Origin of the sequence: uncultured Ellagibacter sp. (assembly GCF_934617235.1) — a bacterium.
Taxonomy (GTDB): domain Bacteria; phylum Actinomycetota; class Coriobacteriia; order Coriobacteriales; family Eggerthellaceae; genus Ellagibacter.
Genome location: NZ_CAKTTZ010000002.1, coordinates 1 through 57,671, shown reverse-complemented (window position 1 = coordinate 57,671; position 57,671 = coordinate 1). Strand labels below are relative to the sequence as shown.

Genomic DNA, 57,671 nt, shown 5'->3' with positions numbered 1-57,671 from the left:
TGCGCGTGTTCAAAGCCCGTCTGTTCGGCATCGGCGCTGCGCTTGCGGCGATCGGTGTTGTGCCCTGCATGTTTGCTGACAACACGATCATCTACGCGATCGGCGTGTTCATCTTAGGATTCGGCGGTTCGATGTTCTTCACGGCGGCACAGAACGCGACGGGAAATATCGCTCCGAAAAGCCGCGTGCCGTTCGTCTCCGGCATCATGACTTCCATGATGAACTTAGGGCCCTTCATTGCGCCGTACCTGTTTGCGGCAACGGTGGCGGCAAACCCTGCGGCTGGCAGCGATGCCGTGTTTCCCGTGCTGATTGCGATTTGCGTGGCGTGCGCGGTCGTCGGTCTTGCGCATCCCATGCGTGCGCTCGTGGCGAAACCTGCAGATGGTGCACTGGATGAGCACGCGCCCTCTGACGCGGCTGGCGCGGACGAGAATCGATAGCCTGATGCCGCGCTGCTTTGCGTGCATACATTGCGGGAAGTGCGGGCCGCCTTCGTCCGACGCAAAGGTGAAGCCTGCCGGGTGGTGCATCTTTTGCCGCACGCAAAATGAGGTTGACGCGAAAGTGTGCGCGAACTGCGGCAAGCCGCTGCCGAAAATCCCGGGATCGTTCCAGCGGAATACGGGCGGCGGGGAGCGCTAAATGATGTGATGCGGCTTAGGCTCCACGATGGGTCGGGGCGGACGCGATGAGCGCGGATGGAGCGGCGTGTTCAAAAGGTCGAACAGCTCGCGCGGAACCGAATTGGCAACCCATTCGCACATCTCGTCGAGGGATACGTCGTAGAAACCGTAATGCCATTTCGGAAGCAGGTGGACCTCGAGTTCGACGGTGGCGTCGATCTGGAACTTCAAGTGCTCCGTCAAGGGAATTTTGCGCATCTGCGTGAGCGTTTCGGTGATCGTCTTGCGACGCAGGCGCGGGGCGAAATTGTCGATGGCATTGTAGTCGTTCGATTTCGCGACGCCTGCATAGAAGAGGTTGCGGCTTGCAATGTTCGCCTCCGTGATGTAGTACCCCTCTTTCCACGAAAGCGTGCGGCCGATTTCGTTTGCCCCTTGCGCCCAGGCGAGCTCCACGTGCCATTGGGCGATGGCGAACTTGTCTTTGAAGCATCGGTAGAACGTCGCGCGGGATACCCCTGCTTCCTCGCAAATCTGTGTGACCGAGAGCTTGTCGAACGGCGTTTCCTCGACAAGCTTGTCGGCCGCGTCCAGGATGAGCAGCTTCGTCTGATAATTGCTGATAAGCGAGTTGTTCAAAAGCTCGCATCTCCCCTCTGAAAATGCAACGAGGCGAGCCCCGCTCGCTTGTCATCACATTAGTGCGGCGCCCCGGGGCTGGCTTTTCTCCCCCCGGGGCGCCGCTGCGTTTACGCGAAAGCTCTACGCGTAGATTTCCTTTTCCACGACGAGCTCGTTTTTGATCTTGCCGACGAGCTTCTGCAGCGCATCGACGCAGTTCGGGCGGATGTCGGCGCCGATGAGCACGTACATGATAGAATCGCCCACGCCAAGCTCGCCCTCGTTCATCCAGGTGCGCACGTAGTACACGCCAGGCCAGGTGAGTGCCTCTTTCTCGGCCTCGGCAACGCCCTCGGCGTCATAGGAGAATTGCACCTTCGCGACTTCTCCGAGGCCTTGAACGCCTTCGCGCACCTGCTTTTTGGGGGTGATGCGCACGATGCCGTTGTGGGTGAGGAACATGCCGCACTGCGCGGCTTTCGGGTCGGCCTTGGCTTCCTTGAGCCACTGGTCGATCGACGGTTCAGGTTTGGACATAAGTTGCCTCCAAAACGTTGAGTGTTCGAACGCCCTTTTCCAGGCGCTCGTCTGGAGACCCATTGTACTCGAAGTGCGCCTTCCCGCGTGAGGGGCACACTCCACTTCCCGCGAATCCGCAGGTTTGCTATTCGCCGCTAATGAGCCAACTGACTAGGTTGATTTCGCCGTCAAGGTAGGCAAGCGCGGGGACGTCGGTGTGGCTTGCTCCCTCGAAGGTCGTGATGCGTGCCGCAGAGCCCGAATCCGCAAGTTTGCTAACCAAATCGATGGACGACTGGGGCTTTACCACCTTGTCTTCCGTGCCGACGAATGCCCAGGTCTCTACGTTGGCAAGCGCCGAAATCATAGTCTTTTTGCCTCGCACGCCTCCACTGCACGGTGCAATGCGTGCGAACTCGTCGGGGTTGGAAGCGGCGATGCTCCATGTTCCGGTGCCGCCCATGCTGAATCCGGTGAGGCTCACGTTGGTCGGATCGATGTTGTACGCTGCCTTCACCTCTTCGGTTGCGGAGATGACGTTGCTGCTAAGGGCGATCCAGTCCCTTGCGCTTGAGGGCGCTTGGGGCATGAGCACGTAGGCGGGAATGCTCCCGAGCGTGCCATCGGAGATCCATCGGGCGAAGTCGTCTGACGAGAGCATTGCGTCGGGATCGTCCCCCTTGCCCGTGATGCCATGGAGGTACACGATGAGCGGCATGTTCTCCGTTGCGTTTTCGGGGGTGTACAGCCAGCAGTTGAGGTTGCCCGCGGTCACGAGGGAAAGCGTGGCGGCCTGCTGCTCAGCGCCTTCGCCTTCGTTCCCCGAGCCCTCGCCCGCGCCCGAGCCCGCACCCGCGCCTTCGCCAGGAAGCGCTTCTGCCCCTTGCGCGACGCAGGTTGCGGTCACCGCGTATTCTGCAGAAACGTTGTCTGCTATCTCAACGTAAGAGATAGGTTGCACGATGTAGCTGTGCGTACTGCCCTCCTCAAGCCCGTCGAAAGTGGTGGAGGTGCCGTCCGTCGTACCCATCATCTGGATAAGGCCCGTGTCGGGGAAGTACTCGAAGAGCTGATAGCTGTTGGCTCCCTCGACGGGCTGCCAAGAAAGCGCGATGCTGTTCGAATCGGGCGTTGCGCTCACCTCGGGCGCGGGCAGGGTCGCCAGTTCGACCTTCTGATCGGGCTCTTGCCCGCCCTTCACCTGGATGACGCGGAACCCAACATCGGCGAATCCCTCGGAGGCGAAGCGCCCCTCCTTGCGGTTCTCAGTACGGCAGTCGGTGCGCTCGCTGTTCCATGCGCCGCCCTTCACCCCGAGCAGGACGTCGTCTCCCTCGCTCTCGCGAACGGTCGAGGTCCACTCCCATACGTTGCCCCAGAAGTCGATGGCTCCATGGGCGCCGCGCGTGACGCCGTCGTACTCATAAACAGAGACGCGTCCGTCTGCGACGCCGCAGTTGAAGTCGGCGTCCTTGGGCATATGACCCGCCGCAAGCTCCCATTCGCTCTCATTGGGAAGGCGGTAGGTGTTTTCGCCGTCCTGCTCGGTGAGCCAATCGCAGTAAGCCTGTGCATCTTCGTAGGAAACATAGTTCACCGGGTAGTCTGCATCGCCCTCATGCGATCCGTCTCCCCAGTTCTCAGGTGCTTGCGCGCCCGTCGCTTCGAGATAGGCGGCGTATTGGGCGTTAGTCACCGGCGTGCGGCTTACATAGATGCTCTCGCCCGCACCCATGACGGGGATGAACTCGTATTGGGAGGCATTCGACGTCTTCCACTTCAAAAGGCGCGCGTCGGTGAAGCGCAGCATGCTGGAGTTGATGCGGTTCCAGTAGGTTGCGTACATGTCCTGCACGATGTCTTCCATCTCTGCGACGGTTTCCTCGCCACCTGGCTTGCCCGCAGTCTCGACCTTCAGCGAGGCGAGCTTTTGCTCCTTGCGGTCGAGTACGGCGTTGTAGTTGTCGATCACGATGGATCGCAGGGCCAGGTAGTTCTCTTCTGTAGGGGATTTCTGATAGGCGGAGATCAGGTCTTTAGTTTCCTGAGTGAGCTCGGGCTGTTCCGTCTCGATGAAATCGCTATGGGTGAACGAATTCTCGGCAATTGCTTGCGTTGCGGCAACGGGGACCAGCGAGGCCGCCAAAAGCGGTGTGAGGAGAATGCCTGCAAGTGCTCGCGGATGCTTCATGGGGGCTCCTGTTCGTCGGTGGTGGAAAGCGATGTCCCGCTCGTTTCTTCGAGCGGCGCAAGCTTGAGCGTAGCGGCATCGGTTTCGCCGTTTCGAGGGTCAAAGTGCGGCAAAGTCGCGGCAAGGTGGTTCCCGTGTGAGGCGAACATGGGTATGATCTGCGGTGAAGAGAAACGAGGAAACGGTGTCCGAACGTATTTACCTTGCCGACGACGACGAGAATATTCGCGAGCTGATTGCGGCGTTCCTTTCCCAGGAGGGCTTCGAGGTGCAGTCCTTCGACAACGGGGCGAGCCTGATGGAGGCTTGCGGGAAAAGCATACCCGACCTGGTTATACTTGACGTCATGATGCCTGGGGTCGATGGGCTTACGGCGTGCTCGACGCTTCGTCGCGACCATACTGACTTGCCCATCATCATCGTGTCGGCCAAGGACAGCCCCTACGATCGCGTGACGGGACTGACGCTTGGCAGTGACGATTACCTGGTGAAACCGTTCCTTCCGATCGAGCTCGTCGCTCGTGTCAAGGCGATTTTACGGCGCGCGCACAAGCACGGATTCCCATCCGCTGCCGAGCTTGCGCCGCGGAAGCTCTCCTTCGGCACGCTCGAGCTTTTCCCTGGGCGACGCGATGCGCTTCTGAGAGGCAGCCCGATTTCGCTCACACCGACGGAGTTCGATTTCCTGACATACTTGGTTGAACGCCAAGACAGGGCGGTAAGCAGGGAAGAATTGCTGAAAGCGCTCTGGGGCATCAACTGGCAGGCCGACACTCGTGCGGCTGATGACCTGGTGAAGCGTCTGCGCCGTAAGCTCCGGGACGCCGGAGGCGGCGTGAGTGTGGAGACCGTTTGGGGCTTCGGGTTCCGCATCGCTGCGGAGGAGTGCGAATGAGCCGCCCTGCCGAGCATTGCGGAAGACAGCGCGTTCTCGCGCGGCTTCTCATCCCTGCCGTGGCCCTTTTGCTTTTGCCGCCCCTGTCGTGCTTCGTCTTCCACGTAAGCGCAACGCGCTATGCGTATTCGGAAGCCGAGCGGGAGCTTTCCACCTTGCAACAGCAGATAGAGCCCCTGCTCGAAAGCGGGTTTTCGGAGGAAGGCGCCGATGCTTCGAACTCTAACGGCGACGGTGCGGCGGAGGCGTTAGGCGATAGCACGCAAGCCTTCTTGAAGGGAGCGGGGGTTACCGCCTCGCAGTTGGGCGGCAATGCGCGTCTTTTGATATTGTCGAATACGATGAAGGTGGTGTACCCGCGCAACGAGCAGCTTCGCGAGGACGTCGCGCCCCTCGCCGCCGATTTTGCGCGGTATTTCCAGGAGAACGGGGCGATTGAGGGCGACTCTATCGAGCTTTCGGCAAGCGACGGCGAAACGTATCTCGCTGCTAGCTATGACCCTCCTTCCGGCGCACACAACCTGGCTCACGTGGTCGTCTATTGCCCGACCTCGCATATCGGCGAGTGGGTGGATGCCTCCTCGCTTCTCGTTCTGGGCGTATCGTCGGTCTTTGCCCTGGTCGTGCTTGTGGCGCTTGTGGCGACGGCGCGCAGCATCACGCGTCCGCTTGCGCGTCTTTGCCGTAGCGCTGAGCGTATCGGCGCGGGCGATTTCGTCGAGATTGCGCCGACGTTCGGGCTTGGCGAGCTTGAAGAGCTGCGATGCTCCATGAACGACATGTCGAGGCGGCTTGAGCAGTCGGAGCAAAGCCAGAAACGCTTTTTGGAAAACGTCTCCCATGAGCTGCGAAGTCCCTTGATGTCGATCGGCGGTTACGCCCAGGGAATCGAGCGGGGCGTGTTTGATCCGCCACAACATGCTGCACGCGTCATCATGGATGAAAGCGCGCGCCTTGCCGAGGTGGTCGACGGTTTGCTGTGCCTGTCGCGCCTGGAAGGTAATGTGGATTGCGCAGCGTTGTGCCCGACTGACGTGGTTGGATCGCTCAATCGTTGCGTTGATCGTGCGCGGGGCCTCGCGTCCTCGCGCGGCATCTCGATCGAGGTGAGGGAGCCTGGCTGCAAAGCTGTGGCGCTTGCGACCGACAATCTTTTCGACAAGGTCATGGATAATCTGCTCTCGAACGCGATTCGCTATGCGCAAAGCAAGGCTATCGTGTCTATCTGCGAGCGGGGCGATCGGGTGGAAGTGACGGTCGCCGACGACGGGCCAGGGATAGGGAAGGCCGACCTGCCCCATGTGTTCGAGCGCTGCTACAAAGGTGAAGGCGGGCATTTCGGCCTGGGCCTTTCCATCGCTCAGTCGGCGGCCCGGCGAATGGGGGCGTCTCTTTCCGCTGAAAACGGCAGCTCGCAAGGCGCGACATTCACGTTGTCGCTTCGCCGGGCGTAGGGTGGGAAAACCCCGCCTACCTTCAGCCCCTTCCCTATAAAACGCGTGCATTTTACGAATGGGAAATACTTGCTCATCGCCCAAATGATAGACTGGGAAAATTCCACAGCATCAGAAAGGACAGCTATGTCTCTCCCAGCATCCGATACCAGCAAGCAGCCCGACAACCTTACCACCATGGAGTTGGGCGAGGTTCTTCCCCGCACGGCCGAGGTCCGCGATAACCACCTGTTCATCGGCGGTGTCGACATGGTGAAGCTCGCGCACGAGGAGGGTACGGCGCTCTACGTGTTCGACGAGGCCGACCTTCGTTGGCGCATGGAGACCTACCGCGAGGCGTTCCGTTCGCGCTACGAGAACTCCGACGTCATCTACGCTTCCAAGGCCTTTTTGAATAAGGAAGTCGTGCGCATCGTGGGCGAAGAGGGCCTTTGCCTCGACGTGTCGGGCGGCGGCGAGCTTGCCTGCGCCCAGATGGCGGGCTTCCCGATGGAGCGCGTCTTCGTGCACGGCAACAACAAGACGCCGGCCGAGCTGCGCGAAGCCATCTCCGCAGGTGTGGGGCGCATCGTGGTCGACAGCCGCATCGAGCTGGCGCGCGTGTCCGAAATCGCCGGCGAACTGGGCGTTGAGCAGGCCATCTACATGCGCATCACGCCCGGTGTCGAGGCTGACACGCACGAGTACATCCGCACCGGCTGCGAGGACTCCAAGTTCGGCTTCACCATGCTTGACGACTTCGCCTTCAAGTGCGTGAAGGACGCCATCGAGGCGCCCAACGTGAAGCTCGTCGGCTTCCACTGCCATATCGGCTCGCAGATCTTCGCGCTCCACTCGTTCCGCGAGGCGGCGCAGGTCATGATCGAGTTCATCGCGCGCGTGCAGAAGGAATACGGCATCGAGATTCCCGAGCTCGACTTAGGCGGCGGCCTGGGCGTGGCTTACCTCGCGACCGATAAGCCCTCTTCGATCGACGATTTTGCGGAATGCACGACCCGTGCCGTGAAGGACTTCTGCGCCGAATACGGCGTTGCCGAGCCGCGCATCCTCGTTGAGCCTGGTCGTAGCCTTGTCGCCAATGCGGGCGTCACACTCTACACCGTGGGCATCTTGAAAACTCTGCCCAGCATCCGCAAGTACGTCGCCATCGACGGCGGCATGTCCGACAACATCCGCACGGCGCTCTACCACGCCGACTATGAGCCCGTGATCGCCAACAAGGCGGGCGAGCCGCGCACGGAAATCGTCACGCTGTGCGGCAAGCACTGCGAAAGCGGCGACGCGGTCGTCATCGACATGCCTATTCAGCATCCGGAAATCGGTGATATCGCGTGCGTGTTCACAACGGGCGCGTACTGCTCTACCATGTCAAGTAATTACAATGGCCAGCCCAAGCCGGCCGTAGTGTTCGTGAAAGATGGTGTCGCCCGCGTCGTCACGCGCCGCGAGACCTACGCCGATCTCTACGCCCGCGACATCTAGGAGGACCTTATGACCATCAAGCTCGGACTCGTCGGCACCGGCACGGTTGGTGGCGGTTGCATTGACATCCTTCAGAAGCACAAGGAGGACTTCAAGCGCCATTACGGCATCGATGTGGAGCTTGCGCGCGTCTGCTCGCGCGACCCTGAACAGGCCGAAGCTCACGGCGTGAGCGATCTGTTCACGTTGGATTACCACGACATCATCAACGACCCCGACATCGACATCGTCATCGAGCTCATCGGCGGCACCACGGTGGCGCGCGATGTGGTCGTGTCGGCCCTCGAAGCGGGCAAGAACGTCGTCACGGCCAACAAGGCGCTCATGGCGACCCACGGCGAGGAAGTCATGCACCTGGCGGAGAAGATGAACCGCGAGCTCGCCTTCGAGGCGTCCGTCGGCGGCGGCATTCCCATCATCGACCCGCTGAAGCATTCGCTCATCTCGAACGAGGTGACGTCTGTCATGGGCATCGTGAACGGCACGACGAACTACATGCTCACGCGCATGGTCGACGACAACCTTTCCTACGATGAGGCGCTCAAGGAAGCTCAGGAGCGCGGGTTCGCCGAGGCCGACCCCACGGCTGACGTCGACGGATTCGACGCTGCGGCGAAGATCGCTATCCTGGCGTCGATTGCCTTCAACTCGCGCGTCACGCTCGACGATGTGCACACCGAGGGCATCCGCAACATCACGACGCTCGATTTGGAAACCGCCGACGACATGGGCTACGTTATCAAGCTTTTGGCGATTGCCCATCGCACTCCCAACGGCATCGACGTGCGCGTGCACCCCACGATGCTTCCGAAGGCGCATCAGCTCGCGACGGTGAACGGCGTGTTCAACGCGATTTACGTGACGGGCGATGCTGTGGGCGAGACGATGTTCTTCGGCGAGGGCGCGGGTGCTGGCCCGGCGGCGAGTGCCGTCATGGGCGATGTACTCGAGGTCGCGCGTCACCTCACGTTGGGAATTTCTCCCATCGTGGGCTGCACCTGCACCGATGACCTGCCCATTCTTCCGGTGGAAGAGCTGCAGACGAAGTACTACATCCGCTTCGCCGTTGCCGACCGCTCGGGCGTGCTCGCCGCGATGGCGGGCGTGTTCGCCAAGCACGGCGTCTCCGTGCGCTCCGTGGTGCAGCGCGGCAACTCCGAGCATGAGACGGTGAACCTTTCCTACGTCACGCACACCGCCAAGGAAGCGAGCGTGCGTGCGGTGCTCGCGGAAATCGCGGGACTCGAAGACGTCCTGCGCGCCGAGCCCTCGGTGATTCGAGTGGAAGGCTAACGCACCGCGTTTGGCTCGCGGTTGGTTTGCGCCGCGTTTGGAGCTACTTGCTGTTTTTGCTTGGGAAAACGAAGACCCGTCCAGGTCATGGGCGGGTCTGTTTGCGTCTGGCGCCCTTTGGCCTGAACCCGGTTGTCAACCTGCCCGTGCTCCCGCCCGTCAGTCTGAGCACGCGGTGCATTTCGCGCCCGTGTAACGCGTGTGCTTCTGTTCGATTTCGCCTTGATTTCCAGATGTTTGAAGCTTTGCTAACGCCCCTCGCGTTCATTCGATTGCGTTCTTTGCGTCCTACCATGCAAGATGTGCAAATGGTTTGAAATGCGCATACGCGTTTGACGAGGAAGAAAGGGCGAATGATGGGCACTTCGGAAGATTGCGGCATCCTTGAGTCGAACAGTTTCAATATGGGCAACCTCGATACGCTCGGCGGCGAGCTGCACGATTTGGTTGAGCGCCGCCGCGTGCTGGGGCCGTGTTACCGCTTGTTCTACCAGAAGCCGCTTCACCTGGTGCGCGGACAAGGAACGCGCCTGTTCGACGCCGATGGCGAGGAATACCTCGACATGTACAACAACATCCCGTCGATGGGACACAGCAATCCTGTGGTCACCGAGGCGGTTACCAAGCAGTTGCAGCTGCTCAATACGCACACACGTTACGTGCACGAGAATATCCTGAACTATGCGGAGGACCTGCTGTCCACCATGCCGGACGAAATCAACCGCATCATGTTCATGTGCTCAGGGTCCGAAGCAAATGACCTGGCCGTCCGTTGCGCGCAGCTCTTTACCGGCGGTGAGGGCGTCATTGTGACGGGGGAGGCCTACCACGGGAACACGGCGCTGATCTCCGGGCTGTCGCCGTCGATCGGCAAGAGCGTCGCCATGAGCCGCACCATGCGCATGATTCCCTCGCCCGACTCGTTCCGTTTGGGGACCGAAGACCTTGGCCCGTGGATGTGCGAGCAGATTTCCCTGCAAATTGCCGACATGCGCCGCCACGGCATCAAATTCGCTGGCGTGCTCTTCGACGACATCTTCTCCTCCGATGGCGTTATCCCGGGCGCTCGTGGCTTCCTGAAATCAGTCGTTGACCTGGTACATCGCGAGGGCGGCCTCTATATTGCCGACGAGGTGCAGCCCGGATTCTGCCGCACGGGCGATGCGTTCTGGGGCTTCGCGCGCCATGGCATCGTGCCCGATATCGTGACGATGGGCAAACCCATGGCTAACGGCATCCCGTGTTCCGCCATGGCGATTCGCGCCGACGTGCTCGACGCATTTGCCGACAACAACCCGTACTTCAACACGTTCGCGGGCAATCCCGTGTCGATGGCGGCGGCTCAGGCGGTGCTCGATTACATTCGTGAAAACGACATCCTCGCTCATACCTATGACATGGGGGAGAAGTTGCGTGCCGCCATACACGATGTGGCAGCACGCCGTCCTCGTCTTGCCGACGTGCGCGGCGCCGGTTTGTTCTGCGGCGTCGAGGTGGTGAAGCCCGGTACTCAGGAAGCCGATCGCCCGTTCGCCGTGTCGCTCATCGAGCAGCTTCGCGAAAACCACGTGCTCATCTCTTTGTGCGGCCCGTACGGCAACGTGCTGAAGGTTCGCCCGCCGCTGGTGTTCAACGACGCCGACCTCGACTTTTTCGCCAGCGCACTGGAAGCATCGCTCGATCAGCTGGAGAATTAGAAGAAAGATCGCGGGCGAGAGAGCCTGGGGCATCGAGATGGTGCCCCAGGTTTGCGGCCAGAGTGCCTCGCCGAGCGCTTCTTAGCGGAAAGCTTTGGGAAACTGCCTGGTGGTTGGCCGGGTGGAAGGTTTTCGGGTGGGCGTCTTGATCGGCGTCTACCCGCATTTTTTATGCCAAGCCGCCTTGGCGAAGCGCTTCCTGCAACACCTCGACGAGCACCCTTACGCCGTTGGAGAGGTCCTCGGGCTTGGTGAATTCATTGGGCGAGTGCGCGCTGCTGCCGACGCTTGGCACGAACAGAAGCGTGCTGGGCACGGCGGCGGCAAGGGCTACGGCGTCGTGCCCGCATACCGTTTTCGTGCGGATGCAGCTGAGGCCGCATGCGGCTGCGGCGTGCTCGATGAGGGCTACGCCGCTTTCGGGAAACGTCATCGCCTGGCGAACTTCGGTGTCGACGATCGCGATTGCCGTGCCCGACTGCGCCTCGATCGTGGCGAAAGAGGCGGCGAGTTCATTGGCCGCCTCGCGGGCACACGCTTCACTTTCTGCACGAACCTCCAGGTGAAGCTGACATTTCGACGTCACGATATTCGGCGAATGCGGAAACAAACGCACCTTGGTGACCGACGTGCGAACTTCGGTGCCGCGACGTGCGAAGTCATCGGCGAGCTTGCGCGCGGCAACGGTGAGCAGCGCCATCCCGTAGAGCGCATCCTTGCGCAGGTGCATGGGGGTCGATCCCGTGTGGGACTGCTCGCCGTCGATATCCACATCCATTTTCACGGCGCTCCAGTTGCCGGTGACCGCCCCGATGTTCACGCCCGCTGTCTCAAGTTCAGGACCTTGCTCGACGTGCAGCTCAAAGTAGGCGGCAGCTTGCGGCGGCGTGTCGGTTCCCTTCCAGCCGCTCTTGCGCAGCGCGTCGCCGAAACGCGTGCCGCCTAAGTCCTTCGCCTGTTCGATGTCGGAAAGCCGCAGCGCGCCCGTGAACACGCGACTGCCCATGAGACTCGGCTCGAAGCGCGCGCCTTCTTCGTTTGTCCAGTCGACCACGGCAAGGTTCGTCGCTGGGGCAAGCGCTCCGCTTCGCACGCGCGCATCGATTGCCTGTGCCGCCGCCAACGCGGCCACCACACCGTACGCCCCGTCGTATACGCCGCCGTTTTCCTGGCTGTCCAGATGCGACCCGCACAGTATGTAGGGCGCGTCATCGTCCCAGGTGAACAGGCCGAAAATGTTTCCGACGCCATCGATGCGCACTTCGGTGCCGGCTTTGCGCAGCTGCTTGACGAGCCACGTGCGATGCGCGCTGTCGTCGGGGGTGAGCGCCATGCGATCGGTTCCGCCGTTCGGCTTGCGGCCGATTGTCATCGACTCGGCGAACAGCTCGGAGAAATGCTGTGTGGCGGAAAGAGGTTGGTTCATGGGGGTCTCCTCGTGGGTGTTGGGCTCGGTAGTTGTCGTCTGGCAGCGCCGCCTCGCCTTGATCGGCTGTGTCAGATGCTTGGCGGTCGTTGCCGATTTTGGCCGCAACCCCTTGACGCCAGCGATTCCTTAGCAGTTGCGGCCAGGCAAAACGAAGGCTGCGGAGCGTTTTGCCCCGCAGCCTTTTTACGATAGGGGGAATCGATTTCGCAAGGTGCCTACGAAGCGCTCGCCTCTGCGGGTGCGCCGCCGGATCTTGCGCAACTTGCGACCGCGGCTTCGCGCAGCGAGGAGGCGGCGGTTGCGATGCTTGCCACCTTGCTTGCGGCTAAGCCCTCGGGCTCGTTTTCGGCCATTGCGGTTGCAGCGGCCTCTTCGCAGGTCGTAACGCTTGCGGCGGTTCCGCATGCGACGCCCTCGCCTTCTGCCACGCTCGCCATGCCCGGAACTGCGGCGCCGACGGTGACGGTGCCGCGGCTGCCACCTCGGGCAATATCGAACAGCTCGTCAACGCGGGTGCGCTCGGCGTCGGGGGTTTTGGTCAGGAGCGACACGGTCACGTACACGAGCAGGTTCACGAACAGGGCGACCACGCCGCCAGTGATGCTGCCGAGCGCGGGGATGTCGTCGGGGAAGGCGATGGTCAGCCCGGCGGCGACGACGAAGCCCGCGATCATGCCGGCCAGCGCGCCGTTCTTGTTGCCGAACTTGAAGAAGATGCCGAGGAACAGCGGCACGGAAATCTGGACAACGGCCTGGTAGGAAATCTGCGCGAGCAGCTGCAGGCGGTCCATGCCGTTGGTGAAGTAGGCGAGCACGGCGGCAAGCGCGATGAACAGCATCATGCTTGCCTTCGAGATGACCGTCTTCTGCGCGTCGGTCAGCTCCACCTTGCTGCCGACGATGTCGTTGGCGATCTGCGTGCCGGCGGCTTGGACGCTGCCGTCGATGTGGCCGATCGAGCCGGCGAAGATCATGGTCAGGCCCAGGCCGAGCAGCCAAACGCCTCCGTAGTTTTCAAGCAGCGTTGTCCATCCTGCCTGCGGATTGGCGGCAACGCCGGTGATGTGCGAGGCGGCCAGCATCACGATGGTGAGCAGCGCGTAGAATCCGCCGGCGATGAGCATGGCGTAGTTCGTCGACTTCTTAACGGACTTCACGTTGTTGGCGGTGTAGATTCGAACGAAGCTCATCGGCCAACACAGCGCGCCGACAACGCCGGTGAACACGCTGCTGAACATGTACAGCGGGCCGTAGGAATCGCCGTCGCCGGGCAAAAAGAGCAGCTGGTCGGGAATCTCGGCCAGATAAGACCAGTTCGCGGGCGAGTTCGGGGCAACGAGAAGCAGCACACAGACGATGGCGGCGATCACGTAGGCAACGAGGCCTTGGTACATGTCGGTGTACACCAGGCCGCGCATGCCCATGCGCACCGTCCAGATTTGGCGGATGAGCACGGTGGCAAGGCCGATGATCAGGCAGACTGGCAGCGCCCAGGTTCCGCCGGATGCGATGCTGAACACGGTTGCGAGGGCCTGCATGCCGAGGATGACCCACGGTAGGATGGCGATGACACCGATGATGGACGTCACCACGCCGACTGCCTTCGAACCGTAGCGCAGGCGAAGCAGGTCGGGCTGGGTGACCAGGTTGTATCGCTTGCCCCAGCGCCAGGCGCGCGAGGCGATGAAGTACATGGCCGCGAGTCCCAGCGTCGAATAGGCCAGGCCGTAGAAGCCGAAGACGCCCGACGCCACGGAAAGGCCGGCGAAGGAGATGAACACGGTGCCCGGCCACCACGAGTTCACGTAGCTCATGGCGACGAGCCACGGGCCGAACGAGCGCCCGCCGACCGCGTAATCATCGAACGACTTCGACTTCTTCAGCGTGAGATAAAGAACAGCGATGATTCCGAGGAAGAAGACCCCGAGCATTCCCAACATAACTGCCATGCTATTCACCTCCCGCCATCACCGCAGCGGGCTCGCAATCGACCTCGTTGCGGACGGTCTCGACCCAGTACAGGGCAAACATCATTACGATGAGCAGGGCGAAGTCGGCGATCCAGTACCACATGGCAATCGGCGCGCCTAAAATAAGCGTGCCGTTCCCGCTGGCGGAGAAGTACAGCGGTGGGAAGACCGCCGCCAGAACGAGCAGGGCGTATATTCCGCCGAATACGATGTTCTTTGTCCGTACCGACATGCTCTTGATGAACTGCTTCATTTTGAATTCTCCTTCTCGTCAAGGGGTTTACTAACGAATATCACCAGGCCAGGAGCTTAAATTGCGAGTTTTGAAGCGTCCCAGTCAATGGAGTGCTGGTACGTCTTCGCTCGCATAAGCTTCCAAATGCCGTATTTCCAGTAGTCGAATCCGACGTCGCGGACGACGGAGTTGATGATGCCCCACATGCCCCATTTCAAATCGCCCATCACGCGCGACACGCGAATCCGGGCAAGCGCGTGGGGGTCGATGCGCCCGTAGTACGCCTCGATCATCGGCAGCATCTCCTCGTCGTCATAGAACATCTCGCAGAAGAAAAGCCCGAGCTCGTAGGTCGGCTCGTTGTCGCCGCAGAATTCGAAGTCGATGAGCTTCATGCCGTCGGAATTCACCATGAAGTTGCCGGGCATGGGGTCGTTGTGGCAGGGGGAAAGATCGATGCCCGAGGCGTTGAAGCGCTGCTTGACCTCGTCGTATTCGCCAAGCAGGTCGTCTGCCCACGCGGGAAGGGTAAGCCCGAGCTCCTGCATCTGGCCGATATGCTGGTCGATCTGGTCGAACATCATGTTCGTTTTCCCGAACTTCTCGCTTGCGTGCAACGAGCGATAGGTTTCCATAACCTGCAGGCCCTGTTCTTGGGTGCGAAGCGTCGTGGTGGTGCAGGTGTCGTACCCGCGCAAAAACTCGGTGACCTCCACGCCTGTCTCGGGGTTGAATTCGTAGACCTTCGCGCCGATACCCAGCTCAGAGGCCTTAAGCGCGCCAGCATGTCCGACGCTGCGATCGATGAAGCCCGTGCCCGCACCCGGAACCTTGATGAAGTACTCGCGGCTCATGTCGTCGCGCACGTACCAGTTCTCGTTGTTCAGGCCGCCGTCCATGGGCTTGACCATGAGGTTCTTCCCGCGCCACATCTCGACGCCTTCCATAGCGCCGCGCACGACGGAGGGGAGGTTGAACGCGGCGGGGCAGGAGATGGTGCGGGGGGCGGGCGTCGGCGTGAGTTCGGCTGCCATTTCGGGGAAGTTGCTGCTCATCGTTGCGCCTCCAACCATTCGTTGAGCTCGGGAAAGGTGTCAAGCTGATAGTGTGCCTTCACGAGCCTCCACATGCCGTATTTCGTGCAGTCGATCGACTTGTCGGAGTTGATCGCGCTGCGCCACAGTCCGATGAGCGCCCACAACACGCCGTCGAGAACGGCAAACCCCTGCGCGATGAACAGGTTCTTCGAGTCGAGGTCCAGTCGGCGCAGCACTTGCGCGTCGTCGGCGGCGCAGAACGGATGCAGCTCGGAGAGCACTGATCCCGCTTCCTCATAGGGGTCGCGCAGGCCGCACATCGTCCAGCCGGTAAGCAGCGGCGGGGTGTTGGGGTCGGTGCTGTCGATGAGCAAGTTCGATGCGGCGCCGTCGCCGTGACAGAGCACGGGCTTGTGGGCAAGTGCGCCGGCTGCATCGAGGAACGGTGAAAGCTTGCCGAGGATGTCATCGACGTTGCGAGGCAGGAAGATGCCTTCCTCCAAACACCGCTCGCGCATAACGGAGACGTCGCGCACGAGGTTGCGCTGCACGACCGAGCGGGCGCAGGTAAGGGCGCGGGGCCCGAGGTTGAGCTCGTGCACGCAGCGGCGCACGTCGAGCGCATGCAACAGAAGACGCGTGTCGCGCAGCTCGTCGAGCTTCGCGGGTCGCCAGGTTTCGGGAAGAAGCGCGCTTATGACCTCGTCAGCGGAGGACTCGATGACGCGCGGGGCGATTCCCGCCTTGCCTGCGGCCTCCATGACGGTCGTGATGTTCTCGACTGGCGAGGCGTACATGGTCACCTCGCCGGTGAAGCGGCGGCGCAGCACGCGCTGGCCGTTTGCGCCGACGCCTTCGGTGAACTCGCCGTCGCCGCCGATCCAGCTTGGCGTGATGTCGCAGGTCCGCGGCACGGTCCATTGCCACGTGCTTGTGACGGGGCGCGACACGACGTGCACGGTATCGCGTAAAAGCCCGCCGGCGGTGACGGTGTTGTCGACGACGGCTGTTCGCGGTGCGGTTGCGGTTGCGCTAGTCATATGCGGGCACCTCCTCGAAGGTGGGGAAGGGGGCGACTTCGGCACGGGTTGATTCCAGGAAGGCGGCCACGGCGAGCGCCCCTGCGTCGTCGAAGCGGCGCCCGACGACCTGCACGCCGATGGGAAGCCCCGTTTCGGCGTCATTCTTCTCGCGATAGACGGCAGCGGGCTGGCCAGTCTGGTTGAACCAGGCCGTGTAGTGCGTGTGGTGCAACAGCATGTCCTCATCGCCCGGGCCAGGGGTGTCGGCGGCGAACGGAAGCGTGGGAATCACGGGGCTTACGAGGAAGTCGTAGGCGCCGGCGGCAGCTTCGACTTTCGCCACCGTGGCGAGCAGCCCGCACATGGCGTCCTCGTAGTCGGCCATAGGGCGGGCATCTGCGCCTTCAAGCCATTGCGCGACCAGGTCAAGCACCGCTTCGGGGTGGCGCGAGGCGCGAACTTCGGCGGCGGCGTGCGCTTTGAACACCAGGTCAGCGTTGGCGAAGTCGGCCTCTCCAAGCCCCAAGGACATGGGCTCGACGGCGAACCCGACGGCTTCGAGGCGCGCTGCCGCCGTGCGTGCCGCCTCGGCGACGACGGGGTCGGTCGGCGTGCCGTAGCCCACATCGAGCAGAAGGCCCACCTTCGGCAAGCGCTGCAGCACCTCTTCGAAGGCGATCGGCCGGAACGCGCCCGGCAGGCATTGCGGATCGGTCGGTGCTTCCTTCCCGACGCACATGAGGCCCTCGATGACGTCGCTCATGCTGCGCCCCATGACGCCCGAGGATCGCATATTCGACGCGGGCGAGTAGGCGATGCGGCCCTGTGTCGGCTTGATGGCGGCAAGCCCGCAGTGCGCGGCGGGCAGGCGGACGCTTCCCGCGATGTCGGTTCCCAGGCCGAACGCGCCGAGTCCGCAGGCGAGTGACGCGCCCGCTCCCGCGCTCGAGCCGCCGGGGTTGATGTCTTTGTTCCACGGATTGCGCACGATGCCGAACTGGCTTGAAATCCCCGCGCCGAGCATTCCCATGTCGGGCATGGTCGTTTTCGCCACCACGATCGCGCCGGCCTCGCGCAGCCGCTTGATGGGCTCGGACGTTTTTGCCGAGGGGGCGTCGCCGTCGTGGATGGCGCTTCCGTGCCAACGGTTCATGCCCGCGATGTGGTAGCTGTCCTTCACCACAACGGGCACGCCGTCAAGCGGACCCTTCGGGCAGCCGGCAGCCCAGCGCGATTCGCTTTCGCGCGCTTCGTCGAGCGCGGTGGGGCTGACCTGGCTTATGGCGTTGACCTCGCTCGCCACGACGTCTGCGTAGGCGAGTTGCGATTCGATTGCTTCGACCGGCGAAAGCGTGCCGGCGCGATATGCTGCGCGGAATTGCGATATGCCGAATAACATGTCTCTCCTATCTCGTGAGCTCATGGACTATTTTCGGTCCCCTTTGTTTCCCCCTCGGGGCCCCTTTGTAGAGGCTCTGTAACGAAAAAGGCTCAGTAATGTTTCGAAACGCGAAACGAAATGTTTCGAAAACGCGATGAAACCATCTCGCAATATGGGCTTTGTAGCGTAAGGGGCAGAAAGTGACGTGGCGCGATTTCGGGACTCGCGGAAAGGGTCTTCTTTCGCTCGGTTTCGTTCGCGGCCGCAAAAGCAATTCGACAACATATATATAAGGTAAAAGGAGGATCGCATGAGAGCACGCAAACGGACCGCGCGCCCTGCGCCTCGCTCGTTGGAACTCAAAGAGCTTGAGCCGCTTGCGGGACAGGGAGGCGCGGGCAAGCTGGCAGCGTTTGCCATGTATCGTCCGGGTTCGACAGCGCCGTGGTGGTTGCGCCGGGGCGTGTGCGATGCGTGGGGGCTCGATTTGTTCCGCACCGAGTTGCGCCTGGTCACCGTTTCGGAGAATGCCACGTTCTCTGTGATCGTCAACGATGAGCCCTATGCGATGCTGCGCGTGTGCCAGCCCGGCTATGTCGGGGGGTCGCTCGCTGTCGCGTCCGAGCTGGCGTGGGTCCGTGCGCTGCAAAGCATTGTGGACATCAACGTCGTCGAGCCGATTCCTCTGGCTTCGGGCTTTTTCGTGGCGGAGGTGCGCGACGAGACCGGTTACGCCTGGCTGTGCGTGTGCATGCGCTATGTGCCGGGTGCCACGCTAGAACGCGCCGCCGACCCTTCTCACAGCTATCTTACTATCGGTGCGTGGACGGCCCGGCTGCACGAGCAGGCCCGACAATGGAAGCCGCCGCAAGGCTTCACGCGTTTTGCCTGGGATGTCGATGCGATGGTGGGGGACACTCCGCGCTGGGGAAGCTGGAGGGACGCGCAGCTTTCGAGCGCTGACGAGTTTTTGTTCGAGCGGGCGGAATGGGCGGCATGCGAAGTGGTCGCGCGCGCGGGGCGGGCGTCGTCGAACTGGGGGCTTATCCATGCGGACCTGCGGCCCTCGAACATCATAAAGGGACCTGACGGTTCGCTGACCCTCATCGACTTCGACGACTGCGGTTACTCGTGGTATATGTACGATTTCGCCGCGGCGCTGACGTTTGTGGAGCACAAGCCCTACGCACCGGCGATGGCGCAGCGATGGGTCGAGGGGTATCGCAGCGTGGCGAAGCTAAGCGATGCGTCGCTCGATTTGGCGTGCGCGCTGTCGATGCTGCGGCGGCTGCAAATGATCGGCTGGTCGCGCAACCACTATCGCGATGCGCTGCCCGATGGCCTGCTCGATGAGCAAGTACCTGGCACGCGGGTGGTCGCCGAGCGATACTTGGGCAATCCCCGCTGGCTCTTCGAATAGTAAGTGAGACAGGGGTCGGGTGATTTGCCTCACGTTCGTCTTCCACCCCTTCGGCGGGACGGCGCGCCTCCCCTTCCCCTTCCCTTTCGCCCCCTTCGTGAGCCGCCTGTGCCTTTCTCGCGGCGGTTTCCCAAAGGCGAGCGGGTGCTGCTAGAATGCTATCCATGTGTAAAACAGACGCTACAGCCAACAAACTCAAGCCCAACCAGCTCACGCACCGCGTGATGGTGGGCAACGTGCCCTTAGGCGGCGGCGCCCCCGTGGTGGTGCAGTCCATGCTGAACGCACCTGCGAACGACGTGGACGCCAACCTCGCGCAGATTCGGGAACTTGCCGCGGCGGGCTGCGAGGTGGTCCGCATGGCCATTCCGCGCCGCGATTGCCTCGACGCCTTCCAGCACGTCTGCGAGCAGTCGCCCCTTCCCGTGGTCGCTGACGTTCACTTCGACGCGCAGATCGCGGTGGAAGCGGCACGTCGCGGGGCAGCCAAGCTGCGCATCAACCCCGGTAACATCGGCGGCCTCGCAAAGACCGACGCCGTGCTCGACGCCGCAGGTGAGGCGGGCATTCCCATTCGCATCGGCGTGAATGCGGGCTCGCTTGACCAAGACCTCGCTGCGCGGCGCGACCTCACACTTCCGCAAAAGCTTGCCGCGTCCGCCGCGGGTTACGTGGAATACTGCGAGGGCCGCGGGTTCCACGACCTTGTGGTGAGCGCGAAGGCCCACGACGTCATGACCACGGTGCGCACGTATCGCCAGCTCTCGCGCGATCTGCCCCATATTCCTTTGCACATCGGCATCACCGAGGCGGGGACGCAGTTTCAAGGCGTCATAAAAAGCGCCTCTGGCCTGGGAATCCTTTTAGAAGAAGGCATCGGGGACACCATGCGCATCTCGCTTACCGACGACCCCGTCGTCGAGATGCGCGCGTGCTGGGCGCTGCTTTCGGCGCTCGATTTGCGCCGCCGCGGCCCGGAAATCATCAGCTGCCCCACGTGCGGGCGTTGTCAGGTAAACTTGATCGAGCTGGCCAAGCAGGTTGAATCCAACCTCATGAGCACGACCAAGCCCATAAAGGTCGCCGTCATGGGCTGCGTCGTCAACGGTCCCGGCGAGGCGCGCGATGCCGACATCGGTGTGGCGTGCGGCGCGGGCGTAGGCGTCGTGTTCAAGCACGGCGAAGTGCAACGGAAAGTGGAAGAGCACGCCATCGTCGACGTGTTGATGGAGGAGATAGGAAAACTATGAGTGAAGTTATGCGAATGAGCAAGCTCTATGCTCCGACGCTGAAGGAAGACCCCGCGGACGCGGAAATCGCGAGCCACAAGCTGATGCTTCGCGCGGGCATGATCCGCAAGACCGCTTCGGGCGTGTATACCTTCCTGCCGCTTGGCTACAAGGTGCTCTCGAAGGTCGAGAACATCGTGCGCGAGGAAATGGACAAGATTGGCGCGCAGGAAATCATGATGCCGGCGCTGCAGCCGGCGGAGCTGTGGCACGAGTCCGGCCGTTGGGACGATTACGGCCCCGAGCTCATGCGCCTCGTCGATCGCCACGACCACGGCTTCTGCCTCGGGCCCACTCACGAGGAGCTTATCACGTCGCTCATCCGCAACGAGCTGCGTTCCTACAAGGAGCTTCCCTGCACGCTCTACCAGATTCAGGTGAAGTTCCGCGACGAGATCCGCCCGCGCCTGGGCTTGTTTCGCAGCCGCGAGTTCATCATGAAGGACGCGTATTCCTTCCATGCCACGCAGGAATCGCTGCAGGAAACCTACGACGACATGAGCCGCGCCTACGGCGCAATCTGCGATCGCTGCGGCCTGGATTACCGCCCCGTCGAGGCCGATGGCGGCCAGATCGGCGGCAAGGTGACGACTGAGTTCATGGCGCTGGCCCCGGCGGGCGAGGCGGAACTCGTGCACTGCACCTGCGGTTATGCCGCGAACACCGAGGCTGGCGAGTGCCTGGCCCGCCCGACGGAGTACGAGGCCACCGAGCTTAAGAAGATCCACACCCCGGGCATCCGCACGATCGAGGAGCTCGCGGAGTTCCTCGGCATTCCCGAAAGCTCCACGGTGAAGGCGCTCTCCGGCAAGGACGCCGAGGGCAAGCTCGTCGTGATGTTCGTCCCCGGTGACCACGAGCTCAACGAGATCAAAGCCGAGCGCACCGTTCCCGGGTTTGCACTGCTCACCGACGAGGAAATGGAATCCTTCGGCCTGCACAAGGGCTCGATGGGCCCGGTCGGCCTGCCCGAGGGAGCGCGCATTATCGCTGCTCGCAGCCTGAAGGGCATCGCTCACTGGGTTGTCGGCGCGAACGAGGACGACTACCACTACGTGGGCGCCGAAGAGGGTCGTGATTTCACGGTGGACGAATGGGCCGACCTGTGCGTCGTGAAGCCCGGCGACTGCTGCCCCGACTGCGGCTTGCCGCTTTCGGGTTCCCGCGGCATCGAGGTTTCCCAGGTGTTCCAGCTGGGCACACGCTACTCCGAGACCATGGGTGCCACCTTCCACGACGAGGATGGCGTGGAGCACCCGTTCATCATGGGCTGCTACGGCGTGGGCGTCTCCCGCACGGTGGCTGCCATCGTCGAGCAACACAACGATGAGAACGGCATCCAGTGGCCGTTCAACGTCGCGCCTGCTCACGTGTGCATTATTCCGCTTACGGTTGGAGACGACGAGGTGCAGCCCGCGGCCGAGAAGCTCGCGAGCGAGATTGCCGATTTCGGCTTCGACGTGGTCATCGACGATCGCAAGGAGCGCGCTGGCGTGAAGTTCGCGGACGCCGACCTTATTGGTTGGCCGCTGCAGGTGGTCATCGGCAAGCGCGGTTTGGCCGAGGGCACGGTGGAAGTGAAGCTGCGCCGCACGGGCCAGAAGAAGGACGTCTCGCTTTCCGCCATCGCCGAGCTGCTGCGCTTCGCGAAGCGCAATGCTCGCAAGCACCCCTCTGGCCTGGGCGCTTTCGCAGGCATCTTCGAATAGGAGGGTTCCGCGGACCTGTCGGCCCGCGGAACTTGCCGACGCTGCGAAGCGCCCTGACGGCGCAGCTGCTCCCCGCGAATCCTTGTCGCGTACTTTAAGTACGCTTCCTCGGATTCTCGGGGCATCTGCACTCGCCAGGGCGCTTCTCGCTGACTCCTTGGAGACCTGTTGAATTTCACGGTTCGACCCGGGGGTTCTTTTATCTTTCCCTCCAAATATCTTGCATCCTCATCGATTGGACTACTGCATGGCCTCTTCCGTTAAAGCTGTCTTGTTCGACCTGGACGGCACGCTGGTCGATACCGAGGCGCTCATCCTGGCGTCGTTTCGCTACGCGACGAAGACGGTGTTAGGGCGCGACGTTCCCGACGAGGAGCTGCGCGCGAAGATCGGCCAGCCGCTCACGGTGCAGATGTGGGACTGGGCCGACGGCAGCCAGGAGGTGCACGATAGGCTCTTCGACACCTACCTCGAGCACAACGACCGCGTGCACTCGCAGCTCATCAGGTCGTTTCCCGACACGACGGCGGTGCTTGGAAAGCTTGCGGCGGCGGGGCTTCCGCTCGGCATCGTCACATCGAAGCGCAGCGGGAACGCCCGCCGCGCCATGGAGAGCACGGGGATCGAGGGGTATTTCGATTTTCTCGTCGCGCCCGATACGTTCCCCGCGCACAAGCCCGACCCGGCGCCGGTGTTGCACGGATGTGAGCTTTTCGGCGTTTCGCCTGATGAATGTATCTACATTGGCGACAGCCCCTATGATTTGCAGGCGGGACGGGGCGCCGGCTGCGTGACAGTCGCCGCACTCTGGGGCATGTTTGCCCGCGAGGAACTCCTGACAGAGCACCCCGACTACGCAATCACCACGCTTTCCGAACTCGCCCCCATCGCACTTGGAGAGTAGCGACCGGGTTTGCGGTGGGTGCCTCTGAAGGGCGGGGAAACCCTTCGGGTTCGGGGCGAGTCCCAAGCACGGGGACTGCCCATGCGAACCCGCGGCAAGTCGTGGAACTGAATGCACTAAAGCAACAGCGCTTCGGGTTCGCTTTCGTAGGCTTCGCGGATCCAGTCTTTCGTGCACTCGATGAAGGCCCGCGCAGCGCCCGACGCCGTCTCGCTCGATTTCTGCGCAAGCGCGATTTCTCGATAGGCGGGAACCTCCGCGGGAAGCGCGACCAGGTCGAACGGAGCGTTTCGCAGCACGAGCCCCGAAAGCACGCTGTATCCGAGCCCTGCTGCTACCATGCCCATCGCGGCGTAGTCGCTCACGATGGAAAACCTCACGCGTGGTTCGACGCCATTTACGCGGAACAGGCGGTCCATCTCGGAATACTCGCCCGAATCAAGCTTGATGTACGGCTCACTCGCAAGCGCCTTCTTGGGGAAGCGCTTGCGCGTCGCGAAGGGACTGTCGGGGGCGACGGCAACGAGAAGCGGGTCGCGCACGAGCAGCTCTATTTCGAGCGGGCGCTTCACGGGCAGCGCCACAAACCCGACATCCGCTTGCCCGCTTTCCACGATGTGCTCAAGTTGTGCCTGGTCATCGTAGCAGGTGATGCGCAGATCGATATGCGGGTGCGCCTCGGCGAAGCGCTTCGTTATCTGCGGCAGCCATTGCGTGAGCGTGCTCGTGAACGCGACGATATGAAGCGACCCTTCTTCCAGCTGCTTTAAGTCCGCAAGATGCGCCTCGAGCCTGCGCTCGCTCGCGCACACTTCCTGGATCCACGGGAGAAGCGCGCTGCCTTCCGAGGTAAGCCGGACGCCGCCGTGCTCACGCACGAACAGGCGAACTCCCAGCTCTTTTTCGAGCGCGTTCGCAAGGTAGCTGACGCCCGCCTGCGTGTACCCAAGCTCGCTCGCGGCTTGCTTGAAGCTGCCCGTTCGCGCCGCTTCCAGGAACGCTTCGTATTTCTGGTTTCGCATCAGCTGTCCTAAGAATGGGGTTTGAACTCCTTAAACAAGTATATCTTGAATCATTTGAAAGAAACACAAGTTTTACTTGGATGCATCCATACCCTACCATCGGCATCGCGTCAGGCGACATAACGTCGCGCTGCGTTCTGTGATGGAATTCGAATTCGACGGCCGCGCGCCATGCTGTGCGCGAGCGGGAAAGACGGGGTAGGGACGATGAAAATGCAGCAGGGGAGCAGAAGCCCGTTCGTGCTTTGCGTCGTCGTGCAAACCGTCATCTTCGGGCTCGGCAACGTCATCACGAAGTTCGCCTACGAAAGCGTGACACCGCTGTGGTGCATGGTCTTGCGCTTCGGTTTGGCACTCGCTGCGTTCGCGCTTGTCTTCGGCCCGCGCATGGTGCGCGAGCTGCGTGGGGTCAAGCTTGCCGATTGGGCACCCGCCGCTGTGTGCCTGGCGGTCGGCTACATCGCGTGCAACCTGGCGCTCGATGTGACGACGGCGACCAACGTGGGGTTCCTCGTGGCGCTTCCCGTGGTGTTTGCCCCGTTCGTTGCCCGGGTCGTACGCCGCGTGCGCTACCCCCGCGCGATGATTCCCTTCCAGGTGGCGGTTGTCGGCGGGCTGTACCTTCTGTGCTGCAACGGCGGCTCGTTCTCGTTCGGCGCGGGTGAGGCGCTCTCGCTGCTTTCCTCGGCGGCCATCGCAGGCTCGCTCGTGTTCGGGGAGAAGGGACTCGAGAAGCTGTCTGCCCCGACAATCGCGGGGACGCAGATTCTCGCGGCGTTCGTGCTGTCGCTCGCTGCGGCGCTCGCGGCCGAGCCCGTCGTCGATGTCGCGACGATCGAGCCTGCGGCTTGGGGTGTTATCGTCTTCCTCGCGATTCTGAGCACGTGCGTCACCTTCGCGCTCCAAAACGTCGCGCTTACGGGCCTTCCCTCTTCGACGGTTTCGCTCCTTCTTACCTTCGAGCCGGTGTTCACGGCGCTGTTCTCCATGGCGCTTCTGGGCGAGTTCCTCTCGATTGGCGGATGGGTTGGCGCGGGCGTCATCTTGGTGGCGGTCGTCGGAGCGACGCTTGTTGAGGGACGCGACGGAAATTCTGAAGCGCCCTCAAGCACCGGCATGGAGCGGCTCGTGTCGCAGCTCGCCTCCGATTCGAACGCCCAATAGTGGGAAACCGTGTATCTGGAATACACGTTTTTCTACAAAATCGTGTATTCCAGATACACGAAATATCATCATGGCTTTCCTCATAGGTTAAACGAGGAGTGTGGCGAGAAGCGCAGCTTTGACGGAGTCGTGGCGCGGTCTCATTATAGTTCGCTGCGCAAAAACCCGTCGTCGAGGCAGTAGGCGGCGTAGAGGGGCAGATGTCGCAACTCGTTTCCGAACTCGGTTTTGCTGCGCGAAAAGTCATTTCCCGAAAGAACGTATGCGTAGGGGGAGTGTGCTTTCTCCATGAACGAGGCCAGTGTTTTCGCCCGGACGTTTCGCGCGGACTTCACTTCCACGGGGATTACTTCCATGCGGTCTGTTTGGAGGAGAAAGTCCAGCTCGCCCGTTGCCTTCCAAGAGCTCGGCGGCGTCCAATAGTACGTTTGAAGGTTGTTGGACGAGAAGGCTTGCGCCGTGGAGTTCTCCGCCAATGCGCCCCTGAAGTCGGAAGAAGCGATCGCTGCGCCGAGCTCTTCCGCTTCGAGCCAAAGCCGAGGATTAATCCCAAGCTTGTAAAACATAAGTCCCGTGTCTGCTAGATAGACCTTGAAAAAGCTGCCTTCCTCTTCGTCGAACGGAATCAGAGGGGCGGCAACGCATTCGGTCATTTCGTTGAGGGAGATAACCCCTGCTCCTTCAAGCCATTCAAGGGGCTCCATTAATTTCGCGCGCCGTCCGCCCCGCTCAACTTCCGAATACTTGAACTTCTTCGTGGATGAGCGCATAAGCTGCGCTGGAATCGACTTCCACACTTTGCGCGCCGCAATGCCGCTGATACCGTTATCGGGATCGGTCATGTCGGCAGTGTAGGTTTGGTCGATTTCGCGCTGCTCGATGCGCGCGTCGTCAATCGATTGCTGCTGTAGATATGCGGAAACTGCCGCCGGCATCCCTCCGATTGCCTGGTAAAGGCGGAAATAACGCGATGCAAGCTGATGGGATGCGTACGGTTCGAGCGTTTGCGTGTGGGTCCTGATCGCCTCCGCCATGTGGTCTTCGCCAAGGGCCCAGAGGAATTCTTCGAACGTCATAGGGTGCATGGTTTCTTGACGGACTCCGCTGGGGAAGGGGAGCCTGCGTTTGCGTGTTGCGACACCGAGCTGGCTGCCTGTCGCGCAAATGTGCCAACCCGAACCTGAGAAGAATCGCAGGGAGTTCAAGGCGCGCTCGCACAATTGAACCTCGTCGAACAGGATGAAAGCGGATTCTTTTGCTATGGGCATGCGTTTGTAGTCGGCGATGCGCGCCACGATGCCGTCGACGTTGTCGGTCGGGCCGTCGAACAGGGGCTCGATGAGCTTGAGGTCGGTTTGGAAGTCGAGCTTTACGAAGGCGTCGCCGGCAATTCGTCTGCCGACGGTTTCGGCGACATGTGTTTTGCCAATGCGACGGGCGCCGCGGATCAGCAGCGGGCGGCTGAAATCTTTCGTCGCCCATGTTTCGATAGTGCTTTCGATAGCCCTTTTCATTATGCCCTCGCATTAAAATTGCGTACTCCGAATACACGTTATTATATAAAATCGTGTATTTGGGATACATGTTTTTCTACAAAATCGTGTATCTTGAATACACGAAATTCAATTCAAACTTTCCCTGTCGAGGGTTTCGGCTTTTTACACCATGGCAACGCTTTGGCGGCACGGTTTGCCCTTTTTTCCCAAATGCGGCATTATGAATAAGTAGCGCGTGTCGCCGCGCGGCACGTCCATCTGAGGGAAAAGGAGGCCACTATGGCTACACTCGGAGACGGTTTCAAAGGTATTTTCCTGGCAGGCATCGGTGCGGTTGCCATTGGCGCCGAAAAGGGCAAAGAGCTGGTCGATCAGCTGGTCGCTCGCGGAGAGATGACGGTTGAGCAGGGCAAGCAGATTAACACCGAGCTCAAGCACCACGCATCGAACCTCGAATCATCTATTCGCCGCGACACCATTGAGGCGCGCATGTCCATGATGTCGCCTGACGAGCGCGTCGAGTTCGCCAACATCGTGCGCGAAATGGCGGATACCGCCAACGCGAAGGATGCCGAGACAGCGGCCGAAAAGCTGAAAGCTGCGAATGCCGCATCGGCATCGGGCACGGCTGCCGAGCCAAACCCCATCGCTGAAGCGAAGACCGCATGCGCGACGGCGGTTGCCGCAGTGGGTACCGCGGTGGAAGCGGTCGCCAACAGCGCGCGTTCCGTTCTCGACGAGGCTGCAGCCCTGAACGCTCAGCGGGATGCCGCTTCTGCCGAGGCGCCCGCCGTAGAAGTCGTCGCAGGTGAGGTTGTTGTGGAGCCCGCCGCAGACGCAGTTGCAGAACCTGCCGCTGATGCAGGCGATGCCCCCGAAGGCGAAAGCACCACTACGGCCTAGCGCCGCGCCGCCACGGGTTTCCTCATGGCCGAAGACAACACACTGCTCAGGCACTTTTTTGCTCCCGGGGCCGACGCCGACCCCGAGGGCCGTTTCGGGCTCAACCCCAAGTCCCGACGTCGCCGCATGCGCGAAATCCTTGGCATTGTCGGCAAGCATCGGGCTCTCGAAGGCTTCACGCCCGAGGAATTCCGGGCGATGCTCGAGGACTTGGGGCCGAGCTTCGTGAAGATCGGGCAAACGCTCTCGACGCGCTCGGAAATCCTTCCCAAAGTGTTCTGCGAGGAGCTCACCAAGCTCCAAACGGAATGCGATCCGCTGCCGTTCGACGAGATGCTTGCGGCGCTCGATGAGGAATTCGGGGGTCGCCGAACGGAAATCTTCGCCGCAATCGACTCGAAGCCGCTCGGCAGTGCATCGCTTGCGCAGGTGCATCGCGCAGTTTTAGCCTCGGGAGAATCGGTCGCCATCAAGATCCAGCGCCCCGGCGTGAAGGCCACGATGGCGCTCGACATCGACATCATGCGCATGCTCGCCCGCCGTGCTTCAAGGTACATGAAGGGCGAGCAGATGCTCGACTTGCGCGCCGTGGTTGAGGAGATGTGGGCGACGTTTCTCGAGGAAACCGATTTCCGGCGCGAGGCTGCGAACCTCGCCGAGTTCGCCGAGCTCAACCGCGACTGCGCGTTCGTTGCATGCCCGAAGGTCTACACCGAGCTGTGCAGCGAGTATGTCCTGGTCATGGAGTATGTCGATGGCATTCCCATCGGTGATGCGGACCAGCTGGTGGCCAACGGGTACGACCTGGAGGAAATCGGGTCGAAGATGCTCGACAACTACGCGACGCAGATTCTCGACCATGGGTTTTTCCACGCCGACCCGCATCCGGGCAACGTGATTATCCGCGATGGGCGGATTGTCTACATCGACCTGGGGAACATGGGCCGCCTGTCGGCGCGCGACCGCGCGGGGTTCGGCGACATCATCGAGGCCGTGGGGCTCAAGGATCCGGGCGCGCTCAAGGACGCGCTCATGCGGTTTGCGGCCAAGAAGGACAACGCGGCCATCGACCATACGCGCTTTCTTGCCGACCTCGACCTGCTGCTCGAAGACTACGGCTCGTGCGATGTGGCCGAAATCGACGTGGGCCAATTCCTGAGCGACATCATGCAGCTCACGCGTTCGTGCAATGTGATGCTTCCCGCGTCGGTCACGAGTGTGTCGCGCGGCATCGTGACCATCGAGGGAACGGTGGCGCCCTATATTCCCAACCAGAACATCGTCGCCATCATAAATGCCCACATCAAAGGGAAAAAAGGCACACGCGAAGAAATCCGCGACGCACTTGAGGACCTCGCGCGGGCGATATACTCGTCGGGGCGCGGCACGCTCGACGCGGCGTCGTATTCCGGCGAGGCGCTCAAAATGCTCACGCGCGGGCAGCTGAAGATGAACATGGAGGTGCTCGGCTCCGAGGCGCCGCTCGCGCATCTCTCGCGCATGATCAACCGCGTCGCGATTGCGATGGTGATCGCGGGCCTGTTCGTGGGATCGAGCCTGATGGCGGGAACCACGATGGAGCCGCGCTTCCTCGGGGTGCCGCTGCTGTCGTTCTTCGGATATTTCGGCTCGCTCGTCCTGTCGATCTGGCTCATCGTCAGCATTTGGCGCAAGAAATAGCCCCCGCAGTGTGGATTTCCCGTGCCGATGCGCGCGGATGGCGGAGGGAAGCGGCATAATGAGCAGTCGCTTCAAGCGAAAATCTTTCTCTTTTCTTATTTGCGCATATCCGCGGCGGCTTCGGGTCGCGCGTTTTTACCGCCTATGAATTGGAAAGCGGCTCGCCTCAAGCGCAAATGCATGCCGCTGGGAGCGGGTGCGCCCACGGATTCGCATCGCAAGGGGCGATGGAACGTGGCAACTGAAGAAAAGAGTATTACATGGAAAACTTTGCCAGCCTTGGCCTGTCCGAGAACGCCCTCGATGCGGTTGTGCGCTTGGGTTACGATGAGCCTACGCCCGTTCAGGAGCAGGCTATTCCTATCGTTTTGACTGGTCGCGACCTTATCGCCGCGGCGAGCACGGGCACGGGCAAGACGGCCGCCTTCCTGCTTCCCGTTCTTTCCCGCATGCCGCGCGACCGCAGCCGCAACCGTCCGCCGCGCCTGCTCGTGGTTTCGCCCACGCGCGAGCTCGCGCAGCAGATCGCCTTCACGGCCATGAAGATCGCGCGTTGCACCGGGCAGTTCGTGACGACTGTCTTCGGCGGTGCGCCCTACGGCCCGCAGATCAAGGAGATCCGTCGCGGCACCGATGTGCTCATTGCCACGCCTGGCCGCTTAAACGACCTCATGAAGCGCGAAGTCGTCGACCTCTCCGGCGTGCAGACGCTCGTGCTTGATGAGGCGGACCGCATGCTTGACATGGGCTTTCTTCCCGACGTGACCACCATCGTCGAGGCCACGCCCGACGAGCGCCAGACGCTTCTTTTCTCGGCGACGATCGACGAGTCCATCCAGAAGAACCTTGGCAACCTGCTCAAGAACCCCGCTGTGGTGGAGATCGCGCACAAGGGCGAAACGGCCAAGACCGTCGATCAGTACATGATGCCGATCAAGCAGGACAAGAAGCCCGAGCTCCTTCGCGCGGTGCTCGAGGAGAAGGGCCACGAGCGCGTGATCGTGTTCGCCCGCACGCGCAACCGCGCCGAGGATTTTGCGAAGGCTCTGAATGACGACGGCTACCAGGCGGAATCCATCCACTCCGACAAGTCGGTGGGTGCGCGTCGCCGTGCGCTCGATAAGTTCCGCCGCGGAAAGGCGAACATCCTCGTGGCGACCGACGTGCTCGCTCGCGGCATCGATGTGCCGAGCGTCGACTACGTCATCAACCTCGACCTTCCCGATTGCCCCGAAGACTACGTGCACCGCATCGGCCGTACGGGCCGCGCGGGCGAGCATGGTTATGCCATCTCGTTCGTGAGCCCCAACCAACGCCGCCTTCTGGTCGACATCGAGAAGCTCATCGATCGTGAGATTCCTTTCATGGGGCTTGAGACATATGACCTCGATCCCGATATGCTGAACCGCAAGAGCAAGGGCCGCGGTGGCTCGAGTCGCAACGGTGCTGGTCGCAAGCGTGATGGCCGTGGAGCTGGCGAGTTCGCCAACCGTGCCGAGCGCCGTGCTGCGAAGTTCGGCGATAGCAAGCGCGGCCGCGGTGGGCGCGATGAGTTCGAGGGTCGCGGCGGACGCGGTGGCTCGCGCGGCGAGAAGCGCAACGAGGGCGGAAGGCGCGGCGAAGGCGGCAAGCGCGGCGACTCGAAGGGCAAGCGCGGTGAGTCGCATCGCACGAGCAAGCCGTCGGGCAACAAGGGCGCTGCGGCGACTGCTTCCAAGCGCAACAAGAAGCGCCCCTCCAGCATGAACGACGTGCGCTCCTTCGGCGAGCGCCGCAACTTCGAGAAGAAACAGAAGCGCCACTAGGTTGGTCTTGGCGGCAGCTGTAGGGCATCGGGCGGAATCGTCGTGCGTAGGCGATTCCGCCCGAGGCAAATAGAGAGGGACCCAGTTCATTCGCACGTTGAACTGGGTCCCTCTTGTCTCTGGGTGTCACTTTTTCCTATCCAGCAGCTCTTTCTCAAGATTTGCAATGAAACTTTGCACCTGGTCGCTTCCATAATCATCACCGTCAGAGTGAGGTAAGATCCTTTCAGTGTGGTATAGTTTGTCTGTACGGTACTGACGAACTTAGGAGGATGGCCATGAATACTACGTGCTCGGTTATTCGAAACGGGAATAGCGCCGCGGTTGTTTTGCCGTCCGAATGGCGAAAGCGCTTTGGCGTGCAGATTGGCGACACGCTGAGTATCTCTATGCCCTCTGATGGCGAAATCTTATTCTCCGTTCAAAGAAAAGACGACGACGCGATTGTGGCGGCCGAGAATTTGCTGAGCACAATTGATTCACTCCCTGATATTCCTTGGCTATGCGGTGACTCTCCTGATGACGACCGCGAACTGATAAGTCGGCGCTATGTCTAAGTTCCTCTTCGATACAAATGTCCTGCTCGATCTCGTTATTCCCGCTCGTCCTCAGCATGGTTTTGCTGCCGAGCTCTTCCGTGAGATTGCTGCTCGAGGCGACGAACGGGCGCTGCTGCTTGCGTCATCTCTGAAGGATGTCTACTACATATTCAATAGGCATTATGGGGACGAGCAAACTGCTCGGAAAGTGATTTCCCAAATGAGAGCTTCGTTCGAGGTAGTCGAGCTGACTCTTTGCGTGGTTGATGGCGCCCTTTGCTCCGACGAGCCCGATTACGAGGACGCGCTGGTGAGGGCTGCTGCGGAAAACGCCCGATGCGACTACATCGTTTCCCGTGATGAAAATGCCTTCCGCGCTTCTTGCTGCAAGCGCGTAGACGCTCGACAGGCTCTCGCACTGCTAGCGGCAAGCTGATCTTTTTCGTTGCGCGGTGCGCAGGCATCCATTTGCGCGGTGTCCGACCGCGGCTTGCACTTCGCTTGCAGTCTTTACTGTGCTTTCATGTCCGAAAATGGCTAGTTTTGGAGGCCTCGTTGTGGTTTCATTGCCTGCGGAAGAAAGATGCGCAGATGGAAGGTTCGGCGGGCGAGCATATGGAAGACAAGGAAAAGGCCGACGGCGGCGCGGGAAAAGCTGGCGAGGGCAAAATCGTTAAAGGCGAAGTTGATTACGGTCTGTTTGTGGGGAGCAATCTTCCCAGCCAGGACGTCTGCTACCAGGCGCTTTTGTCGGGCGATCCCCATCTTGACGGCCTGCTCTTCGTCGGTGTTTCCTCGACGGGAATATACTGCCGCGTGGGCGTATGCTGGGCGAAGGTGCCCAAGCGCGAAAACTGCACGTTCTTTAAAACTGCCGCCGAGGCGGAAGCGGCGGGCTATCGTCCTTGCCTGAAGTGTCGCCCCGAGCTTGCGCCGGGAACCCCGATTGCACCCGACATCGACCACGCAGTTGCAAGCGCCGCCTCGAGCATGCGGGAGCGGCCTGGGGATGCTCCCATCGCTCGAATTGCTGCTGAGCAAGGCGTGTCGGAGCGCCACCTGCGCCGCTTGTTTGAGCAAACTTACGGTGTGTCGCCTGCGGAATACCGCGAAACATGCCGCTTGCTTCTTGCAAAAAGCCTGCTTACAGACACAAAACTCTCCATGACGCGCATCGCGTATGCAAGTGGGTTTGCCTCGGTCCGCCGCTTCAACGATGCGTTCGTCAACAGCTACGGCATGCAGCCGACGCGCTTTCGCAAAAGCTCGCAAGGTTCGACATCCGCGACGAAAGCGGATGCGGCTCCCATTGTTTTGCATGTCGATTATCGCGAGCCGTATCGCTTTGATTTGCTGCTCGGATTCCTGCAAATGCGCGCTATCGAGGGAGTGGAAGCGGTGCTCGACGGCGCGTATTGGCGGATCGTTCGCGCCTCCGATGGCGAACGCGCTGGCTGGATCAAGGTGGAGAACGACCCCTCGCATCGCCGCCTTGCCGTCACCATATCGCCCGAGCTGTTCGACGACATTCCCTCGGTGCTTGCCCGGACGCGTCGGCTGTTCGACACCGATTGTGTGCCTGGGGCGATCGAGCGGGGGCTCGCCGATTTCTACGAACACGCAGGTGAGGCGTACCGTATCCCAGGTATTCGCGTGCCGTGCGCGTTTGACGGCTTCGAGATGGCGGCCCGCGCCATCTTAGGGCAGCAAATCACCGTGAAGGCGGCAAGCACGCTCGCGGGCCGCGTAGCTCGTGAGTTCGGTACGCCGACAAAGGGGCCGATACCTGAATTGACCTGTGTATTTCCTCCGCCAAGTGCCTTTTGCACGCACGACGCCCCCGAGCGCCTTGGCGAAGCTGGCGTCATCGCTCAGCGCGCGAACGCCATTTGCTCCATCGCGCGTGCCATGGAGTCGGGCGAGCTCACGCTGCGCCCCGGCGCCGACCTCGCAGCGGAGGCCTCACGCCTCGGCAGCATTCGCGGCATCGGCGATTGGACGGTGCAGTACGTGCTCATGCGCGCCTACGATTACCCCGACGCGTTTTTGCCCACCGACTACGGCGTGAAGCTTGCACTCCCCGACATGAAGCCGCGTGAGCTGGAGAAGCTGTCACAGCCTTGGCGCCCGTGGCGATCGTATGCCGTGATGTCGATGTGGTCGGTGCCGCACGAGAAACCCAAGAAGTCCTCCCCGAAGTCGGAAAAGGGGAAGGGGAAGGCAAAGGCGCCCCTGGCGAACGCGGTGGGCGAGACTACCGCGGAAGAGGGTACTGGCGCGCTGCCCGCAAGCGTGACAGCTGCGGCGAAGCGTGCGGCAACAACGGCGAAGCGCGCGAACCAGCGAAAGGAAGAAGCAACCATGGATTTAACCTGCACCTATGCGTCGCCTCTGGGTGATATTGAGCTCGCGAGCAACGGCGAGGCGCTCATCGGCCTGTGGTTCAAGGGCCAGAAATACGACGCGGCGACGCTTTCGCCCACCGTACAGGAAAAGCCCGACGACCCTGTGCTTGCCCAGGCCCGCGCATGGCTCGACGCGTACTTCGAGGGCCGCGACCCAGGAGAGATTCCCTCGTGCGCGCCCCGTGGATCGGAATTTCGCCAGCTGGTATGGGCAAAGCTTGCGGAAATTCCTTATGGCGAGCTTGTCACCTACGGCGATATTGCGAAGGCGATCGAAGCCGACACGGGCAAGAAGTGCTCGGCGCGAGCTGTCGGCGGGGCTGTGGGGCACAACCCGGTGTCGATTATCCTGCCCTGTCATCGCGTGGTGGGGGCAAGCCGCAGCCTGACGGGATACGCGGGCGGCATCGAGCGCAAGATCGCGCTCCTCAAGCTAGAAGGCGTCGACATGAGCTCGCTCACCGTTCCTACGAAAGGCACGGCGCTCTAAGGTCACCAGGTGCCCCTCTCGCAGCGCGCCGAATCCCGCCTCTCGTTCGCGGGGATATGGCGGAGAGCCGGCCGCGCCCGCAAGCTGCGTGGTACACTTGCTCGCTAGACGAATTCGCCGCCTCGTGCGGCGCCAACCAATCACGAAAGCGAACAACATGGCTGATTTCATCGAAGGGAAACGCCCCGTCATCGAAGCGCTGCGCACCGAGATTCCGTGCAAGCGCGTCCTTCTCGCCGACAACGTGAAGCGCGACCCGCTGATCGAGGACGTGCTGCGCAAGGCGAAGAAGCGCAACGTGCCCGTGGAGACGGTGCCGCGCGCGCGGCTCGACAAGCTCTCCGAACGAGGCAGCCACCAGGGCGTTATGGCAGAAACCAAGCCCTTCAACTACGTGAACGTCACGACCATCGTGGAAACGGCGAATGCGCAAGCTGCCGAAAACGGCGGCTCGGCGCTCGTCGTCATCCTCGACCACATCACCGACGCGGGCAACCTGGGCGCCATCGCCCGCTCCGCCGAATCGGTCGGGGCTGCCGGCATTGTCATCCCCAACAAGCGCGCGGCGCACGTGACGGCGGCGACGTACAAAAGCTCGGCGGGCGCGATTTCCCACATCAACGTGACGCAGGTCGCGAATCTCTCCCAGACGATCGAGCGCCTGAAGAAGGAGGGATTCTGGGTCTGTGCAGCGAGCGAGCACGCGCGCGAAGTGGTGTGGAAGTCGAACCTCAAAGGCAAAATCGCGCTCGTCATGGGCTCGGAAGGCGAGGGCGTGTCGAGTCTTGTGCTCGAGAACTGCGACTTCGCGGTGAAACTTCCCCAGGAGGGGAAGGTGTCTTCGCTCAACGTGGCGCAGGCATCCACTGTCTTCATGTACGAGTGGTTGCGCCAGCAGCAATAGGTCGTGCACTCGACAATGGCTAGGAAACGAAACAAACTGCTCATCGTCGATGGGTACAACGTGCTCCGCTCGGGCGAGCGCTACAAGGCAACGGCGTTCGGGCCCGACTACACCGACGACGCCTTCAACGCCGCCCGCGAGCGGTTGATCAACGACGTCGTGAACTTCGCGGGTCGCGATTGGCGTGCCATCATTGTGTTCGATGGAGCGAAAAACGAGTTCTCAACAGGAGAAACGCAAACCATTGGTGGCGTGCGCATCATGTTCAGCCCAGCTGGCCAGTCCGCCGACAAGGTGATCGAGAAGCTCGCTCACGACGCGCGTGAGCGCATGGTCGAAACGCTCGTGGTCACAAGCGACGCCACCATCCAAGACACCGTTTTCGGTGGCGGCGTCGACCGCATGAGCGCGAACGGTTTCAGTTATGAGGTGGGGGAATACTACGATCAGGCGCGCCTCGACGAGGCGCCGAAGGTGGCCGAGAAGCGCACGCTCGGCGACCGCATCCCCGCCGACACCCTCGCCAAGCTCAAAGCGATGCGCGACGGGAAGCTTTAAGGCTCCGCGAGGGCTCTCTTGGCGGCGCTGGGTGATCGAATGCCCGATTCGCCCTCTGGCTTCTGCTTATCGCCTTCGGGCGAGAACGCCCCGCCTTCGTCCCGAAGACCAAATGAGTCCAAGAGGCAAGTCGTGGACAGAAAACGTCGATATGTGAGTCCCTGCGCTCGAAAACGACCAGCTGTCCATTCCCTTGTCGGCATTTCCCCAGGTCGCAAATCTCAAATAGAAGTTAGCTTATAGAAACTCCTCACATACCGACGTTTTTTGTCCACGACGAGGCGATTTCGAGAAAGGAACGCCCCCATGGACGCGCCTTGCAACCCGCGAACTCGCGCCAAGCTGGCAAACCCACGAACCGCCAAACCCCGCAACCTCAACCCCGCAACAGCAAGCCCGCAACAGCAAGCCGCGAGCCTCGTCGCCTCCCAGCTGCGCTCGCCCCTACTCGTCCCTTTCGCGCCCTTCGTTCGCGAGGTGCTCTTTCGCGATGTAGAGCGGGCGGTGCTTCCCCTCGATATAACTGCGCGAAAGGTACTCGCCGATCACGCCGAGCACGGTGAGCTGCAGGCCGCCGAACAGCAGGATCAAGCACGCGAGCGTCGGGAAGCCCGGAACGTCGGTGCCGCGCAGCGCGTACTCGAAGATGATCCACAGAAGATAGACGAACCCGCCGAGCGAGGCGATGAGTCCAATCCAGACAGCCACCTTCAAAGGCCAGGTCGTGAACCCTAAAATGCCGTTCGCCGCATAGCGGAACAGCGATCTCACCGACCATTTGCTCTCGCCGTTGGCGCGCGCGTCCGGCTCGTAGGGAACCTCGAGCGTCTTGAACCCGACCCACGCGAAAAGTCCCTTGCTGAAGCGCTGGCCTTCGGGCAGCGAGAGCAGGGCGTCGGCGACGGCGTGGCGGAATACGCGGAAGTCGCTCACGTTCGTGGGAATCTCGATGTCGGTGCAGATGCCGTTGAAGGTCTTGTAGAACGAGTGCTTGAACAGCTTCAACACGAGGCTTTCCTTGCGCTCGACCTGGCAGGCCGCAACGATGTCGTACTCGGGCTTCTCCACCAGCAGCTTGTACATGCGCAGCGCGTCTTCGGGCGTTTGCTGCAGGTCGGCATCGATAAGGCAGATGCACTCGCCGCGTGCTACTTCCATGCCCGCATACAGCGCCGCCTCCTTGCCGAAGTTGCGCGAGAACTGCACGGCCTGCACGGGGTGGGAGGGCTCGGTCTCCTCCACGACCTCGCGCAACAGCTCGAACGTCCCGTCCTGACTGCCGTCGTTTACGAACACGATCTCAAGCGAGATGCCCTCCGCATCGAAGCACTCGAAAGCGCGGCGCTTGAACAGGCGGATGTTGTCGACCTCGTTATAGCAGGGGACAACGAAGCTCAGGCTGTAGGGGTAGGTCATAGCGCTCTCTTTCCGCTGGTTGCGCGCGTGCGATTGCGTCGATTCTCGAGGCCGCGCCATGTGCAGAACACAGCGACGCCGAGGATGCTGATGATCGCGCTCGGTATGAGGCCGGGCGTCATGTAATGAAGCTCGATGTCGTTGGCGCCCGCGGTGACGTCGATGCCCAAAAGCCCACCGTACAACTCGTGAACCGGCACCTCCTGTCCGTTCACGGTGGCGCTCCAACCCTTCTCGTAGGGGATGGAGATGAGAAGCGTCTCGTCGCGCTGGGCGTCGAATGTGGCGCTCACCTGGCCGTTCGAGAAGGACTTCAGCGAGAATCCGGCGGAATCGAGCTTTCCGAGCAACGCCTTCATCTCGTCGACATCGAGCGTTTCCGCTTTAATTGCCGCCTCGATCGGCGCGTCGAAGAGGGCCTCTTTCGTGCTGACGATGCGCCCGTGCTTGTCCACGGTTGTTTGCCCCTTGGCGGTCGGAACGATCGACACCGTGACGGTTTCGCCCGCCTCGAACGTGCCCGCGTACACCACATTGCACGACCCGCGCCCGCCAACATGCTCGACGGTCACCCCGTTTACCTGGGCATAGCAAGAAATGCCGCTCTCCTCGATGCTGAGTAGGTAGATGCTCGGGAAGTAGAGGAAAAGCGGCCCCGCGCTTGTGGTGGTGACGGTGAAGTCGCGCTGGTCCGTGCCGCCTGTCCCTGCGTCGACGGCGGTCGCCTTGTGGTAGAGGCTGCTCGCGTCGGTGCCCGTGGCTGACGTGTACATAGCTATCTGGTTGTTAAAGGGGTTGGCGCTCCATGCATCGGTGGGCTCGTCGTCGGTCGCGTCGGTCCTCGCGCCTTCGTAGTCCGCCTTGTCGACAAGGTTCGTTTCCTCAGCAGTTGCCGCGATGCCATAGCCAAGCGGCATCGACGAGGTGGTCTTCCAATCGCGATACAACCCGTAGAGCTCATGGGCATGGTCATCGGCAAGCTCGGTTTCGGGCGGCTGCGTGTCGGCTATTACGTTGGTCACCGAAAGAAGCGCGTCGGCCGCTGTGTTGGGCGACTGGTACGCGGTTCCGAACGGCGTCTTCTTCGAGTAGCCGAGGCGCATGAGAAGGCTTTGCACGCTGTTTTCCTGGGTGGACGAATACAAGTCGAACGATCCCGACCCGCTGAGCACAAGCCCCGTGCAGTCCGGGCCGTTGTACTTCGACGATCCGTAGTACACACACGTTTGACCCGTGCGCGCGAAGCCGTTGTCGGTGGGGTAGTCCCCGTAGTATTTCTCCAGCTCGGCGATGCGATTCGAGTATTCGCTCGCGCTTATGTCGCATGCGGCGTACTGAGCTGCGGTGCCGTAGCATTGCTCGAAGGCGAACAGGGCCGCCAGGCAAACGACCCCCACCTGGGCGAGGACCTTGCGCGCCGTCGGTCGCTTTCCACGTGAGCTCTCCTTGATGGGAACGGCGCCTGCACCCTCGCGCACCATAAGCGCAAGGAAAACGGTGAATCCTACGATCAGCACCAGTTCGAGCACGGCGTTCACGGCGCTCGGGCGAATCGACAGCGTGCGATACCACACGTTGAAGGTGGCGCATCCGAAGATAAGGAACGTCACCGCGCCGCCTTTCCCCACGGCGCGAAGCGAGGTGTGGCGCACGGGGCGGTTTTTGGGGTTCCCGGCAAAGATGAGCGACTCGTTCTTGTTGTCCAGGCAAAAGGCGATGCCCTCGAAGGCGAGCGCCACCATCGTGAGCAGCAGCAGAAACGCCATGCGGCCCGTGTAGGACGACTCGGGCACGAACCCGAGCCAGGCCGTGTTCAGCTGGATGAGCACGAGCGACGAGGCGGGAATCCCTATGATGACGGCACCCGCGATGCGCAGCGCGCGGGACCTGCGGGCGTCCGCGAAGAACACGGCGACCCCCACAAGCACGAGGGCCGAAATCACGATCGCGGGCGTCGCGTTCGCAACGATGATGCCCGGCCGCGTGCCGATGGCGAAGAAATTCGCGTAGTCGAAGGGATTGAGCGAGAAGATGGTTCCCGCAAGCGAGGCCAGTCCGGCACCCGACCCCTTGCCGCCTAAAAGCGCAATCAGCGTGGGGAAGAGGATCACCGTGGAGGCTCCCACGGCGAGAATCATCGTCGCAGCATAGCGTATCCCCAGGTGGAGGAGGGGGCGGCCTGAAGACTTGCGCTCCTCGATGCACAGGCGCGCGTACTCGTAGAAGAAGTAGAAGATGGTGAAGAAGCACACCATGTAGCCCGTGTACCAATTGAAGAGGATGGCGCACGCGATCGACACGAACAGCGCCGCGCATCCGCGCCCGCGCACCAGGCGGTATACCCCCAGGCAGGCGAGCGGCGCCATGATGACGCCGTCGATCCACATGATATTGCTCGAATAACCGGTGACGTACGACGTGAGCGAGTAGGCGATCGCGCCGACTACCGCGAGCACCTGCGTCGTGCGGGTTCCCTGTGCGCTGGCCGCGGCAAAGCGACCGCGCAGGAACACGAGGCAGGTCACGGCGGCGAGCGGGATCTTCACCAGGAAAAGGAAGCTGAAGAAGTACGGTACCTGCGAGGGATCGCAGAAGGCGACGAGCGCGTTTATCGGGCTCGAAAGGTAATAGGTATACAGCGCGTAGGTTCCGCATCCCATGCCCGCGTCGGCGGAATACAAAAGCGACGCGTCGCCGTTGATCACGTTGGAGAGCCATCCGAAGAACTGCGCGTACTGGACGGGCATGTCGTACATCATGACTGAGACGTCCCCGAAGGGGTAGATGCCGTTCGATGCGAACGCGAAGAGAATCACGAAAAAGGGCACGACGAAGGAGAGGGCGTATGCCGCAATCGCGCTTTTCGTCGCAGCGGGCCTCGCGCTCGGTGCCTGCGGGGTGCGCCTCTCGGGGCGCTCCTCGGGCTTCGCGTGAGATCCTGCGGCGGCGGAAAGCGCCTCGCCTGCCCTCGATGCTAAATCTGCTATGTCTCGTTTACAGACTGCCATTTTTCCTGAAAGCCATCCTAGCGCCTGCAAGGAGAAAACGGGCTTTCAGTCGAAGGTTCGTGGCATAAATCCAAAAGCTTACCCAAAGACTTCATATATTAGTATGGGGAAACCCTCGATGCCGCAGTTTTGCCTCGATTGTCGCCGCCTTTCGAACAAGTACACTCGGGGCGAGGCTCCCGTCGTTTGGGGAAGGTGGACTCGGGCCCGCGTTCCTCCGCCGCGCACGCCGCCTCCTCGCGTCGCCCCGCGCGCTGCTGCGCGCCCCGCCCTCCGCCGCGCACGCCGTCGAAAGCAACTTTTTTCACGCCCGTTTCCCCTGATTAAAGGCCGAAAGAACAAAAAACTTCCACAGCTCGTAAAAATTTTTCTTGACACGCAAATACCCCCATAGTATCTTTTTCGATTGCAACTTTTTTGGGAAATGAGTGCGTGCGTGAAGGAGGAAAAGCCTCGTGGCCAAAGCAGAAACTAGCGCTCCCACCAGCCTTTATAGGAATCGCCGAAGCTTCGCGAAGATTCCGGACGTAATGGACGTCCCCAATCTTATCGCAATCCAGACGGATAGCTTCAAATGGTTCAAAGAAGAAGGCCTTCAGCAAGCGTTCCAGGACATCGCTCCGATCGAGAACAGCACGAAGGACATGTGCGTGGAGTTCGGCAAGCATGAGTTCGGCGAGCCGAAGTACACCGTCGATGAGTGCAAGGAGAAGGACGTCTCGTATCAGGCGCCCTTGTTCGTGGAAATCCGCTTCATCAACCGTGAGACGGGCGAAATCAAGGAACAGAACGTGTTCATGGGCGACTTCCCGCTCATGACGAACCGCGGTACCTTCATCATCAACGGTACCGAGCGCGTCGTTGTCTCTCAGCTCGTTCGCTCCCCGGGCGTGTACTTCTCGTCCGAGCGCGACAAGACGTCGGACAAGACCATCTACAATGCGAAGGTTATCCCGAGCCGTGGCGCATGGCTCGAGTTCGAAACCGACAAACGCGACATCCTCTCCGTGCGCATCGACCGCAAGCGCAAGCAGCCGGCCACGCTGCTCGTGCGTGCCCTTGGCCTTGCCGAGACGCGCGAGGAGATCATCGAGCTTCTGGGCTCCGATGAGATGGTGCTGCGCACCCTCGACCGCGACCCGGCTACCACCAAGGAAGAGTCGCTCATCGAGCTGTACAAGCGCTTCCGTCCGGGCGAGCCGCCCACGATCGACTCCGCGCGTACGCTGCTCGAGGGCCTGTTCTTCAACCCGCAGCGTTACGACCTGGCGAAAGTCGGCCGTTACAAGATCAACAAGAAGCTCGGCTTCGACGCCGACAACGATGCCTCGACCCTGACTGACGAGGACATCACCGCCACGATGCGCTACATCATCGCGCTGCATGCCGGCGAGGAAGGCGCGAACGTCGACGACATCGATCACTTCGGCAACCGCCGCATCCGCACGGTCGGCGAGCTCATCCAGAACCAGTTCCGCATCGGCCTGTCCCGTATGGAACGCGTCGTGCGCGAGCGCATGAGCATGCAGGAGCCTGACGAGATCACCCCGCAGTCGCTCGTGAACATCCGCCCGATCGTGGCCGCCATCAAGGAGTTCTTCGGAAGCTCCCAGCTGTCCCAGTTCATGGACCAGGCGAACCTTGCTGCAGGCATCACGCACAAGCGCCGTCTGTCCGCACTCGGCCCGGGCGGTCTGTCGCGCGAGCGCGCAGGCTTCGAGGTCCGCGACGTCCACAACTCCCACTACGGCCGCATGTGCCCGATCGAGACGCCTGAAGGCCCGAACATCGGCCTTATCGGCTCGCTCGCGACGTTTGGCCGCATCAACCCCTATGGCTTCATCGAGACGCCGTACCGTCGCGTGGTCGACGGCAAGGTGACCGACGATATCGACTACCTCACGGCTGACGAGGAAGAGAACTACACGATCGCCCAGGCGAACGAGACGTTCAACCTCGAGACGCGCGAGTTCGGCACCACCGACTCCGACGGCGTGTTCCACAAGGCGACGCGCGTGCTCTGCCGTACCAAGGACGCTTCCGGCGTGTTCGGCGAGCCTGAAGAGGTGCTGCCCGAGCAGGTTACCTACATGGACGTTTCCCCTCGTCAGATGACGTCGGTCGCAACGTCGCTCATCCCGTTCCTCGAGCACGACGACGCAAACCGCGCCCTCATGGGTTCGAACATGCAGCGTCAGGCTGTGCCGCTGCTCAAGCCGCACGCTCCGCTCGTCGGTACGGGCATGGAACACCGCATCGCGGTCGACTCCGGCGAAATTTTGGTCGCCCAGAACCCGGGCGTGGTCGACTACGTCGATGGCCAGACGATCATCGTGCTCAACAACGACGGCGAATACGACGAGTATCTGGTCCCCAAGTTCCAGCGCTCCAACCAGTCCGGTTGCATCAACCACCGTCCGATTGTCCGCAAGGGCGACGAGGTCCATGCCGGCGACGTGCTCGCCGACGGCCCGTCCTGCGACGGCGGTGAGCTTGCGCTCGGCCAGAACCTCATGGTCGCTTACATGCCGTGGGAAGGCTACAACTACGAGGACGCTATCATCGTGTCCGAGCGCGTGGTTGCCGAGGACCTTCTCACGTCCATCCATATCTCTGAATACGAGGTCGACGCGCGCGACACGAAGCTCGGTCCCGAGGAAATCACCCGCGAAATCCCGAACATGTCCGATGACATGACGGCCGATCTCGACGCCGACGGCATCATCCGCATCGGCGCCGAGGTGTTCCCGGGCGACGTGCTCGTGGGCAAGGTCACCCCGAAGGGCGAGACTGAGCTCACTGCCGAAGAGCGCCTTCTGCGCGCCATCTTCGGCGAGAAGGCCCGCGAAGTGCGCGACACGTCGCTCAAGGTGCCCCATGGCTCCGGCGGCCGCGTGATCGGCATCCATCGTTTCAGCCGCGCAGCAGGCGACGAGCTTGCCCCCGGCGTGAACGAGCTCATCCGCATCTTCGTGGCTCAGAAGCGTAAGGTTCAGCAGGGCGACAAGCTTTCCGGCCGCCACGGCAACAAGGGCGTCATCTCCCGCGTGCTCCCGGTGGAGGACATGCCCTATCTCGCCGACGGCACCCCGATCGACGTCATGCTCAACCCGCTCGGCGTTCCTTCCCGTATGAACGTTGGTCAGCTGCTCGAGAACCATCTCGGCTGGGCTGCCAAGTGGGGCTGGTCCGACGAGGATACCGACAAGCCGGTTGCCGGCCCGCAGTTCGTGGCAACGCCGGTTTTCGACGGCGCCACCGAGGAGGAAATCTCCGACGCCATCGAGCATGCGAACAAGAACCTCATCAACATCAACCATGCCACCTACGGCGACCTGGCGCGCGACGAGTTCGTGCCGCAGCTGTCCCGCACCGGCAAGACCTGGCTCTACGATGGCCGCACGGGCGAGAAGTTCCGCGAGCCCATTACCGTTGGCCAGACCTACATCCTGAAGCTGGGCCACATGGTCGATGACAAGATCCATGCCCGCTCGACCGGCCCCTACAGCCTCATCACCCAGCAGCCTCTCGGCGGCAAGGCCCAGTTCGGCGGCCAGCGCTTCGGCGAGATGGAAGTGTGGGCGCTCTACGCGTACGGCGCTTCCAACGTGCTGCAGGAGATTTTGACCGTGAAGTCCGACGACACCGCTGGCCGCGTGAAGTCTTACGAGGCCATCGTCAAGGGCGAGAACATTCCGCCCGCGGAGGTGCCGGAGAGCTTCAAGGTTCTCGTGAAGGAAATGAAGTCGCTGTGCTTGAACATCGAGCTCGAGGGCCACGACATGCAGCCGATCAGCGAGGACGAAGGCGTCGTCGAGAAGAAGGGCGACGATTCGGACCAGGCGCTGTTCGACGCGATTGCCGCTGACGCGAAGCTTACCGAGGAAGAGTCCGACAAGGCGCTCGATGACATCGCAGCTGAACTGGGAGAATTGATGGGCGACTCATCAAATGACGATACGACCAACGACCTTATCGGTGGAGAGGAGTAAGAGATGACCGAATTCGACGTGAACAACTTCGACGCGCTTCGCATCTCCCTCGCGAGCGCCGACGATATCCGCAGCTGGTCGCACGGCGAGGTCAAAAAGCCCGAGACCATCAACTACCGCACGCTCAAGCCTGAAAAGGACGGCCTGTACTGCGAGAAGATCTTCGGTCCTACCAAGGACTGGGAGTGCGCTTGCGGCAAGTACAAGCGCGTCCGCTTCAAGGGCATCGTCTGCGAGCGCTGCGGCGTTGAAGTGACCCGCAGCAAGGTTCGCCGCGAGCGCATGGGCCATATCGAGCTCGCTGCGCCCGTGTCCCATATTTGGTACTTCAAGGGCAGCCCGAGCCGCCTTGGCTACCTGCTCGACATTCCGCCGAAGGAACTGGAGAAGGTGCTGTATTTCGCCAGCTCCATCATTACTTCGGTTGACAAGGAAGGCCGCGACGAGGACGCCGACGAGCTCCGTGACGAGCTTGCCGCCGATCTCGAGGAGCTCGACGCCGAGCGCGACCGCCTCATCGAGGCGACGCGTCGTTTGGGCACCGACTACGTGCCGGAAGACGATGACTTCATCGACGAGATCGACGAGGACGAGCGTTTGACCCCCGAAGAGGTCGAGGCCGAAATCGCCGACATCCACGAGGAGTTCATCGAGCGCAAGCAGCTGCGTCAGGACGCCTTCGAGGCGTTCATGAAGATCGAGCCCAAGCAGCTCGTTCCCGAAGAGGCGCTCTATCGCGAGATGCGCATGAACTACAAGAACTACTTCACCGGCGGCATGGGTGCCGAGGCGGTGCGCGACCTGCTCGACGCGATGGACCTCGAAGAGGCCGCCGAAGAGCTGCGCGACACCATCGCCAACGGCAAGGGCCAGAAGCGTGCGAAGGCCATCAAGCGCCTGAAGGTGGTCGACGCGTTCCTGAAGTCCGACAACAAGCCCTCCGATATGATCCTGGACGTCATCCCGGTCATCCCGCCCGACCTGCGCCCGATGGTGCAGCTCGACGGCGGCCGCTTCGCGACGTCTGACTTGAACGATCTGTATCGCCGCGTGATCAACCGTAACAACCGCTTGAAGCGCCTGCTCGACCTCGGTGCCCCCGAGATCATCGTGAACAACGAGAAGCGCATGCTCCAGGAAGCTGTCGACAGCCTCTTCGACAACGGTCGCCGCGGCCGCCCCGTCACGGGCCCGGGCAACCGTCCGCTCAAGTCGCTCTCCGACATGCTCAAGGGCAAGCAGGGCCGCTTCCGTCAGAACCTGCTCGGCAAGCGCGTCGACTACTCCGGCCGTTCGGTTATCGTCGTCGGCCCGTCGCTCAAGCTGCACCAGTGCGGCCTGCCTCAGCAGATGGCGCTCGAGCTGTTCAAGCCCTTCGTCATGAAGCGCCTGGTCGAGCTCGAATATGCCGCCAATATCAAGGCTGCTAAGCGCGCCGTCGACCGTGGTGCGAGCTACGTGTGGGACGTGCTCGAGGAAGTCATCGTCGAGCATCCTGTGCTTTTGAACCGCGCACCTACCCTGCACCGTCTGGGCATCCAGGCGTTCGAGCCGGTGCTCGTCGAAGGCAAGGCCATCAAGCTCCATCCGCTCGTCTGCACGGCGTTCAACGCTGACTTCGACGGCGACCAGATGGCTGTGCACGTGCCCTTGGGCGCTGAGGCTCAGGCCGAGGCACGCGTGCTCATGCTTTCCGCCAACAACATCAAATCCCCTGCTCATGGTCGTCCTCTGACCGTGCCGACGCAGGACATGATCATCGGCGTGTACTACTTGACCGCCGCCCGCGATGGCTTCCCGGGCGAGGGTCGCGCGTTCGTGAACTTCGCGGACGCCGTGAACGCGCACGACGCTCATGCCGGCGTCGACCTGCAGGCCAAGATCTGGGTTCGCCTCCAGAAGGACACTCAGGTGGCCACCGCATTCCACACCTACGAGGACTACAAGGCTGGCACGCGCCTCGAGACGACCATCGGCCGCATCATCTTCAACAACGTCTTCCCGGACGACTATCCGTTCATGAACTACCAGATGAACAAGAAGGAAATCGGCCGCTTGGTCGAGGACGTGTGCAACCGCTACGACCTCGCCGACGTGCCGCCGATCCTCGACGGTCTGAAGGAGACGGGCTTCCATTACGCCACGCTCGCGGGCATTACCGTTTCGGTGTACGACGCGACGGTGCCGCCCAACAAGAAGGAGATTCTCGACGATGCCGAGGCCAAGGTCGACGCCATCGACGAGGATTACGAGATGGGTCTCATGAGCCCCGAAGAGCGTCACAAGCAGGTCGTCGATATCTGGACCGATGCGAACGAGAAGGTTGGCGACGCGATGTCGGCCAACTTCGACCACTACAACCCCATCTACATGATGGCTGACTCCGGTGCTCGTGGTAACATCAAGCAGATTCGCCAGCTCGCAGGCATGCGCGGCCTCATGGCTGACACGAAGGGCCAGACGATCGACATTCCGGTTAAGTCGAACTTCCGCGAGGGCCTGTCGGTGTTGGAGTACTTCATCTCCACGCACGGCACCCGTAAGGGCATGGCTGACACGGCGCTTCGTACCGCTGACTCCGGTTACCTCACGCGTCGTCTCGTCGACGTTGCGCAGGACGTCATCGTTCGCGAGATCGACTGCGGCACCACCGAGGGCGTTCCTTACCCGCTGCACAACGAGAAGGGCGAGCTCGACGAGAACCTTATCGGTCGTTGCCTGCTCGAATCCGCCGTTGGCGCTGATGGCACGGTTGTTCTCGAGGGCGACAATTACATCTCCTCGATGGATCAGCTTGCCGAAATGGACGCTGCGGGTATCAAGGAAGCCATCATCCGCACGGTTATGACCTGCCATGCCGAGCATGGTGTCTGCCAGAAGTGCTACGGCTGGGACCTTGCTACGGCGCGCCCGGTCAACATCGGCACGGCGGTCGGCATCATCGCAGCTCAGTCCATCGGCGAGCCGGGCACGCAGCTTACGATGCGTACCTTCCACGCCGGCGGCGTCGCAGGCGAGGACATCACGCAGGGCCTCCCGCGTGTTCAGGAACTTTTCGAGGCACGCAAGCCGAAGGGCCAGGCCGTGCTCGCCGAGATTTCCGGCACGCTGCAGGTTTCCGGCGACAAGGCGTCCAAGACGCTCACGATCCACGACCAGGAAGGCAACTTTCGCGAGTACGTCGTTTCCGCCCGCGCGACCTTGTTCCCCGGCGTGGAAGACGGCGGCGAGGTGAAGGTTGGCCAGCAGCTCACCAAGGGTTCGGTGAACCCGCACGACTTGCTGCGCCTGACCGATCCGAACACGACGCTTCGCTACATCGTTGCCCAGGTCCAGGGCGTGTACGTGTCCCAGGGCGTAGACATCAACGACAAGCACATCGAGGTCATCGCGCGCCAGATGCTGCGCAAGGTGGCCGTGCTCGACGCGGGCGACTCCGAGTTCCTCCCGGGACGCCAGGTCAATCGCTACGAGTTCGAAAACGAGGCGAACGCGCTTATCGCCGAGGGCAAGAACCCGCCGGTCGGCCAGCCGCTGCTCTTGGGCATTACCAAGGCGTCGCTTGCCACCGACTCGTTCCTGTCGGCTGCATCGTTCCAGGAGACCACCAAGGTTCTCACTGATGCCGCCATCGAGGGCAAGACCGACCACTTGGCCGGCCTGAAGGAGAACGTCATCATCGGCAAGCCGATCCCTGCCGGCACCGGCCTCAAGCGCTACCGCGAGGTGGGTCTGACCTACAAGGGTCGCCCGGTGGACAAGATGGTCGGCGACGCGTTGCCCGACAGCGCTCCCGATGCGCTGCGCGAGGTGGAATTGCTTCTGCCGCAGCCTCAGGATTGGTCGCTTGACGGCGATGGCTACCTCAACTCCATGGGGTCGAGCTACGGCAACTACTACTCGGGCCTCTCGCTCGGGCATCGCGGTCCGCAGCTCTCCGACGAGGATGCGCGTCTCTACATCTTCGACGACCTGGGTGTTTCCCAGCGCTGGGCCAACAAGTTCAGCGAGGCGGGCATCGAAACGGTGGCCGATCTGGTGGGTCACACCGAGGAGGACCTCCTTCGCATCGAGGGTATCGGCGTGAAGGCGATCGAGGAGCTCAAGGAGGGCCTGAAGGAGCACGACCTGCTTTACGTCATCGAGGACGACCTTTCCGCATCCTCCGATGACATGAGCCAGCTGCTCGACATGGTCTTCAGCCCCGATGACAACATCCTCATCGGCGGCGATGAGCCAGCGACGTTCAACACGGAAGGCGAGGATATGCTCGGCGAGGCCCTGCCTCCGCGCAGCTATCATCGCAACCTCGAAGAGCTCGACGAGCTGCTCGGTTCGGTCGGCAACTTCGGCTTCAGCCTGAAGCATGCTGATGACGAGGACGACTTGGACGACTCCGACGAGGACGAAGAGTAATCAATCCGCCGTCCTCTTGGGCGGCGGACGCACTTGACGCTGTGAGGCCCTGAGGCACTCAGCCTTGCCCCCTGCGCATCGCGGCGCGTACTTCACCGTACGCCAGGCGTGCGCGCGGGCAATCCTGGGTACTTCAGGGCCTCTCGTCATTTTCCCGCGCAGGTCAAGAGCGATTTTTGCAAGTGGGGGGTGGGTTTTCACCTCGCCGCTCGCATGAAGCGCTGAAGTTAGGAAAGGCACTATGTCTGAGAAAACGTATGTCCCCGAAGGCGAGATGCCGCCGTCTTCGCAGATCGCGGCGACGATTGAGGCTCTTGCCGCGACCATTCGCGCACGTCGCGAGGCGGGCGAGGAAAGCTACACTCATCAACTTCTCTACGGGCCGGCCGACAAGCCGCTCAAGAAGGTGATGGAAGAGGCCGGGGAAGTGGGCCTTGCTGCTAAGGATGTGGAGTCCGAGCTCGTGATGTTCCGGGCGATGCAAAACCACGCGCATGGTCATGAAGCGCTGGTCGCTGCCACGGGCGAGCGTGTTGATGCGTGCACCGACCACCTGCGATATGAGGCGGCCGACGTGGTGTATCATCTTCTTGTTGTGCTCGAACGCTATGGCATCGACTTGGATGAGTTCGCTGCCGAGCTTAACGAGCGAATGACTGACGAAGAGCGACCTTCGGGGGCGGTCCGCCTCAAGGAAGGCCACGTTAAAAGGGGAAAGTAGCCTATGGCACGTCTATTTGGAACCGACGGCGTCCGCGGAGTCGCGAACACCGAGCTCACCTGCGAGCTCGCTTATCGTTTGGGACAGGCTGCGGCCGTGTTCCTTGGCAAGAACATCGTGGTCGGCAAGGACACGCGCCTGTCGGGCGACATGCTGGAATCGGCCCTGGCCGCCGGCATCATGAGCGCAGGTGGCACCGAGCTTTCAGTGGGAATCATCCCTACGCCCGCGGTGGCGCTGCTCGTTCGCGAGTTGCATGCCGACGGCGGCGCGGTCATTTCCGCCTCGCATAACCCGCCGGAGTACAACGGCATCAAGCTCTTCGACGCCGAGGGATACAAGCTTCCCGACGAGGTGGAAGACCAGATCGAGGAATTCATCAAGCAGGGCGGCCTCGAGGGCGCCGCTGCGCGTGCCGAGGAAGGCGCGGAAGACGAAGACGCCGCCGCGATGCTTCCCGGCGACCAGGTGGGCGTTGCCCTTCCCGTCGATGAGGCGTGCGAAATCTACATCGAACATGCTGTGCAGAGCGTTCGAGCGCAGGGCATCGACTTCTCGGGGATGCGCATCGCGCTCGACACCGGCCATGGTGCCTCTTCGTTGACGAGTGCCGAGGCTTTCCGTCGCCTGGGCGCCGAGGTCATTGCGATTAACGAGGACTTCGACGGCACCGACATCAACGTGAACTGCGGTTCCACCCATCTCGAGCCGCTTGCCCAGCTCATGTGCGAGAGCGGCGCGGATGTCGGCGTGGCACACGACGGCGATGCCGACCGTGTGATGCTCATGACGCCCGACGGTACCGAGATCGACGGCGACATGGTGGAAGCGGTGTGCGCACTCGACATGAAGCGCCGCGGGTGCTTGCCTGAGGACACCGTCGTGTCCACCGTGATGTGCAACCTCGGGTTCGTCCATGCGATGCGCGACAACGGCATCACTGTTGTTCAGACGAAGGTGGGCGATCGCTATGTTCTCGAGGAGATGCGCGCGAAGGGCTATGCCATCGGTGGCGAGCAGTCGGGCCACATGATTCTGCTCGAGCACAATTCCACGGGCGACGGTCTCATGACGGCATGTCAGTTCCTCGCAGCGGTGAAGCGCGCGGATATGCCGGTTGCCGAGGTCGTTTCCATCATGAAGAAGTTCCCGCAGACGCTTATCAACGTGCGGGTGCGCGACAAACACGCGGTAGAAGGCAACGAGGCCATCGCCGCCGCCGTCGCGCAGGCAGAGGAGTCACTTGGTGATTCGGGTCGCGTGCTCCTGCGTCCGAGTGGCACAGAGCCGGTGGTTCGCGTGATGGTCGAGGCGGAAGATGCCGCTGCGGCCAAGGCTCATGCTGAGGCCATTGCGGCCGTCGTTGAGGCCGAAATCTAGTTGTTATCGCATATCGCCCCTGTTCGTCGGGGGCGATTGCTTTGCTGGTACGCGATATGAGGGAGACCCCATGGCATACGAGATGATAGTCGCGAAGTTCACCCCCGACGAGCCGGATGAGCGCGTTGATGTCGTGCTGCCAGATGAGGTCGTCGGCGTCGGAGCGAAGGCGTTTCGCTTCAAGGGCGAGGTGCGCTCCTTTCGCGGTTCCCAAAACCTTATCGAGGTAGGGGACGCCGCTTTTGACGGATGCCGCAATCTTGCGCAGGTCGACTTCCCGGGTGACCTCGCCATGCTGGGCAAGCGAGCCTTCCAGCATTGCACCTCGTTGCGCGAGGTTGTGTTTTCGGAGTCGTTGGGCTGCATCGACGATGCTACGTTCCAAGGGGCGACTGCGCTGTCTCGCATTGTGGCGCCCGGGGTGGTCGAAATCAACCGCTACGCCTTCCAGCGTTGCACCTCGCTTGTCGACGTGCAGTTCGGTGCTTTGGAAACCATTGGTCGCCGCGCGTTTGCGGGCTGCACCGAGCTTGAGCGGATTGTGCTGCCCGACACGGTGAAGGTGATCGGGGAGGAAGCGTTCTCGGGATGCCAGGCGCTTCGCGAGGTTGTGATCCCCGAGGGCGTGGAGGAGATCGGGCCCTGTGCGTTTCGCGGGTGCGCCAGCCTCGACGCCGCGTCGATTCCCGATAGCGTCGTGCAGCGTTTCCCCGAGTCGTTCACGCAAGAGGTTGCGGCGAGGGCGGGGGTCGTTCTGAAGACTGAGCGCACGCGGCTTTCGGCAGCATTCCAGGATGCGCATGAAGTGGATCGGGCGGAGCTCATGGCCGATGGCAAGCGCCTGTGCGCCGAGGAGGACGAGCTGCGCAAACAGCTCGCTGGCCTGGGCATGTTCGCGCGTGCGGAAAAGGAGCGGCTGCAAGAGAGGCTCGACGAGGTGGAAGGGCAGCTTGCCGAGGTGCGTGATCTGATCGACGCGCTCGACAACCCGACCGACGAAGAGCTCCTCGCCATGCTTTAGCTTGCGGGACGTCCCTTCGGTCGTTGCAGCCCGTGGATACGAGCAAAACTTGCAGCTAGCGTCTCGCTCCTACGGGTACGGGGAAACTTGCAGCCAGCGAATCCCTCCAAGGCCCCTGGTCTCCCTCTGGTAGTTCAGCCTCTCCTCTGGAGGCTCGCATGTCGTTGCGACATGCAGTCAGTTCGTCTTGCGAGGGCATGCGCTTTGCAAGATCCTTCGGCATCGTACGTCGCGCAGTGGTGCGCAGGGTTCCCAGGAACCGCAAAGATGGGTTACGCGGGCTTTTCCTTCTCGATTCTTGAGAGCAGAGCAATGGGGAGGACGCTGATAGCGAAGCAGACTGCCTGCATGATGAGATTGATTTCGTAATTCTCATTGGATAATGCAGAAATCAATATCGGTAGCAGGAACGACATCGCAAGGCTGACGGTGCCGATGATGCCGCTGGCGCTTCCTGCAAAACGACTTCCGATTCCTTTCATCATGACGGGCATAGCTTGAAGAATCGGTCCCGTCATTGCGGAAAGAAACCCGCTTGCAGCCAATATGATGCGCAAGGAAGCATCGCCCTCGGCATACCACACGGATAGCATTGCTGCGCTTGCAATGACGTTAACGATTATCAGATAAGGTTTAAAGCTCTTGAGACGTGCGCACAATGCGGGTCCCACGATGCATCCGAAAATGCTTGCGATAGTCACCGAGGCTGCCATGTTCCCTGCAGCGAAGCCGCCCATTCCTTTGCCTGACTCAAGCGCTTGGGGAAGAAGTCCGGCGAAAGCAGTACTGGAAGAGAGGGTGAATCCGACAGCAAGGGCGATAAGCCAGATATTGGTGTTTTTTGCCGCCACGAGAAACGTGTTGAGCGCTGGCTTTTCGGTCGGGGGATTCACGCCGTTTGGGAGGTTCTTGTCGACGATGATCCAGAGTGCCGTCACAGCTACAAGGGCGATTTCTGCAATGACGTATGCTTGGCGGACCGAGTCGTACAATTCTCCCACTGCTTGCGAGACAACGATTCCCAGGCAGGATACCGCATAGTAGACGCCAACAGCTGTGTCGGTTTTACTCCCAAACCAAAGGGCGATGGTCTTTACAACGTTTGTCGACAATGCCGCCATCCCAATGCCTATAAGAAAGAGCGAAGCCAATTGAAGGGGGTAACTGTAAAGGGTGATTATCCTGAGCAACCCTCCTACGCAAGCAATCGAAAAACACGTTGCGACAACTCGTTTCGGACCGAATTTATCCCCAGCAAGCCCAAAGGGGATTCCGAAAAAGACTGCTGCAAGCATGGGAACGAGAAACATGGTGGAAAATCCAACAGAGTTGATTTCCAACATTGGCATGATATCGAGGGCCAAGGCAGACACCTGATATTGGATGAAGTTACCCGTAAAAGCAAGGCAGCATACCGAAAGCAGAATTGCAAAGCGCCGCAATGGCATCTCGACGTCCTCTCGCTCGATTTCCTTCACCGCCCATGCTCACTGGTGTGGGGATATGGCGATGGGCGGTGAAGGAGGGTAAGGTGTCGGAAGGTGATGCAGGGGGAGGGGCCTTCCGATTGGCTGCGGTCTGCCGAGGCGGGTTCGGCGGGGGGAATTACTCGGATTGCTTGCTTTGCTGCAGCTTAGCTTTGATTCCAGTTTCGGGCAACAGGGCGATGGGTACTACGCTCAACAGGAACAGGATAGACTCAACGCAAAGGTTCATCGTCCAGTTGTCTCCAGTGATCGTCGAAACGATAACAGGAATGAAGTACGAGCACAAAAGGCCGACGGTGCCGATGATGCCGCCTGCTGAGCCGGCGTACTTCACGCCGATTTCCGGCAGGTCGGGGGTCATTGCTTGGATGATTGGGCCAGAAAGCGCGGTCATGAAACCGTTGACGACGAGCACGACCCACATGGTGGTTCCCAAGGGAAGGAACCAGTTCACAATCATGACTGCGGCAGCAATGATGGTGGTGAGGACGAGGAAGGGCTTGTTCTTGCCCAGCTTCAGTACGACGGCGGGGCCGGCGAAGCAGGCGAAGAAGCTGCCAACGGTGATGATTGCCGCCATCGATCCAGCGACCGAGGTTTCGACGCCGCGTGCGAGCTCAAGCGCGGAGGGGAGGATTGAGCAGTAAGCGGTGGTCGAAGCGAGGGTCAGGCCATAGGCGAGCGCGATAAACCAAACGTTGCGCGATTTGATTGCAATCTTGAGGTACTTGATAACGGGCTCGGGCTCAGGAAGGCTTTCGCCTTTGGGAACATTGCTCATGAAGAGAATCCACAAGAGCGCGGTGATGGCAAGAGCAACAGCCGCGACCAGGTACGAGACTTCGAGAGTCGGAAACATCGTGCTGAATGCCTGGGCGACGACGATGGCGACGCACGATGCAGCATAGAAGACGCCCATGGCGAGAGAGGTCTGCTGCTTGAACCAGGTTCCCAGTACCTTCGCGAGATTGGCGTTGAGGCATGAGATTCCGCACCCGATTAAGAACATGGCGACCAGTTGGGCGGCGAAGTTCGCAATCATGAAGAAGCGAATGAAGCCGCCGATGACAGACAGGATAAGCCCGACAGAGACCACGATTTTCACGCCGTAGCGGTCGGCAAGCGAACCTGCGGGGATGCTTAAAAACACTGCGGTCAGCATGGGCATAAGCATCAGGTTCGTAAGTCCCGCGACATCGACGCCAAGGGTGTCCATAACGACGACGCCCCATGCTGAAACTTGGTATTGCATGAAGTTTGCCATGAAGCAAATGAGGCATACGGTGAGCAGTACCACCCATCGATAACCCGATAATTTCATTTCCTCATCCATGGTATTTTCCTTCTTCTCTCAAATTACTAGTCGTTCAGCAGGACGCTATACATGGGGCGGAACACGGCGTCATCTTTTGCTCGCATGTCATGTTTGACGACCCATGCATTCTCGTCGATGACCATATGAGCGCGATCTTCTGCGGTGTAGACAGGCCATTCCTCCACTCCCTCGACGGAAGGCTTACCGGTTTTGGCGAAGTTATACCAGCACGCGTTCATCTGCTCGGCGAGATGCGCCGGGGGGTTCGGACCGGTGAACATGAGGCCGTTCGGGGTATCGAGATTCTTCATGACGAAAGGAACCTCGATGGCGTGACATGCCCCCATTCCCTCGATGCGCGACTTGTAGCGGAATAAGTAGTTGTACACAGGTTTGTATTCGGACTGCTCTTCGGCCATAAGGTCGGCGCCGACGAAAAAGCCAGTGACATTCATGAAGTCGGTGTAGTATTCCCCGAAGTCTCTTTCGGGATAGGCTTCGCGATATTTTTCCTCCCAATCTATCGTGTCGATTTGATCGTCGAAATGAATGGGGAATTGGCCATGCCAGAAGCTCGGCAAATCCTCGAAGTAGAATTTGAAGTAAGTGAACTCGTCCTCGGTGCAACCAATCATGATATCGATGTTTTTCGCGGCGCCTTCCTTCCAGGCTTTCATCGGTTTGAGGGGAAGGAACGACCCATCGCAGGTTGGCGAGAAGATGAGGGAGACTTCATAGGTATGCCTATCGCACCAAACTTGCATTCCCGCGAGGAGCTCGTCGGAGGTTTTCGCCAAGAGCTGCTGGGCGGTTTCGCATTCCATGATCTCGGCGAATTCCTTTGTGAACGCTTCGCCGCGCTCTTTGGTTTTGTAAAGTTGGATGGGGCCGGATTCAAGGATGGCGCGCTGGAAGAGCGTGTTCGCCTGGGGAAGGATAGCGAGAAGGGCTTGGCTAGACGATCCTGCCGATTCGCCGAACAGCGTGATGCAGTCCGGGTCTCCCCCGAAGGCGGCGATGTTCTCCTTGATCCACTCGAGTGCCTTGATTTGGTCGAGGATTGCGAGGTAGCCGGATTCCTTATATTCTTCGCCGCCGGGTAGGCATTCGAGCGCAATCGAGGCAAACACGTTAAGACGGTAGTTGATGGAGACGATTACCACGTCTTTGCTTTGGGCGAAATGCTCGCCGTTGTAAAGGGGGTCGGCGGATCCGCCGGAAAAGTAGGCACCTCCGTGAATGTAAACCATGACGGGAAGGTTGGTTTTCCCCGACCCATTGACCCAAATGTTGAGAGAAAGGCAGTCTTCGCCCTGTTCGTGCAGGGAGGCTGGCTCAACCTCGTCTTTGAATTGGCATGCCGAATGACCGAATGAATCGCAAATCCGATGCTCATCCGAGTCCTCCAACCTGACAGGAGCTTTCCAGCGTAGCTCGCCAGTTGGCTGCTTTGCGTAGGGGATTCCCAAGAAGGCTTCGACTCCGCTTTCGAGGGTGACGCTCTGCATCACTCCCGTTCTGGTTTTTGCCTGCATAATTACTTCCATTCCTTTCGAATCATGCATGCGCGCAATGTTTCTTTTGGCTCGCCACAGGGAATGGTAAAGTCTCGAGAGATTCCAATGTTAAGCGATAAATAACGCGAAAACGAGTGGTTTTTAGGAGGCAAAATTCCTTCAAATGGCATCAAATAGTTTGAATTAGCCTTGGAGTCGGTCTAGGGTTTATAGTGTTGCGGGTAGGAAAGCAATCGAGTTACGGGGTCGGCAATGAATGAGAAGCTGCCATTGAATATCAAGCAGACTGCCCAGCTTTACGGCGTCAGCTCCGATACGCTGAGATACTACGAGAGCGTTGGGCTGATAACGCCTCGGAGGGAGCGGAACTCCTATCGCGTATATGGCGAAGTTGAGTTTGCTCGCCTCAATATCGTTATGTCGATGCTCGAAATGAATTTCACCTTGAGTGACATACGCGATTATCTTTCGTCGCACAGCCTCGAAAAGACCATCGAGCTCTTTAACAAGGAAATGGATCGAATCGATGAAACAATAAGCAAGCTTTCGTTAAGACGTCGAAAAATCGAGCAATGTCTTAGGAGTACGACCGATGCCGTCCTTGCGAGTGGTGACAGTGAACCGAGGCTGAGGCATAGGGGCGCTCGGCATTACATCGTTATCAGCGAGGATTCGGACATAGACGCCGATCCGCTGCCGTACTACACGATCAAGAAAGCTCATGAACTGGGGATAACTATAGACTCACTTCATAGTATCCCGTGTTTCGTCATGGACTATACTCGCCTGCGATACGACGATTGCTTTGTTCCCGAAAAAGCGCTGTTGGCTATTGAGAAGGCTGAGTATCATGATGCCCTCGTTCTTCCCGAAGGCACGTATCTTTGCCGTACGGTGAGGGGTCCGGCCCAGCTGACGCCAGCCGCTTTCGAGGAGATGAGCGCTTTCATGCGAAGCCACTCGCTTGCTCCTCGCGGCAAGCTACTGGAGTTTTGGCACGTAAGCGAGTATGTTTCAGATGATGATGAGGAATACCTGCATACGCTTGAGATAATGGTTGAACAACAATAGCGTCGATGAGCGTTGCCTGTCCTTGGTTTTGCGGGTTTTTGCTGCTTATGGGACTTGCCTCGTCGATCCGTCGCATTTTCCATCGCTCTCGCAAGGTGCATCACCCTCTTAGGTAGCGTCCCGAATGTTGGTGTATCAACCCGTTTTCGGAGGGCGGGCGAAGCCCGCCCGAGGAAAACGGCCATCG

At 61.0% G+C, this 57,671-nt stretch carries 41 protein-coding genes (1 of these 41 running past the window's edge); 25 read left to right on the top strand and 16 right to left on the bottom strand.

From position 1 onward, the window contains the following. Window positions 1-443, top strand: partial view of an MFS transporter gene (locus Q0G85_RS00780; RefSeq protein ID WP_297153775.1) — the end only. The gene continues 826 nt to the left of window position 1, outside the view; the window shows 443 of its 1,269 coding nt (coding positions 827-1,269); its start codon lies beyond the left edge, outside the window; it ends in the stop codon at window positions 441-443. A gap of 198 nt (window positions 444-641) precedes the next feature. Here the strand turns inward: Q0G85_RS00780 and Q0G85_RS00775 are convergent, their stop codons facing one another. From Q0G85_RS00775 to Q0G85_RS00765, 3 genes are all read right to left on the bottom strand, one after another. Beyond that, on the bottom strand, window positions 642-1,265 hold the full coding sequence (locus Q0G85_RS00775; protein ID WP_297153772.1) for a TetR/AcrR family transcriptional regulator: 624 nt from the start codon (window positions 1,263-1,265) through the stop codon (window positions 642-644). 123 nt (window positions 1,266-1,388) lie between these two features. Further along, window positions 1,389-1,784, bottom strand: coding sequence for a molybdenum cofactor biosynthesis protein MoaE (locus Q0G85_RS00770; RefSeq protein WP_297153769.1), 396 nt, complete (start codon window positions 1,782-1,784; stop codon window positions 1,389-1,391). Between the two features lie 127 nt (window positions 1,785-1,911). Further along, complete coding sequence (locus Q0G85_RS00765; protein ID WP_297153765.1) at window positions 1,912-3,957, bottom strand: SUMF1/EgtB/PvdO family nonheme iron enzyme; 2,046 nt, start codon at window positions 3,955-3,957, stop codon at window positions 1,912-1,914. Window positions 3,958-4,141: 184 nt separating this feature from the next. Between Q0G85_RS00765 and Q0G85_RS00760 the strand changes: the two genes are divergently transcribed. From Q0G85_RS00760 to Q0G85_RS00740, 5 genes are all read left to right on the top strand, one after another. Continuing rightward, on the top strand, window positions 4,142-4,852 hold the full coding sequence (locus Q0G85_RS00760; protein WP_297153762.1) for a response regulator transcription factor: 711 nt from the start codon (window positions 4,142-4,144) through the stop codon (window positions 4,850-4,852). Further along, complete coding sequence (locus tag Q0G85_RS00755) at window positions 4,849-6,306, top strand: HAMP domain-containing sensor histidine kinase (RefSeq protein WP_297153759.1); 1,458 nt, start codon at window positions 4,849-4,851, stop codon at window positions 6,304-6,306. Before Q0G85_RS00760 ends, Q0G85_RS00755 begins: the two co-directional genes overlap by 4 nt. A gap of 126 nt (window positions 6,307-6,432) precedes the next feature. Next, window positions 6,433-7,788 carry a diaminopimelate decarboxylase gene (gene lysA / locus Q0G85_RS00750; protein ID WP_297153757.1) on the top strand — a complete coding sequence of 452 codons (1,356 nt, stop codon included), beginning with the start codon at window positions 6,433-6,435 and terminating at the stop codon, window positions 7,786-7,788. 9 nt (window positions 7,789-7,797) lie between these two features. Then, window positions 7,798-9,081: a homoserine dehydrogenase gene (locus tag Q0G85_RS00745; protein ID WP_297153755.1), complete on the top strand. Its 1,284-nt coding sequence runs from the start codon at window positions 7,798-7,800 to the stop codon at window positions 9,079-9,081. 353 nt (window positions 9,082-9,434) lie between these two features. Continuing rightward, window positions 9,435-10,778 (top strand): aspartate aminotransferase family protein, encoded by a 1,344-nt coding sequence (locus tag Q0G85_RS00740; protein WP_297153752.1) that lies wholly within the window; start codon window positions 9,435-9,437, stop codon window positions 10,776-10,778. 169 nt (window positions 10,779-10,947) lie between these two features. Here Q0G85_RS00740 and Q0G85_RS00735 read toward each other — a convergent pair whose 3' ends face one another. The 6 genes from Q0G85_RS00735 to Q0G85_RS00710 all read right to left on the bottom strand — a co-directional run bounded on the left by Q0G85_RS00735 (window position 10,948) and on the right by Q0G85_RS00710 (window position 17,870). Next, window positions 10,948-12,204, bottom strand: coding sequence for a Zn-dependent hydrolase (locus Q0G85_RS00735; RefSeq protein ID WP_297153747.1), 1,257 nt, complete (start codon window positions 12,202-12,204; stop codon window positions 10,948-10,950). Between the two features lie 218 nt (window positions 12,205-12,422). Continuing rightward, window positions 12,423-14,156, bottom strand: coding sequence for a sodium:solute symporter (locus Q0G85_RS00730; protein WP_297153744.1), 1,734 nt, complete (start codon window positions 14,154-14,156; stop codon window positions 12,423-12,425). Window position 14,157: 1 nt separating this feature from the next. Further along, window positions 14,158-14,430 (bottom strand): hypothetical protein, encoded by a 273-nt coding sequence (locus Q0G85_RS00725; RefSeq protein ID WP_297153741.1) that lies wholly within the window; start codon window positions 14,428-14,430, stop codon window positions 14,158-14,160. A 56-nt stretch (window positions 14,431-14,486) separates the two neighbouring features. Beyond that, window positions 14,487-15,467, bottom strand: coding sequence for a choline kinase family protein (locus Q0G85_RS00720; protein WP_297153738.1), 981 nt, complete (start codon window positions 15,465-15,467; stop codon window positions 14,487-14,489). After that, on the bottom strand, window positions 15,464-16,489 hold the full coding sequence (locus Q0G85_RS00715) for a phosphotransferase (protein ID WP_297153734.1): 1,026 nt from the start codon (window positions 16,487-16,489) through the stop codon (window positions 15,464-15,466). The genes Q0G85_RS00720 and Q0G85_RS00715 overlap by 4 nt, the downstream gene beginning before the upstream one ends. Beyond that, the gene (locus Q0G85_RS00710) at window positions 16,482-17,870 is read right to left on the bottom strand and encodes an amidase (RefSeq protein ID WP_297153730.1); all 1,389 of its coding nucleotides are present in this window, start codon (window positions 17,868-17,870) and stop codon (window positions 16,482-16,484) included. Before Q0G85_RS00710 ends, Q0G85_RS00715 begins: the two co-directional genes overlap by 8 nt. A gap of 292 nt (window positions 17,871-18,162) precedes the next feature. Between Q0G85_RS00710 and Q0G85_RS00705 the strand changes: the two genes are divergently transcribed. From Q0G85_RS00705 to Q0G85_RS00690, 4 genes are all read left to right on the top strand, one after another. Beyond that, the gene (locus tag Q0G85_RS00705; protein WP_297153727.1) at window positions 18,163-19,272 is read left to right on the top strand and encodes a phosphotransferase enzyme family protein; all 1,110 of its coding nucleotides are present in this window, start codon (window positions 18,163-18,165) and stop codon (window positions 19,270-19,272) included. Between the two features lie 164 nt (window positions 19,273-19,436). Beyond that, window positions 19,437-20,522 carry a flavodoxin-dependent (E)-4-hydroxy-3-methylbut-2-enyl-diphosphate synthase gene (ispG, locus tag Q0G85_RS00700; RefSeq protein ID WP_297153725.1) on the top strand — a complete coding sequence of 362 codons (1,086 nt, stop codon included), beginning with the start codon at window positions 19,437-19,439 and terminating at the stop codon, window positions 20,520-20,522. Next, on the top strand, window positions 20,519-22,270 hold the full coding sequence (locus Q0G85_RS00695; protein ID WP_297153722.1) for a proline--tRNA ligase: 1,752 nt from the start codon (window positions 20,519-20,521) through the stop codon (window positions 22,268-22,270). The genes ispG and Q0G85_RS00695 overlap by 4 nt, the downstream gene beginning before the upstream one ends. A 247-nt stretch (window positions 22,271-22,517) precedes the next feature. Further along, complete coding sequence (locus tag Q0G85_RS00690; RefSeq protein WP_297153719.1) at window positions 22,518-23,174, top strand: HAD family hydrolase; 657 nt, start codon at window positions 22,518-22,520, stop codon at window positions 23,172-23,174. 116 nt (window positions 23,175-23,290) lie between these two features. On the opposite strand, the gene Q0G85_RS00685 is transcribed toward Q0G85_RS00690, so the two are convergent. After that, window positions 23,291-24,196, bottom strand: coding sequence for a LysR family transcriptional regulator (locus Q0G85_RS00685; protein ID WP_297153717.1), 906 nt, complete (start codon window positions 24,194-24,196; stop codon window positions 23,291-23,293). Window positions 24,197-24,403: 207 nt separating this feature from the next. Here Q0G85_RS00685 and Q0G85_RS00680 point away from each other — a divergent pair, with 207 nt between their 5' ends. Then, the gene (locus Q0G85_RS00680; RefSeq protein ID WP_297153714.1) at window positions 24,404-25,360 is read left to right on the top strand and encodes a DMT family transporter; all 957 of its coding nucleotides are present in this window, start codon (window positions 24,404-24,406) and stop codon (window positions 25,358-25,360) included. Window positions 25,361-25,503: 143 nt separating this feature from the next. Here the strand turns inward: Q0G85_RS00680 and Q0G85_RS00675 are convergent, their stop codons facing one another. Next, a complete protein-coding gene (locus Q0G85_RS00675) occupies window positions 25,504-26,874 on the bottom strand; it encodes an ATP-binding protein (RefSeq protein WP_297153712.1) in 1,371 nt (456 codons plus the stop codon). Between the two features lie 261 nt (window positions 26,875-27,135). Here Q0G85_RS00675 and Q0G85_RS00670 point away from each other — a divergent pair, with 261 nt between their 5' ends. The 8 genes from Q0G85_RS00670 (at window position 27,136) to Q0G85_RS00635 (ending at window position 36,140) form a co-directional block, all read left to right on the top strand. Continuing rightward, window positions 27,136-27,759: a phasin family protein gene (locus tag Q0G85_RS00670; protein ID WP_297153710.1), complete on the top strand. Its 624-nt coding sequence runs from the start codon at window positions 27,136-27,138 to the stop codon at window positions 27,757-27,759. Between the two features lie 24 nt (window positions 27,760-27,783). After that, window positions 27,784-29,439 carry an AarF/ABC1/UbiB kinase family protein gene (locus Q0G85_RS00665; RefSeq protein ID WP_297153708.1) on the top strand — a complete coding sequence of 552 codons (1,656 nt, stop codon included), beginning with the start codon at window positions 27,784-27,786 and terminating at the stop codon, window positions 29,437-29,439. Window positions 29,440-29,699: 260 nt separating this feature from the next. Further along, on the top strand, window positions 29,700-31,244 hold the full coding sequence (locus tag Q0G85_RS00660) for a DEAD/DEAH box helicase (RefSeq protein ID WP_297153704.1): 1,545 nt from the start codon (window positions 29,700-29,702) through the stop codon (window positions 31,242-31,244). A gap of 278 nt (window positions 31,245-31,522) precedes the next feature. Beyond that, a complete protein-coding gene (locus Q0G85_RS00655) occupies window positions 31,523-31,801 on the top strand; it encodes an AbrB/MazE/SpoVT family DNA-binding domain-containing protein (RefSeq protein WP_297153702.1) in 279 nt (92 codons plus the stop codon). Then, window positions 31,794-32,219 carry a PIN domain-containing protein gene (locus tag Q0G85_RS00650; protein ID WP_297153699.1) on the top strand — a complete coding sequence of 142 codons (426 nt, stop codon included), beginning with the start codon at window positions 31,794-31,796 and terminating at the stop codon, window positions 32,217-32,219. The genes Q0G85_RS00655 and Q0G85_RS00650 overlap by 8 nt, the downstream gene beginning before the upstream one ends. A gap of 179 nt (window positions 32,220-32,398) precedes the next feature. After that, window positions 32,399-34,678, top strand: a complete 2,280-nt coding sequence (locus tag Q0G85_RS00645; RefSeq protein WP_297153695.1) for a methylated-DNA--[protein]-cysteine S-methyltransferase — start codon at window positions 32,399-32,401, stop codon at window positions 34,676-34,678. 157 nt (window positions 34,679-34,835) lie between these two features. Continuing rightward, window positions 34,836-35,582 carry a 23S rRNA (guanosine(2251)-2'-O)-methyltransferase RlmB gene (gene rlmB, locus Q0G85_RS00640; RefSeq protein WP_297153692.1) on the top strand — a complete coding sequence of 249 codons (747 nt, stop codon included), beginning with the start codon at window positions 34,836-34,838 and terminating at the stop codon, window positions 35,580-35,582. Window positions 35,583-35,597: 15 nt separating this feature from the next. Further along, window positions 35,598-36,140 (top strand): NYN domain-containing protein, encoded by a 543-nt coding sequence (locus Q0G85_RS00635; protein ID WP_297153689.1) that lies wholly within the window; start codon window positions 35,598-35,600, stop codon window positions 36,138-36,140. A 444-nt stretch (window positions 36,141-36,584) separates the two neighbouring features. Here the strand turns inward: Q0G85_RS00635 and Q0G85_RS00630 are convergent, their stop codons facing one another. Together Q0G85_RS00630 and Q0G85_RS00625 are read right to left on the bottom strand one after the other, a co-directional pair. Continuing rightward, window positions 36,585-37,556, bottom strand: a complete 972-nt coding sequence (locus Q0G85_RS00630) for a glycosyltransferase family 2 protein (RefSeq protein WP_297153686.1) — start codon at window positions 37,554-37,556, stop codon at window positions 36,585-36,587. After that, entirely contained in the window at window positions 37,553-40,564 is a 3,012-nt protein-coding gene (locus Q0G85_RS00625) for a YfhO family protein (protein ID WP_297153683.1), read from the bottom strand. The genes Q0G85_RS00630 and Q0G85_RS00625 overlap by 4 nt, the downstream gene beginning before the upstream one ends. A gap of 455 nt (window positions 40,565-41,019) precedes the next feature. Here Q0G85_RS00625 and Q0G85_RS00620 point away from each other — a divergent pair, with 455 nt between their 5' ends. From Q0G85_RS00620 to Q0G85_RS00600, 5 genes are all read left to right on the top strand, one after another. Further along, window positions 41,020-44,556, top strand: a complete 3,537-nt coding sequence (locus Q0G85_RS00620) for a DNA-directed RNA polymerase subunit beta (protein WP_297153681.1) — start codon at window positions 41,020-41,022, stop codon at window positions 44,554-44,556. Between the two features lie 3 nt (window positions 44,557-44,559). Next, window positions 44,560-48,972, top strand: a complete 4,413-nt coding sequence (locus Q0G85_RS00615) for a DNA-directed RNA polymerase subunit beta' (protein WP_297153677.1) — start codon at window positions 44,560-44,562, stop codon at window positions 48,970-48,972. Window positions 48,973-49,213: 241 nt separating this feature from the next. Then, window positions 49,214-49,693, top strand: coding sequence for a phosphoribosyl-ATP pyrophosphatase (locus tag Q0G85_RS00610; RefSeq protein WP_297153674.1), 480 nt, complete (start codon window positions 49,214-49,216; stop codon window positions 49,691-49,693). A gap of 3 nt (window positions 49,694-49,696) precedes the next feature. Continuing rightward, complete coding sequence (glmM, locus tag Q0G85_RS00605) at window positions 49,697-51,073, top strand: phosphoglucosamine mutase (protein WP_297153671.1); 1,377 nt, start codon at window positions 49,697-49,699, stop codon at window positions 51,071-51,073. Between the two features lie 70 nt (window positions 51,074-51,143). Beyond that, the gene (locus Q0G85_RS00600) at window positions 51,144-52,094 is read left to right on the top strand and encodes a leucine-rich repeat domain-containing protein (protein ID WP_297153668.1); all 951 of its coding nucleotides are present in this window, start codon (window positions 51,144-51,146) and stop codon (window positions 52,092-52,094) included. A gap of 272 nt (window positions 52,095-52,366) precedes the next feature. On the opposite strand, the gene Q0G85_RS00595 is transcribed toward Q0G85_RS00600, so the two are convergent. The 3 genes from Q0G85_RS00595 to Q0G85_RS00585 form a co-directional block, all read right to left on the bottom strand. Continuing rightward, a complete protein-coding gene (locus Q0G85_RS00595) occupies window positions 52,367-53,572 on the bottom strand; it encodes a nitrate/nitrite transporter (RefSeq protein WP_297153665.1) in 1,206 nt (401 codons plus the stop codon). A 127-nt stretch (window positions 53,573-53,699) separates the two neighbouring features. Beyond that, entirely contained in the window at window positions 53,700-54,914 is a 1,215-nt protein-coding gene (locus tag Q0G85_RS00590; protein ID WP_297153662.1) for a nitrate/nitrite transporter, read from the bottom strand. A gap of 26 nt (window positions 54,915-54,940) precedes the next feature. Further along, on the bottom strand, window positions 54,941-56,443 hold the full coding sequence (locus Q0G85_RS00585; RefSeq protein WP_297153660.1) for a carboxylesterase/lipase family protein: 1,503 nt from the start codon (window positions 56,441-56,443) through the stop codon (window positions 54,941-54,943). Between the two features lie 222 nt (window positions 56,444-56,665). Here Q0G85_RS00585 and Q0G85_RS00580 point away from each other — a divergent pair, with 222 nt between their 5' ends. Next, window positions 56,666-57,484, top strand: coding sequence for a MerR family transcriptional regulator (locus Q0G85_RS00580; protein ID WP_297153657.1), 819 nt, complete (start codon window positions 56,666-56,668; stop codon window positions 57,482-57,484). Window positions 57,485-57,671: the final 187 nt, after the last annotated feature.

Bases quoted from the DNA above. Each gene is read 5' to 3' on its own strand.
- Q0G85_RS00720 (WP_297153738.1), bottom strand. From the start codon at position 15,467: ATGAGCAGCAACTTCCCCGAAATGGCAGCCGAACTCACGCCGACGCCC.
- Q0G85_RS00645 (WP_297153695.1), top strand. From the start codon at position 32,399: ATGGAAGACAAGGAAAAGGCCGACGGCGGCGCGGGAAAAGCTGGCGAG.
- Q0G85_RS00615 (WP_297153677.1), top strand. From the start codon at position 44,560: ATGACCGAATTCGACGTGAACAACTTCGACGCGCTTCGCATCTCCCTC.
- Q0G85_RS00585 (WP_297153660.1), bottom strand. From the start codon at position 56,443: ATGGAAGTAATTATGCAGGCAAAAACCAGAACGGGAGTGATGCAGAGC.
- rlmB (WP_297153692.1), top strand. From the start codon at position 34,836: ATGGCTGATTTCATCGAAGGGAAACGCCCCGTCATCGAAGCGCTGCGC.
- Q0G85_RS00690 (WP_297153719.1), top strand. From the start codon at position 22,518: ATGGCCTCTTCCGTTAAAGCTGTCTTGTTCGACCTGGACGGCACGCTG.
- Q0G85_RS00675 (WP_297153712.1), bottom strand. From the start codon at position 26,874: ATGAAAAGGGCTATCGAAAGCACTATCGAAACATGGGCGACGAAAGAT.
- Q0G85_RS00670 (WP_297153710.1), top strand. From the start codon at position 27,136: ATGGCTACACTCGGAGACGGTTTCAAAGGTATTTTCCTGGCAGGCATC.
- Q0G85_RS00735 (WP_297153747.1), bottom strand. From the start codon at position 12,204: ATGAACCAACCTCTTTCCGCCACACAGCATTTCTCCGAGCTGTTCGCC.
- Q0G85_RS00580 (WP_297153657.1), top strand. From the start codon at position 56,666: ATGAATGAGAAGCTGCCATTGAATATCAAGCAGACTGCCCAGCTTTAC.
- Q0G85_RS00770 (WP_297153769.1), bottom strand. From the start codon at position 1,784: ATGTCCAAACCTGAACCGTCGATCGACCAGTGGCTCAAGGAAGCCAAG.
- ispG (WP_297153725.1), top strand. From the start codon at position 19,437: ATGTGTAAAACAGACGCTACAGCCAACAAACTCAAGCCCAACCAGCTC.
- Q0G85_RS00725 (WP_297153741.1), bottom strand. From the start codon at position 14,430: ATGAAGCAGTTCATCAAGAGCATGTCGGTACGGACAAAGAACATCGTA.
- Q0G85_RS00650 (WP_297153699.1), top strand. From the start codon at position 31,794: ATGTCTAAGTTCCTCTTCGATACAAATGTCCTGCTCGATCTCGTTATT.
- Q0G85_RS00655 (WP_297153702.1), top strand. From the start codon at position 31,523: ATGAATACTACGTGCTCGGTTATTCGAAACGGGAATAGCGCCGCGGTT.
- glmM (WP_297153671.1), top strand. From the start codon at position 49,697: ATGGCACGTCTATTTGGAACCGACGGCGTCCGCGGAGTCGCGAACACC.
- Q0G85_RS00740 (WP_297153752.1), top strand. From the start codon at position 9,435: ATGATGGGCACTTCGGAAGATTGCGGCATCCTTGAGTCGAACAGTTTC.
- lysA (WP_297153757.1), top strand. From the start codon at position 6,433: ATGTCTCTCCCAGCATCCGATACCAGCAAGCAGCCCGACAACCTTACC.
- Q0G85_RS00635 (WP_297153689.1), top strand. From the start codon at position 35,598: ATGGCTAGGAAACGAAACAAACTGCTCATCGTCGATGGGTACAACGTG.
- Q0G85_RS00610 (WP_297153674.1), top strand. From the start codon at position 49,214: ATGTCTGAGAAAACGTATGTCCCCGAAGGCGAGATGCCGCCGTCTTCG.
- Q0G85_RS00590 (WP_297153662.1), bottom strand. From the start codon at position 54,914: ATGGATGAGGAAATGAAATTATCGGGTTATCGATGGGTGGTACTGCTC.
- Q0G85_RS00600 (WP_297153668.1), top strand. From the start codon at position 51,144: ATGGCATACGAGATGATAGTCGCGAAGTTCACCCCCGACGAGCCGGAT.
- Q0G85_RS00765 (WP_297153765.1), bottom strand. From the start codon at position 3,957: ATGAAGCATCCGCGAGCACTTGCAGGCATTCTCCTCACACCGCTTTTG.
- Q0G85_RS00685 (WP_297153717.1), bottom strand. From the start codon at position 24,196: ATGCGAAACCAGAAATACGAAGCGTTCCTGGAAGCGGCGCGAACGGGC.
- Q0G85_RS00680 (WP_297153714.1), top strand. From the start codon at position 24,404: ATGAAAATGCAGCAGGGGAGCAGAAGCCCGTTCGTGCTTTGCGTCGTC.
- Q0G85_RS00710 (WP_297153730.1), bottom strand. From the start codon at position 17,870: ATGTTATTCGGCATATCGCAATTCCGCGCAGCATATCGCGCCGGCACG.
- Q0G85_RS00630 (WP_297153686.1), bottom strand. From the start codon at position 37,556: ATGACCTACCCCTACAGCCTGAGCTTCGTTGTCCCCTGCTATAACGAG.
- Q0G85_RS00745 (WP_297153755.1), top strand. From the start codon at position 7,798: ATGACCATCAAGCTCGGACTCGTCGGCACCGGCACGGTTGGTGGCGGT.
- Q0G85_RS00730 (WP_297153744.1), bottom strand. From the start codon at position 14,156: ATGGCAGTTATGTTGGGAATGCTCGGGGTCTTCTTCCTCGGAATCATC.
- Q0G85_RS00755 (WP_297153759.1), top strand. From the start codon at position 4,849: ATGAGCCGCCCTGCCGAGCATTGCGGAAGACAGCGCGTTCTCGCGCGG.
- Q0G85_RS00665 (WP_297153708.1), top strand. From the start codon at position 27,784: ATGGCCGAAGACAACACACTGCTCAGGCACTTTTTTGCTCCCGGGGCC.
- Q0G85_RS00705 (WP_297153727.1), top strand. From the start codon at position 18,163: ATGAGAGCACGCAAACGGACCGCGCGCCCTGCGCCTCGCTCGTTGGAA.
- Q0G85_RS00625 (WP_297153683.1), bottom strand. From the start codon at position 40,564: ATGGCAGTCTGTAAACGAGACATAGCAGATTTAGCATCGAGGGCAGGC.
- Q0G85_RS00660 (WP_297153704.1), top strand. From the start codon at position 29,700: ATGGAAAACTTTGCCAGCCTTGGCCTGTCCGAGAACGCCCTCGATGCG.
- Q0G85_RS00695 (WP_297153722.1), top strand. From the start codon at position 20,519: ATGAGTGAAGTTATGCGAATGAGCAAGCTCTATGCTCCGACGCTGAAG.
- Q0G85_RS00715 (WP_297153734.1), bottom strand. From the start codon at position 16,489: ATGACTAGCGCAACCGCAACCGCACCGCGAACAGCCGTCGTCGACAAC.